Origin of the sequence: Fischerella sp. (genome assembly GCF_013388695.1) — a bacterium.
GTDB lineage: Bacteria > Cyanobacteriota > Cyanobacteriia > Cyanobacteriales > Nostocaceae > PCC9605.
In genome coordinates, this window is sequence record NZ_JACAEU010000164.1 from 1 (window position 1) to 48,755 (window position 48,755).

General features: G+C 42.5%; 42 protein-coding genes, 1 tRNA gene, 1 rRNA gene and 1 pseudogene. 23 read left to right on the top strand and 22 right to left on the bottom strand.

Features of this window, described 5'->3' with window-relative positions; genetic code table 11:
• Together HXY43_RS22845 and HXY43_RS22850 are read left to right on the top strand one after the other, a co-directional pair.
• Positions 1–240 (top strand): hypothetical protein (locus HXY43_RS22845; protein ID WP_290888221.1); only part of this gene is annotated, 240 nt, incomplete at its 5' end.
• A gap of 102 nt (positions 241–342) precedes the next feature.
• Positions 343–792, top strand: a complete 450-nt coding sequence (locus HXY43_RS22850) for a RidA family protein (RefSeq protein ID WP_290888224.1) — start codon at positions 343–345, stop codon at positions 790–792.
• A 71-nt stretch (positions 793–863) separates the two neighbouring features.
• Here the strand turns inward: HXY43_RS22850 and HXY43_RS22855 are convergent, their stop codons facing one another.
• The 6 genes from HXY43_RS22855 to HXY43_RS22880 all read right to left on the bottom strand — a co-directional run bounded on the left by HXY43_RS22855 (position 864) and on the right by HXY43_RS22880 (position 7,599).
• Complete coding sequence (locus HXY43_RS22855; RefSeq protein WP_290888227.1) at positions 864–1,871, bottom strand: quinone oxidoreductase family protein; 1,008 nt, start codon at positions 1,869–1,871, stop codon at positions 864–866.
• Positions 1,868–2,674: an alpha/beta hydrolase gene (locus HXY43_RS22860; protein ID WP_290888230.1), complete on the bottom strand. Its 807-nt coding sequence runs from the start codon at positions 2,672–2,674 to the stop codon at positions 1,868–1,870. The genes HXY43_RS22855 and HXY43_RS22860 overlap by 4 nt, the downstream gene beginning before the upstream one ends.
• A 154-nt stretch (positions 2,675–2,828) precedes the next feature.
• Positions 2,829–4,217 (bottom strand): histidine--tRNA ligase, encoded by a 1,389-nt coding sequence (gene hisS / locus HXY43_RS22865; protein ID WP_290888233.1) that lies wholly within the window; start codon positions 4,215–4,217, stop codon positions 2,829–2,831.
• Between the two features lie 371 nt (positions 4,218–4,588).
• Positions 4,589–5,035 carry a DUF3598 family protein gene (locus HXY43_RS22870; RefSeq protein ID WP_290888236.1) on the bottom strand — a complete coding sequence of 149 codons (447 nt, stop codon included), beginning with the start codon at positions 5,033–5,035 and terminating at the stop codon, positions 4,589–4,591.
• Positions 5,036–5,063: 28 nt separating this feature from the next.
• Positions 5,064–6,482 carry an aldehyde dehydrogenase family protein gene (locus HXY43_RS22875; protein WP_290888239.1) on the bottom strand — a complete coding sequence of 473 codons (1,419 nt, stop codon included), beginning with the start codon at positions 6,480–6,482 and terminating at the stop codon, positions 5,064–5,066.
• Positions 6,483–6,657: 175 nt separating this feature from the next.
• On the bottom strand, positions 6,658–7,599 hold the full coding sequence (locus HXY43_RS22880) for a 3-keto-5-aminohexanoate cleavage protein (protein ID WP_290888242.1): 942 nt from the start codon (positions 7,597–7,599) through the stop codon (positions 6,658–6,660).
• 355 nt (positions 7,600–7,954) lie between these two features.
• On the opposite strand from HXY43_RS22880, the gene HXY43_RS22885 reads away from it, so the two are divergent.
• Positions 7,955–8,998: an AEC family transporter gene (locus tag HXY43_RS22885; RefSeq protein WP_290888245.1), complete on the top strand. Its 1,044-nt coding sequence runs from the start codon at positions 7,955–7,957 to the stop codon at positions 8,996–8,998.
• A gap of 354 nt (positions 8,999–9,352) precedes the next feature.
• Positions 9,353–10,183, top strand: a complete 831-nt coding sequence (locus tag HXY43_RS22890; protein WP_290888331.1) for a metallophosphoesterase — start codon at positions 9,353–9,355, stop codon at positions 10,181–10,183.
• A 587-nt stretch (positions 10,184–10,770) separates the two neighbouring features.
• On the opposite strand, the gene HXY43_RS22895 is transcribed toward HXY43_RS22890, so the two are convergent.
• Positions 10,771–10,842, bottom strand: a tRNA-Thr gene (locus HXY43_RS22895).
• 320 nt (positions 10,843–11,162) lie between these two features.
• Here HXY43_RS22895 and argF point away from each other — a divergent pair.
• From argF to HXY43_RS22930, 7 genes are all read left to right on the top strand, one after another.
• Positions 11,163–12,083, top strand: a complete 921-nt coding sequence (gene argF, locus HXY43_RS22900; RefSeq protein WP_290888248.1) for an ornithine carbamoyltransferase — start codon at positions 11,163–11,165, stop codon at positions 12,081–12,083.
• A gap of 122 nt (positions 12,084–12,205) precedes the next feature.
• Positions 12,206–12,811 (top strand): transcriptional repressor LexA, encoded by a 606-nt coding sequence (lexA, locus tag HXY43_RS22905; RefSeq protein ID WP_290888251.1) that lies wholly within the window; start codon positions 12,206–12,208, stop codon positions 12,809–12,811.
• A gap of 137 nt (positions 12,812–12,948) precedes the next feature.
• A complete protein-coding gene (locus tag HXY43_RS22910) occupies positions 12,949–14,481 on the top strand; it encodes a DNA phosphorothioation system restriction enzyme (protein WP_290888254.1) in 1,533 nt (510 codons plus the stop codon).
• Positions 14,482–14,789: 308 nt separating this feature from the next.
• Positions 14,790–14,963, top strand: a complete 174-nt coding sequence (locus HXY43_RS22915; protein ID WP_197036007.1) for a hypothetical protein — start codon at positions 14,790–14,792, stop codon at positions 14,961–14,963.
• Positions 14,960–17,035 carry an AAA family ATPase gene (locus tag HXY43_RS22920; RefSeq protein ID WP_290888257.1) on the top strand — a complete coding sequence of 692 codons (2,076 nt, stop codon included), beginning with the start codon at positions 14,960–14,962 and terminating at the stop codon, positions 17,033–17,035. Before HXY43_RS22915 ends, HXY43_RS22920 begins: the two co-directional genes overlap by 4 nt.
• 54 nt (positions 17,036–17,089) lie before the next feature.
• A complete protein-coding gene (locus HXY43_RS22925; protein ID WP_290888260.1) occupies positions 17,090–17,416 on the top strand; it encodes an SAM-dependent methyltransferase in 327 nt (108 codons plus the stop codon).
• A gap of 290 nt (positions 17,417–17,706) precedes the next feature.
• Positions 17,707–18,168 carry a DNA phosphorothioation-associated protein 4 gene (locus HXY43_RS22930; RefSeq protein ID WP_026731962.1) on the top strand — a complete coding sequence of 154 codons (462 nt, stop codon included), beginning with the start codon at positions 17,707–17,709 and terminating at the stop codon, positions 18,166–18,168.
• Positions 18,169–18,198: 30 nt separating this feature from the next.
• On the opposite strand, the gene HXY43_RS22935 is transcribed toward HXY43_RS22930, so the two are convergent.
• Both HXY43_RS22935 and HXY43_RS22940 read right to left on the bottom strand, forming a co-directional pair.
• Positions 18,199–18,705, bottom strand: a complete 507-nt coding sequence (locus HXY43_RS22935) for a GIY-YIG nuclease family protein (protein WP_290888265.1) — start codon at positions 18,703–18,705, stop codon at positions 18,199–18,201.
• A gap of 74 nt (positions 18,706–18,779) precedes the next feature.
• On the bottom strand, positions 18,780–20,378 hold the full coding sequence (locus HXY43_RS22940) for a DGQHR domain-containing protein (protein WP_290888267.1): 1,599 nt from the start codon (positions 20,376–20,378) through the stop codon (positions 18,780–18,782).
• 214 nt (positions 20,379–20,592) lie between these two features.
• Here HXY43_RS22940 and dndC point away from each other — a divergent pair, with 214 nt between their 5' ends.
• The 9 genes from dndC to HXY43_RS22985 all read left to right on the top strand — a co-directional run bounded on the left by dndC (position 20,593) and on the right by HXY43_RS22985 (position 30,486).
• Positions 20,593–22,245 carry a DNA phosphorothioation system sulfurtransferase DndC gene (gene dndC / locus HXY43_RS22945; RefSeq protein ID WP_290888270.1) on the top strand — a complete coding sequence of 551 codons (1,653 nt, stop codon included), beginning with the start codon at positions 20,593–20,595 and terminating at the stop codon, positions 22,243–22,245.
• A gap of 213 nt (positions 22,246–22,458) precedes the next feature.
• Positions 22,459–24,441 (top strand): DNA sulfur modification protein DndD, encoded by a 1,983-nt coding sequence (gene dndD, locus HXY43_RS22950; protein WP_290888272.1) that lies wholly within the window; start codon positions 22,459–22,461, stop codon positions 24,439–24,441.
• A 121-nt stretch (positions 24,442–24,562) separates the two neighbouring features.
• Positions 24,563–24,949, top strand: coding sequence for a DNA sulfur modification protein DndE (gene dndE, locus HXY43_RS22955; RefSeq protein WP_290888274.1), 387 nt, complete (start codon positions 24,563–24,565; stop codon positions 24,947–24,949).
• 115 nt (positions 24,950–25,064) lie between these two features.
• Entirely contained in the window at positions 25,065–26,525 is a 1,461-nt protein-coding gene (locus HXY43_RS22960; protein ID WP_290888277.1) for a DNA phosphorothioation-associated putative methyltransferase, read from the top strand.
• A gap of 417 nt (positions 26,526–26,942) precedes the next feature.
• On the top strand, positions 26,943–28,196 hold the full coding sequence (locus HXY43_RS22965) for an AmpG family muropeptide MFS transporter (protein ID WP_290888334.1): 1,254 nt from the start codon (positions 26,943–26,945) through the stop codon (positions 28,194–28,196).
• Positions 28,181–28,606, top strand: coding sequence for a hypothetical protein (locus HXY43_RS22970; RefSeq protein WP_026731954.1), 426 nt, complete (start codon positions 28,181–28,183; stop codon positions 28,604–28,606). Before HXY43_RS22965 ends, HXY43_RS22970 begins: the two co-directional genes overlap by 16 nt.
• A 139-nt stretch (positions 28,607–28,745) precedes the next feature.
• Positions 28,746–28,964, top strand: a complete 219-nt coding sequence (locus HXY43_RS22975) for a hypothetical protein (protein ID WP_026731953.1) — start codon at positions 28,746–28,748, stop codon at positions 28,962–28,964.
• Positions 28,965–28,977: 13 nt separating this feature from the next.
• On the top strand, positions 28,978–29,538 hold the full coding sequence (locus HXY43_RS22980) for a GNAT family N-acetyltransferase (protein ID WP_290888283.1): 561 nt from the start codon (positions 28,978–28,980) through the stop codon (positions 29,536–29,538).
• Positions 29,539–29,727: 189 nt separating this feature from the next.
• Positions 29,728–30,486: a HEAT repeat domain-containing protein gene (locus HXY43_RS22985; protein WP_026731951.1), complete on the top strand. Its 759-nt coding sequence runs from the start codon at positions 29,728–29,730 to the stop codon at positions 30,484–30,486.
• A 161-nt stretch (positions 30,487–30,647) separates the two neighbouring features.
• Here the strand turns inward: HXY43_RS22985 and HXY43_RS22990 are convergent.
• The 4 genes and pseudogenes from HXY43_RS22990 to HXY43_RS23005 form a co-directional block, all read right to left on the bottom strand.
• Positions 30,648–30,881, bottom strand: a pseudogene (locus HXY43_RS22990) (sorbosone dehydrogenase family protein); the annotation flags it as partial.
• A 176-nt stretch (positions 30,882–31,057) separates the two neighbouring features.
• Positions 31,058–33,367 (bottom strand): NACHT domain-containing NTPase, encoded by a 2,310-nt coding sequence (locus HXY43_RS22995; protein ID WP_290888288.1) that lies wholly within the window; start codon positions 33,365–33,367, stop codon positions 31,058–31,060.
• Between the two features lie 265 nt (positions 33,368–33,632).
• Positions 33,633–34,844, bottom strand: coding sequence for an EAL domain-containing response regulator (locus HXY43_RS23000; RefSeq protein WP_290888292.1), 1,212 nt, complete (start codon positions 34,842–34,844; stop codon positions 33,633–33,635).
• Between the two features lie 97 nt (positions 34,845–34,941).
• Entirely contained in the window at positions 34,942–38,178 is a 3,237-nt protein-coding gene (locus HXY43_RS23005; protein WP_290888295.1) for a PAS domain S-box protein, read from the bottom strand.
• Positions 38,179–38,605: 427 nt separating this feature from the next.
• Between HXY43_RS23005 and HXY43_RS23010 the strand changes: the two genes are divergently transcribed.
• The gene (locus HXY43_RS23010; RefSeq protein ID WP_290888298.1) at positions 38,606–41,527 is read left to right on the top strand and encodes a cation-transporting P-type ATPase; all 2,922 of its coding nucleotides are present in this window, start codon (positions 38,606–38,608) and stop codon (positions 41,525–41,527) included.
• Here HXY43_RS23010 and HXY43_RS23015 read toward each other — a convergent pair.
• The 3 genes from HXY43_RS23015 to ftsH all read right to left on the bottom strand — a co-directional run bounded on the left by HXY43_RS23015 (position 41,524) and on the right by ftsH (position 44,379).
• Positions 41,524–41,745, bottom strand: a complete 222-nt coding sequence (locus HXY43_RS23015; RefSeq protein ID WP_290888303.1) for a hypothetical protein — start codon at positions 41,743–41,745, stop codon at positions 41,524–41,526. The two genes, HXY43_RS23010 and HXY43_RS23015, sit on opposite strands and share 4 nt — an antisense overlap.
• A gap of 56 nt (positions 41,746–41,801) precedes the next feature.
• The gene (locus HXY43_RS23020) at positions 41,802–42,269 is read right to left on the bottom strand and encodes an Hsp20/alpha crystallin family protein (RefSeq protein ID WP_290888306.1); all 468 of its coding nucleotides are present in this window, start codon (positions 42,267–42,269) and stop codon (positions 41,802–41,804) included.
• Positions 42,270–42,405: 136 nt separating this feature from the next.
• The gene (ftsH, locus tag HXY43_RS23025; protein ID WP_290888309.1) at positions 42,406–44,379 is read right to left on the bottom strand and encodes an ATP-dependent zinc metalloprotease FtsH; all 1,974 of its coding nucleotides are present in this window, start codon (positions 44,377–44,379) and stop codon (positions 42,406–42,408) included.
• A gap of 402 nt (positions 44,380–44,781) precedes the next feature.
• Between ftsH and HXY43_RS23030 the strand changes: the two genes are divergently transcribed.
• Complete coding sequence (locus HXY43_RS23030) at positions 44,782–45,195, top strand: S-adenosylmethionine decarboxylase family protein (protein ID WP_290888312.1); 414 nt, start codon at positions 44,782–44,784, stop codon at positions 45,193–45,195.
• Here HXY43_RS23030 and HXY43_RS23035 read toward each other — a convergent pair.
• The gene (locus HXY43_RS23035; RefSeq protein WP_290888315.1) at positions 45,128–45,403 is read right to left on the bottom strand and encodes a hypothetical protein; all 276 of its coding nucleotides are present in this window, start codon (positions 45,401–45,403) and stop codon (positions 45,128–45,130) included. The two genes, HXY43_RS23030 and HXY43_RS23035, sit on opposite strands and share 68 nt — an antisense overlap.
• Positions 45,404–45,606: 203 nt before the next feature.
• On the opposite strand from HXY43_RS23035, the gene HXY43_RS23040 reads away from it, so the two are divergent.
• Positions 45,607–45,909, top strand: a complete 303-nt coding sequence (locus tag HXY43_RS23040; RefSeq protein ID WP_290888318.1) for an RNA-binding protein — start codon at positions 45,607–45,609, stop codon at positions 45,907–45,909.
• A gap of 306 nt (positions 45,910–46,215) precedes the next feature.
• On the opposite strand, the gene HXY43_RS23045 is transcribed toward HXY43_RS23040, so the two are convergent.
• From HXY43_RS23045 to HXY43_RS23065, 5 genes are all read right to left on the bottom strand, one after another.
• Positions 46,216–46,989 carry a DUF72 domain-containing protein gene (locus HXY43_RS23045; protein ID WP_290888320.1) on the bottom strand — a complete coding sequence of 258 codons (774 nt, stop codon included), beginning with the start codon at positions 46,987–46,989 and terminating at the stop codon, positions 46,216–46,218.
• A gap of 355 nt (positions 46,990–47,344) precedes the next feature.
• Positions 47,345–47,542 (bottom strand): hypothetical protein, encoded by a 198-nt coding sequence (locus tag HXY43_RS23050; RefSeq protein ID WP_290888322.1) that lies wholly within the window; start codon positions 47,540–47,542, stop codon positions 47,345–47,347.
• A gap of 8 nt (positions 47,543–47,550) precedes the next feature.
• Positions 47,551–48,093, bottom strand: a complete 543-nt coding sequence (locus tag HXY43_RS23055; RefSeq protein WP_290888325.1) for a THUMP domain-containing protein — start codon at positions 48,091–48,093, stop codon at positions 47,551–47,553.
• A gap of 28 nt (positions 48,094–48,121) precedes the next feature.
• Entirely contained in the window at positions 48,122–48,445 is a 324-nt protein-coding gene (locus HXY43_RS23060) for a DUF5132 domain-containing protein (protein WP_290888328.1), read from the bottom strand.
• A gap of 87 nt (positions 48,446–48,532) precedes the next feature.
• Positions 48,533–48,755 (bottom strand): 23S ribosomal RNA (locus tag HXY43_RS23065); the annotation flags it as partial.

Here is a 48,755-nt window from a genome sequence, read left to right on the forward strand (position 1 = left end):
ACTAGCCCTGTCAAGATGGGTAAAAAACGAACCCAAATCTTAGTAGAGAAGACTATTTTCCTCTTTGTGTCTTTGTGTTTCAATCATTCTTTTTTCACCACCCTCCGGGTTCGCCAGTCACCCATCTCCGCAGAAGCCAAGACGGGGGCTGGACTCACCAAGACACAAAGACACCAAGAAAAATCCATTTCCAAGACTCACACCTTGACAGGATTTAAAACGCAGAGGGGCGCAGAGTAAGCGCAAAGGATCGCAGAGTTTTGGTGTAAAAATTTCGCTATGAACTAATGCTTAATTGCCTGTATATTCTTTCGAAAATTAAACATCATCAGGAAATTTGTGATGTCTACTCGTGAAGTCATTATTCCCAAAGGGATGAAAATTCTCTATGAAAAGTTTCAATATTGTCCCGGCATTAAAGTCGGTAATACCTTATATATCTCTGGACAAGTAGGCAGAGATGAGAATTTGCAAATTGTCAAAGGCGTAGAAGCCCAGTTTGTGCAAGCTTTTGAAAATGTCAAGAAGGTGTTGGACGCAGCAGGAGCTACCTTTGATGATGTGGTAGAAATGATTAGTTATCATGTGGTAAATGTAGGAGAAGCGCAAAATGCATCCGCTGCTGCTGGGACACCAGAAAATTTAGCGATTCCCTATTTACCACTTTTTAGAGAAGTCAAAGCTCGTTATTTTACCAATCAATTTCCAACATGGACAGCTGTTGGCGTCGCTGCTTTATCTAGACCAGAATTGATTATTGAAATTAAGTGTGTGGCAGTCATTAGTCAATAGTCAATAGTCAATAGTCATTGGGCAAAGGACAACTAACCACTAACCACTAACCACTAACCACTATCTACTAACTAAATCCTGACAACAATTTTGCCGCAATTTTTGCCACCAAGCATATATTCGACAGCATCAGGAATTGATTCTAAGCCTTGGAATTGAGTCGGATCGATGCCAATTCTAATTTGACCGGAGTATAGCAGATTTAACAGGCGATCGCGTGCTGCTGGCATGTGTTCTGCATATAGTGGCATGAGAAAGCCACGCACAGAAGCAGCTTTCCAAAACAGCTTACTATATATTCGCGGTTGATTGACGCTCTCAAAGTTATTTAAATACTCAGATATAAAACCAACAACCACTAAGCGTCCCCGCACTGCTAAATTCTCAACACAGGTATCGAACATTTGTTTACCAACACACTCGAATACTAGGTTGACGCCTTTGGGATATTCTCGCTGGAGGACTTCGCCGACATTTTCGGCGCGATAATTGATAATGCGATCGCATCCCAGTTGCTTGAGAAATTCTGATTTTGCGTCAGAACCGCAAACTCCAATGACATGATTTCCTGCTAGTTTTGCCACTTGCACGGCGATATGTCCTGTTCCGCCTGCTGCGGCACTGACAAGGACTGTTTCCCCGCTTTTCATTTCGCCGACTTGTTCTAATGCTACTACGGCTGAAACACCAGTAGGCATAAGTGTTAAAATCTCTGGTGTCGCTTCCGGTACTTTAATTGCTAACTTGGCATCTACGGCTTGGTACTCGCGATATCCTCCTCCACGCGCGGTGGTTTCGACAGCATCACCAACTTGGAAATCTTTGACATCACTCCCGACAGCAACAATTTCTCCTACCACTTCTACACCCAAATCAAACGGGGGAGTTAATTTGACGTAGGGAACATCACCACGGCAAAGTAACGTGTCAAATCCGCCGTTCACTCCAGCGAATTTATTGCGAATAACTATCTCATTGGCAGCAGGTTCAGGAATCGGGACTTCGACAATTTCAACAGCAGTTCTGAAGTTATGGCTATGCTGTTTGGCAATCAGTTTTTTATAAGTTTTAGGACTCATAAAACATCCAAAAATTCTAATACTACTTTCGATATTTTTTGTGTCTGTTGATGCATCATACAGAATGTTCCGCCTTCAATATCGATAACTTTTGCTTGGGGTATTACTTGTTTAATAAAATTGCGGTTTTCTGCTTGTGCTAAACCCAGTTTCACCAGTCCTTTGATATCCTCAGTTCCTGATAGAACGAGGGTAGGACATTGGATTAAACGAAATCGTTCTAAATACGGATAGTTGATAAAAGCTAAAGGTGCATAGGGAGGATAGCCATAGCATTTCGCCTCGTCTAACATACACAGGTGATTTAACTCTGTAGATCCTACATATTGGGCACGAAATGACCATCTTTCAATCAGGTGCGAACCATCTGGTTTAATTTGAAAGACTTGATAATATCTATTGGCGATCGCTGCTTTTTGTTCTTCAGTAAAATCATCCACGTTACATAGTATGAGTTTATCCACACGGTCTGAATACGCTGCTGCTACTTCTGCACCTACATAAGCGCCCGTGTGGTGTCCAAGAATGCTTGTTGTTTTTATGCCTAACTCGTCCAAAAGCATAATTACAGTCTTGGCGTAGTCAGCGACAGAATAAATTCTGGGAGGTTTATCAGAATCACCGAGTCCCATCAAATCCATTGCGATGACACGCTTTGTTTCAGCAAAGATTGGCATCAAATCTTGAAATTCGTTACTGCTACTTGGGTTTCTATGTAGTAGCAAAAGAGGTTTTCCTTCACCACCGATTCGGTAGTGAATTTGACCATCTTCTGTGTCTAAAAAAGCTCGTTTAATTTTCATATCACCCTGGTAAGCTGAAAATCTTTTAATTTACAAAATAGATTTTAAGGAAACTCTTGTGGGGTGGGCATCTTGCCCGCCCCGCCAAGTGCAAATTAAATGCAAAACAGCTTAGATTTATATCTTTCCGTTCCAAGCTTTAGCCTGGAAAAAGTTACGCCAATCGGCTTTTAATTTCTTCAGCCAAATTTTCCAGAGATACTTCTACCTGTTCGCCGCTTTTCAAATCTTTGAGCGAAGATTTTTGGACTGCGGCTTCATCCGCACCAATAATCACGCAGAATTGAATTCCTTGTTTGTCAGCTAGCTGGAATTGTTTGCCAATACCACGTTTATCAAAGCTAGTGACAACATTAATTCCTGCCTGACGCAATTGTTGAGAAATTTTGAGGTAAAGTGGCATTAAATCCTCTTGCATATTTACCACCATCACCTGTGCTGGTGTAGGTGCAAAGGTATTCAAAATGCCAGCTTTTAACAAGCGACTCATTAAGCGAGTTAAACCAATCGAAATGCCCACACCAGGCATTTTTTCGCCTAAAAATACTCCAACTAATTCTTCATATCTACCGCCAGAACAAATGCTACCCAAGGCTTCATGCCCAATCAGAGTAGTTTCGTAAACTGTACCAGTATAATAATCAAGACCACGAGCAATAGATAAATCTATACAGAAACTATTTTCCGGAACTCCGAGATTGCGAACGCCTGCAATCACTGTTTCTAGTTCCGTCACTCCCAGATTGAATTGTTCGGCTTCTGGCATGGTTTGAGCGAAGTATTTAAGCTTATCCAATACCTCGTCAACAGCGCCTCTAATTTTAATAAAGTCGATGATTTTTTGGGCTTGCTCTGAGGAAACACCATCTTTTTCTAAATCCTGCTTGACCTTATTTTCACCGACTTTTTCTAAGGTATCAATAATACCAATACAGGATTTAATTTTATCTGCTTCAATCCCTACTGATTGAAAGAAACCAGTGAGAATTTTGCGATTATTGATGCGAATAATAAAATCACCGATATTGATGGCTGTAAATATTTCAGTAATAATAGCGGGCATTTGAGCATCGTAGAGTAAGTTCAATTCCCGACGACCGACTACATCAATATCACACTGGCGAAACTGGCGGAAACGACCATCTTTTGCCCTTTCGCCCCGAAATACAACATCCATTTGATAACGGGCAAAAGGAAATGTCAAGTCATTGAGGTGACGGGCAATATACGCAGCCAGGGGAACTGTTTGGTCAAATTTTAAAGCACGTGCTTCCGAACCTGTTTCTCCTGACTTGTCTTTTTCTGCTTGCCGATTGGGAGGCAAGATGGGATCGATACCATAAATTATGTTGTCGCCTTGATTACCTTTTGCTTGCAAAACTTCCAAACGTTCTACTGCTGGAGTTTCGATGGGGGTAAACCCATAGCTTTCAAAAACCCGACGGATTGTATCAAGCAAATATAATTCCAAGCGCTTTTCGCCAGGAAGAAATTCTGGAAAACCACTAGGGGTAGAGAAATTGATTTTTTCAGCTCTTGCCATGCCTTTTAGCCATTCAAAATTCTCTCTTCAACATACCAAAACTATTAGCTGTCATTTGACTCTTCAGACTGCAAATTCTCCCTGATGCGATGAATGTTCCAAAATTTTGAACTTGAAGCTAGGTGAAGTCATGGTGCGTAATACCATTTCTCTTTGCCCCCCTTTTTAAGGGGGGTTGGGGGGATCGCAAAGCATCAAGTATTTGGAGAAATGGTATTACACATCGTTAACGCACCTAAAAAATTTAAGGTGTTGCATAATCAAAGGATGATTCTTGTGGGGTGGGCCAGACAGCCCGCCCTCAAAATACAAGGGACGGTTCGTGTCGCCATTAAGTTCTGTTGATAAATTCTTTTGGAAACCTAAATTGATTATTTGACTCGATGTTCTTGCATCATTGTGCGTTTAAAGACTTGATTGTTTTTAAACCAATGTAAAGTGCGATCGCGATAATTTCTACAAGAACTAAGATGGATCATTTCATACATATGGGCTTCTGGTAAAGCTTTGTACTTAAACCACAAAATAATGATAGAGTCATCTACTTCCCATGCATAACCTTGAAGACGTTCGGTATCGAACCAAATTTTTTTATCTTGGTATGTTGCTGGAAAATGATGTTCCTCAAATTTCCCGTCTTCCCATGTATACTTATTGATTTGGTCGTAGGGATAGGAACCATTTTCTGGAAATTGATGGATTAAGTATGAGTGATGCTTGTCAATAACATTACCCGCAGCATCGATAATTGTATATATACCTTCCCATTCTCCTTCGTGACGGGCAAGAAGGGGCATTTCTTGTTTGATGTTAGACATTAAAACTCTCCTGAATATATTAACTGGCTTACTGGGTATTAAACCACCAGGGATCGGCAATAGACTTTGTTTTAATCAAAAATGCCTTTTTCCGCATAAACCGCGTTATTGCTGCTGGCCCCATGCGGGAACCACCCAAACCAGAAAACTTGAAGGAATTTTTTTCTCCCTCGTGTATCAGGGCAGTCAGAGCCGCATCATTGATACTTATAGCACCCGCATCTATACGCTGGGCAACTGCTAATGCTTTGGTTTCATCTTGGGCAAACACCGCTGCACTCAGTCCATAAATGGTGTCATTCGCCAAGTTAATTGCTTCTTCTGGTGTGGAAAATGGCATCACAGGCATAATCGGGCCAAATGTCTCTTCGGTCATCACTTTCATCTCATGATTAACCTGAGTGAGAACTGTAGGACGACACCACCACCCTCCACCACTATCTTCGACTTTGCCGCCGCAGTGTACAACTGCTCCTTTTTCCAGTGCATCTAGCAGATGGTCGCTAATAATTGCTGCTTGTCTTTCTGCAATAATTGGCCCAATTTCTCCGCTTTCAACTGTAGGATAAGCTAATTGCAGGCGTTCGGCTTTAGCTACCAATCGTTCCACAAACTGTTCAAAAATAAAATTAGCAACATAAATTCGCTCTATTGCAAGGCATGACTGTCCGGTGTTGACTACAGAACCCCACAAAATTGCTGAGGTTGCTAATTCTAAATCAGCTGATGCCAAAACGATCGCTGGATCTTTGCCTCCCAATTCCAAAAAAGCAGGTATAAAACGTTTTGCTGCTGCTTCTCCTACTTTTCGCCCTGTTGCCACACTCCCGGTAAAGCATACCAAATCGACATTTTGGACGATAGCAGCACCAGTTTCGCCTCCTCCCTCTACGAAACTTAATATATCCCGCAATTGGGGGATGGCGTTGATTGTTGCCAAAAGTGGTGCCATAAAGCGAGGAGTAATTTCGCTGGGTTTGACGATAACGGCACAACCTGCCAACAATGCTGGAATAGTATCAATAGTGGAAAGCAAAAGTGGAAAATTCCAGGGACTAATCACTCCCACCAGAGGATAAGGAACTGCTGTTTGTTCGAGTTTAATAAATGGTACTGCTGTCTCTTTTTCTGTTTCTTCCAATAACTTTGGTGCTAATTTACACCATCTATCAATGCTGGAAAGAAACGAGTCTATTTCCATTACCGAAATAGACAATCTTCCCGTATCAGCAACTAAAGCTTCGGTAAGTTTATCTCGCCCAGAAATTATAGCTTGCTTCCACTGCTGCAAAGCTTCAATTCGCCCTTCCAAACCAAGTCGCAACCAGCTTTGCTGCGCTCTCCGCAAGCGATTGCATTGCTGTATTAACAATTTTGGAGGCGGTGGTATAATTACGTAATCATATTTGCCCGTGCGGGGATTGCGGATTTCTATTGGTTTAGACATTAGTCAATAGTCATTAGTCATTAGTCATTGGTCAGTTGTTAGTGGTTAGTGGTTAGTGGTTATTCTCCCCATCACCCCATCTCCCCTTCGGGGAATTAAAAATGTAAAATTAAAAATTTTTAATTTTTAATTTTTAATTTTTAATTGACTACTCCCCATCACCCCATCTCCCCTTTTACTGTGCGATCGCATATGCAGAATTGCTTTGTTTGCGAGTTGGCAGTTCCGGACGTGGCGGCATTTTGAGAATTTCGCGTGCTTGCGCTGGTGTTGCTACTTCCCGACCCAGAATATGTGCCATCTGGACAACCTTTTCTATGACCTCGCCGTTGTGTGGCTTGCCAAAGCGAGTGTAAGGCCAATCTCCAAGCCCAATGCCAATGTGTCCTCCCAGTGTAATTACCCAAGCTGCCAAAGGCATCGCGTCTCCATGCCAGCAAAGCGCTAGCCATTGCTCGCCTGGAGGAATAGCATCTATCATCGCTTGCAAAGCAGGGAGTGTTGGTGCTGGACTACTCGGCATCAAGTCTCCCGTAAAGATAAAGTCCCAAAGGGTATTCCGCGACAACAATCCCATCTCTTGGAAATAGCGTGCCGTCCGAATTTGCCCAATGTCCCAACAAGTACAAGCTACGAAGACACCTTGTTCTGTAAGTATCTTGAGTAAATCCCGAATATGAGCGCGAGAATTTGAGTATACTTTGTCGTACGTAATGAACTCCTTCGCCTGGGAATCCCAATAGTCTACGTTAAACGAGCCAAACTCCAAAGCGACCATATCCACACGCAGCAGTGGATCTTTGTTTGCTGCCAAGATGTAGCCAACACGCTCTTGAACATTGTTCTCCGCATTAGTATAACCAAGGGTGGGATTGATAATCAGGTCGGTTTTTTCTCGGATTCCCTGAATGACTTCCAAATAGAGTTCTACATCGTTGCGCCACTTACCAGAAACGGGGTCACGTGCGTGCCAGTGAAAAACTGATGCTCCTGCTTCCCAAGCGCGGACAGCTTCCCTGATAATCTCCTGTGGACTGTAGGGCACTTCGGGATTCTCCTTGCGGTAGTCAGCATCATTGCAGCGACACTGAACAATCAGGGGTAATTCGCTGTTCACTGTCTTCCTCCCAAAATCTTGTGATTCTGAAGCTTTCGGCACTGCCTTTTTAGAACGTTGCAAATATTGCCCACTATTAGCAGAACCGAGAACTTCTCAGTAATGGTTTTATTATGAAGGCGATCGCATTGATGTAGCAGAGTTTCGTGTAAAAGTTTATTATTTTGCGATCGCGTCAGGTTCATAGAAATCATTAGAAGGATGCTTATAGCTAGCGAAGTTGTCAGGAAACTTTAAAATATTTATTCTTAATAAGAGTGAATTAATTACGGTAGTCAATAGTCATTGGTCATTAGTTATTCTCCCCATTCCCTCAAGTCTATCCCGGTATATCTATTAATTTTAAGTATTATTTATGACAGATAACCTGTTACATGCTTATACGCCCCTGATTCTATGGATGAGTTTGGGGCTATTTATTTTTAGATTCTTACCTCAATGGCTTCCCCGTTTCTTAGGTCGCGGTCTTTACTGGGTTGGTGTGCCCCTAGAACTTTTTGCATTAGCCCGTCAAAGTCAACTAGGACAATTTAATAGCGGGGTAAGCCTACCTCTACTAGCACCAGTAGTGACAATAGGAGCGCTAGTATTAGGTTTGATCGTAGCATTCCTGGTTTTATGGGGATGGAAAAGGTTACTGCCTTACAACTCAAGGGTAAATGATGGCACTGTTTTGGAAGACAAGGTGAGTTATTTCCCCATGTCCTCGCAAACTCGTGTCCCTGTTTCTTCTTTTTATAGTCTTGATTCAAATACTCAAGGCAGTTTTATACTTGCCACCGTCTTGGGTAATACTGGCTTCGTGGGCTTAGGAATTGCCCCGTTTTTAATTAATTCTGATGCTCTGGGCTGGGCTGTACTCTACAGTATTACTCATAACCTTGTCGGGCCTTATGGCATGGGAGTAGTAATTGCCAGCTACTTTAGTCAATCAAAACCCTCAACTCGCTGGTGGATGCAACTGCGTGAGATTCTGAGTGTACCTCCTCTTTGGGCTTTTATCATTGGTATTCTCACTCAACAAGTACAACTACCACAAGTAATTGAATCAGGATTGCAAGGATCTGTAAGCATTGTGATCGCCTGCGCCTTTTTGCTAACTGGTATCCGCTTAGGTCAATTGCGCGGCTGGAAAAGTATTAAACTAGCCGTCTTACCAGCTGCCATCAAAGTTGGTGTTACACCCCTATTCGTTGGCTTAGCAACCACTTTGTTACTGGGATTATCAGGCGATCGCCGTCTGGCAATGGTCTTAATGTCTGGTATGCCCTCGGCTTTTGCCGGTTTAATTTTGGCAGAAGAGTATAATTTAGACCGCGATTTAATTGCCAGCAGCATCATCCTTTCTACACTGCTGTTACTCCTAATGCTGCCTTTGTGGATTGTAGTCTTTGGGTAAAATAAGTTCGTACGCGAAATTTTTCACCAAGAACTCTGCGATCCTCTGCGCTTACTCAGCGCCCCTGGTGCGTTTCAAATTGCTACCTTTTTGAAGAGAAGAACAAGCGATCGCGAATATATATTGCTATAAAACCAGCTTATTTTTTATTTATATAAAGAGAAAAGGCGTTTTCGCGTAAAATCCCAGTGGCTATACCATCAAATTCACTGAACTCGGGTGATTCCAAGAGGCGATGCAAGTAGAGAGGATTTGCCCATCGCAAATCTAAATCCGGATCGCCGTAGCCATACGATTAACAAGATGAATATTTGTTAAGCTAAAGGCGCTGGTATGAGGAGTAATGTCAGCGCAATGCACTGGTTGTTGTCTGGTTCTTTAAGTGTAGAGACATTGACGGTTAATATTCAGGATTTGCCAGCATCGTTAAAAGGTACGAAGCTGGTGCAGATGTCAGATTTACATTACGATGGTTTGCGGTTGTCAGAAGAAATGTTAGAAAAAGCGATCGCCACCAGCAATGAAGCAGAACCTGATTTAGTTATACTAACTGGTGACTACGTAACCGACGATCCGACTCCAATTCACAAGCTAGTACTGCAACTAAAAAATTTACAAAGCCGCGCTGGTATTTATGCTGTACTAGGCAATCATGATATCTACTATCATCGCTCAAAAGCAGAAATTACAGATGCATTAACTAGCATCGGGATCGCAGTTCTTTGGAACGAAATAGCCTATCCACTAGGAGAAGAATTACCTCTGGTTGGACTTGCTGATTATTGGTCGCGGGAATTTCATCCTGCATCGGTGATGAACCAATTAGATCCTGCAAAACCCCGTATAGTCTTATCTCACAACCCAGATACTGCCGAATTTTTAAAACAATGGCGAGTAGATTTGCAATTATCCGGTCATAGCCACGGCGGTCAGCTTGTGTTGCCAGGAGTTGGCCCAGTAGTTGTTTATTATAAGCAGCTGATTGACAAAATACCTAAAAGAGTGAGGCGAAGGATACCCTTTTTGAAAGGAAGTTTGGCTAAAGTGATGCGACATTGGGAATGGGCACAGGGGTTTCATTACGTCGGGACAAACCAGTTATATGTCAATCGCGGTTTAGGAACTTACCCACCAGGTCGCCTGTTTTGTCCACCAGAAGTAACTATTATTACCCTACAAGGTTAAGCAAAACTAAACTACCGCTATTACGACCGAACAATGTCAGTAACTAGCGGTAGTTTATTAAACATGCTATGGAATTATACGAGTTGAAATTCAGATTAGGAATAACTCAACTAATGTGGACGAGACTCGCAACTACATCCTCAAACTAAAGCATCCGTAATTCATTCCAGCTAGGCAGGCATTCTTGGCTGTGCGTTCAAAAACCTCCAAAACAACTAAATGAACTCAAGGCGAAAACACATTCTTCGGATGCAATAACCTAGGATTAGTTGCGATGAGACTAGAGGCGGAGGCACAAGCTCTAGCCTAAAGGCTTTGGTTAAAGGTTTTATTTGTCTGTGCCTACTTTTTAAATTAGCATTGCTTTTCTTAATCAGGACTTTTATTTTACCAAATTTGACTAGCAGTAATTTTTTGCAATAATTGACAAAATATTGTGATATTGCTGATAGTCTTTGCTTAGATGCACATAAAATTTTCAAAGACTTTGGGCATGTACGATATTCGCCTCTACTAAAAAATTGAGACATCTAATTTGTGAATGTATACAAGCTAAAACCCCCGAATTTTGGGGGTTTCGCATGAAAAGCCAGCAGTCGGATTTGAACCGACGACCTTCCGATTACAAGTCGGATGCACTACCACTGTGCTATGCTGGCGCAGGCTTGATTAAGTATGAACGCAAACTAGCTTTTACTTTCAAAAGCCGCGCTGATTTACCATCTTACCATAACCTAGCTAGTTGTAAACCAAAAATAGCAAAAAAAATTAGTTTCTCACTAGGTACACATAAACTTCTTTCACAACAGTACTTCTGCTATTTTGCGAACTTTAAGCACAGATAAACTAATATCAACATCACAATAACCTGAAACTCTAGGTTAGATGTAGGAATATTTGGTACAGTTTTAAAGCGCTACTTTTTGCACGGCTGTGTACAGAAACGAAAAGACATAATTTTTCTTTACAAACTAGAAGCATGGCAGCGTTGAGCGGACGAGATTTATTAAGTCTGGCAGACCTCAGTTCCCAAGAGGTTCAAGAACTTCTGCAAATGGCAACCCAACTGAAATCTCAACAGTTGAGGTTACGGTGTCACAAGGTGTTGGGGCTATTGTTTTCTAAGGCTTCAACTCGCACACGGGTAAGTTTTACCGTGGCGATGTACCAACTGGGTGGACAAGTAATAGACCTAAATCCAAATGTCACGCAAGTTAGTCGTGGTGAACCCGTACAGGATACAGCGCGGGTTTTGGATAGATATTTGGATATTTTGGCAATTCGCACTTTTGCACAGCAGGAATTGGAAATTTTTGCCCATTATGCCAAGATTCCAGTAATTAATGCTCTTACTGACTTAGAGCATCCTTGTCAGGTTTTAGCCGATTTATTGACGATTAAAGAGTGTTTTGGCACACTTTCTGGACTAACCTTGACCTATGTTGGTGATGGTAACAATGTTGCTAATTCTTTAATGCTTGGTTGTGCTTTGGTAGGCATGAATGTGAGAGTTGCCACACCGAATGGATTTGAACCAAATGCAACAATTATCGAAAAAGCACGCGCGATCGCAGCTAATAAAACGCAAGTAATAGTCACTAACGATCCCGAAGCAGCAACCAAGGGTTCTCATGTGCTTTACACGGATGTTTGGGCAAGTATGGGGCAAGAATCAGAAGCAGGCGATCGCTTACCAATTTTCCAACCTTATCAAATCAATGAGCAACTGTTGAGCCTGGCCGAAAAAGAAGCGATTGTTTTACACTGCTTACCAGCCCATCGTGGCGAAGAAATTACTAATGAAGTCATCGAAGGTTCGCACTCACACGTTTGGGATCAGGCCGAAAATCGTATGCACGTACAAAAAGCTTTACTTGCTAGCTTTTTAGAAGCAGAGTAAACAAGTCAAAAGTCAAAAGTAATTTCTTTTAATTTTTAACTTTTTACTTTTCTCTTTCCGTAGGGGGGTTTTTTGTAGTACTAATGTTCTAAGAACATTTATATTTACCTCCCTACAAATTTATGGAAAGACTAACAGAAGCGCAACAAGAACTTTACGAATGGTTGGCGGAATATATTCGACAACACCAGCATTCGCCTTCGATTCGGCAGATGATGCAGGCAATGAATTTGAAGTCACCAGCGCCAATTCAAAGTCGCCTGGAACATTTACGCACTAAAGGATACATTGAATGGAGTGAAGGAAAAGCACGGACGATTAGAATTTTACGTCCATTAAAACATGGTATACCAATCTTGGGTGCAATTGCTGCTGGTGGTTTAATAGAACCATTTACCGATGCAGTCGAACATCTTGACTTTTCTAATTTGTCTTTGCCATCCCAAACTTATGCTTTGCGGGTAGCAGGCGACAGCATGATTGAAGATTGCATCGTTGATGGAGATTTAGTATTTCTGCGCCCCGTACCAGAACCAGATCAACTCAAAAATGGTACTATTGTCGCCGCCAGAGTGGATGGATACGGTACAACATTAAAGCGATTTTATCGCCAAGGCGATCGCGTCACCCTCAAACCTGCCAACCCAAGGTACAACCCCATTGAAGTACCTGCCATGCAGGTGCAGGTGCAAGGTTCCCTAGTTGGCGTCTGGCGCAGTTACAACTAACAGAGGAAGTGGGGAAATAGGGGGATGGGGAGATAGGGAGGTGGCAAGAAAGATTTCACCTCATTACCCACCACCCCATCACAAAATCCTCCCCACTCCCCACTCACCACTCTCTATTTATACGTAGTTCAACATCAATGTATCTGACACAACCAAAAGTCCGGCAACTGCCCACTTTCAAAACGGCGGTTGCCACAACTGGGGAAATCACCCTTCTCAAAATACCATTTGCAGGTGAAAGCAAGGGCAGTTATCAAACTCAACAACCATTACCAGGCTGCCCAACAATGCCAGCATCTCTGCAATTGCGGCAATATCAGCGCCAAGCGGTAAATAGCTGGTTTGCCAACAACGGCAGAGGGACGCTGAAAATGGCAACAGGTAGCGGTAAGACTATTACAGCACTCTCAGTAGCTTGCGAGTTATACAAACAAATTCACTTGCAAGCATTGCTAGTAGTATGTCCTTACCGCCATCTTGTTTCCCAATGGGCGCGAGAATGTGAAAAATTTAATTTGCAACCCATCTTAGCCTTTGAAAACTTACGCACTTGGCAAAGTCAACTTTCTAGCCAACTGTACAACGTCCGTTCTAGTTCGCAACCATTTCTCACAGTTATCACTACCAACTCCACCTTAATTGGCGATGGGTTCCAATCTCAACTTAAATATCTTCCCGAAAGAACTTTAATTATCGGTGATGAAGCTCACAATTTAGGTGCACCTAGACTAGAAGAAAGTTTACCTCGCCGCGTTGGTTTGCGACTGGCTTTATCTGCCACACCAGAAAGATATTTTGATGAAACTGGAACTCAATCTATATTTGATTATTTTGGCGCGGTTTTACAACCAGAATTCACTTTAAAAGACGCGATCGCTCAAGGCGCTTTAGTGCATTATCTTTACTATCCCATTCTCGTGGAATTAACCGAAACAGAAAGTCGTGCCTATGCCAAACTAACACAAAAAATTGGACGGGCACTTTTGTATCGAGAAAAAGAAAATTTGGAATGTAGAGACGTAGCATGCTACGTCTCTACAGAAGATAACGAAGATTTAAAGCCGTTATTGATGCAACGCGCAAGGCTAATTAGTGCAGCAGAAAATAAATTAAACGCTTTGCGTGAGTTGATGGCTACTCGTCGCGAAACAAGTCATACGCTTTTTTATTGCAGTGATAGTTCTCAAGAAGCGGGACAGCGTTCTAGCTTACACCAACTCAAAGAGGTTGCCAAAATTTTAGGAGTAGAATTAGGTTACAGGGTAAGCACCTACACCGCTCAAACTTCTCTAGAAGAAAGAGAAGTTTTACGCCGTCAATTTGAAAGCGGTGAATTACAAGGTTTAGTCGCAATTCGCTGTTTAGATGAAGGCGTAGATATACCAGCCATTCAAACTGCTGTAATTTTGGCAAGTTCTGGCAATCCCCGGCAATTTATCCAGCGACGCGGACGGGTTTTGCGTCCACATCCAGGCAAAGAACGCGCCACAATTTTTGACATGATAGTTTTGCCACCAGATTTAGACAGAAAAACTTTAGAAGTGGAACGTAACTTATTAAGAAAAGAATTGCGGCGCTTTGTTGAATTTGCTGATTTAGCAGACAATGCTGGTGAAGCGAGAATCAAGTTACTTGATTTACAAAAACGATATGGATTATTGGATGTTTGAAAGAAGAAGGGGAAAAGGGAAAGCAGAAAGGAAAAAGGACATTGTCCTTTTCCCCGAATACTGATATTTCATCTAGGTTTATCTGCGTGCATCTGTGGTTGAATATAAAAAAACTGAAGTGGTTACTATTAAACAACCAATAATTAACCACTAACTACTAACAACTAACCACTAACCACTTTCAAAAAACTTGCTTTTCTTCACATTCAATCTAATTTTAAGAAGCAAATGAAACAGTACCTCTACGGATGCGATCGCTCTGGTCTCCGTGGTTAGAATATCAAAAAATACATTCTTTTAATAAAAACATGAATAAACAAACGAATATAGATGACGTGCAAGAGCCAATAGCTAGTGCTGCACCAGAAGTGCGACAAATAATCGAACAGGTATGGCAGTTAGAAAAAAGCAGACTAGATAAAAAAAGTAACAGCCCTATCAATGATGATATTTTGAGAATTGTGAAGGAAGCAGTGCGATGAAGCTCATTTCAATTAAGCTGTGCAATTTTCGCTCCTTCTATGCAAAAACCCCAGAGATAGTGTTAGCTCATGGAGATGTTAGTAACACAACTATAATTCACGGTAATAACGGCGCAGGTAAAACAAGTTTACTGAATGCATTTACTTGGGTACTGTACGAAAAATTTAGTGCCGCTTTTGCTTCAGCAGAACAATTAGTAAATAAACGTGCCATAGCTGAAGCTAAAATTGGTCAACCTGTAGAATGTTGGGTAGAAATTGTTTGGGAGCATGATAGTAAACGCTATCGGATTAAACGCTCCTGTCGGGTTTATAAAAACGAAAGTGATTTTGAGCCTGGTAAAACAGAGTTAAGTATGTGGGTGGGTAGAGATGATGGCTCGTGGTATTTTGTCCCACCCAATCAAAATTTAGAAGATATAATTAACCAAATTTTACCTAGTAGCTTACATCAATATTTTTTCTTTGATGGAGAGCGCATAGAACAGATTGTGCGTTCTGATAAAAAGGCTGAAATTGCCGAAGCTACTAAAATATTGTTAGGAGTTGAGGTAATTAATCGTTCTATCAGGCATTTAAGCGAAGCCAAGAAAACTTTAGAAAACGAATTAAAAATTATTGGTGACTCAGAAACCAAACAGCTTTTAAGACAACAGGCAAAAATAGAACAGGAAATTGAGCGAATCAATAACAGGCAAACAGAAATTAAACAAGAGTTAGAATATCAACAAACTATCAAAAAAGAAACAAGTAATCGTTTGCGAGAACTCAGCGCCGCCAAAGAATTGCAAGAAAGACGGCAAAATTTAGAATCGCAAAAATCAGCAAATCATGGAGAACTGAAAAAAAAGTGGGAAGCACTGAAAAAAGCAATTTCCACACGGGGATATACGGTATTGCTATCAGAAACAACAGTACAGTTTCGGGAAATAATTGAAGATTTAAAACAGCGAGGCGAGTTAACCTCTGGGATTTCACGGGAATTTTTACATAATTTACTAAGCTCTCAACGCTGCATTTGTGGAGCAGAATTACAGGAGGGGAATCACTCGCACGAAAATGTCAAAAGCTTGCTAGATAGAGCCGGTTCATCATTAGTAGAGGAAACTGCTATTCGCATGAGCGCTCAAGTTGATGAAATAGATAAACAAGCAGTAGGATTTTGGGAAGAGATTGATAGAGAACAAGCGGAAATCAATCAGTTAAGGCAAAATATATCTCAAATAGAAGCAGATTTAGATAACATTCAAGAAAGATTGCGAAAAGATCCAAGTGAAGAAATTCGCAATCTACAAAAACGCTTGGATGAGATTGAAGAAAAAATTACAGATTTAACCTTAGAACAAGGTGCAAACCAACAGCAAATAGCTAATTACAAAACGGAAATAGAAACTTTAAGCAAACAAATCACCAAGCAGAAACTAAATGAAGAAAGGCAAGCGCTAGCACAACGACGCATTGCGGCTACCCAAGATGCTATTGAACGTTTAACTTTAGTAAAGTCACGACAAGAACAACAATTTCGCTTACAACTAGAAAAGCGGGTACAAGAAATATTTAGTGAAATTTCGTTTACACCTTACACTCCTAAAATTAGCGATCGATATGAGCTAACGCTGGTGGAAAATACAGCAGGTATAGAAGCACCAGTAGCAGCCTCTACAGGTGAAAATCAAATCCTCAGTTTATCGTTTATCGGCGGTATTATCGACAGAGTAAGGGAATGGAGTCAAAGAAAAATGTTAATGGTGCCAGATACTAGCACTTTGCCGATAGTCATGGATTCACCCTTTGGTAGTTTGGATGAAGTTAATCGTCGGCAGATTGCTAGAATAATTCCTAAATTAGCAAATCAATTAGTCGTATTGGTGACTAAAACGCAATGGCGGGGTGAAGTAGCAGCAGAAATAGCAGAGAAAATAGGTAGAGAATATGTATTGGTTTACTATTCTTCCAAACCTGATTGCGAACAGGATTATATTGAGTTGGGAGGAGAGAGATATCCTTTGGTTAAACAAAGTCCGAATGAATTTGAATACACAGAGATTATTGAGGTAAATCGTGTAAATTAAAAGATACACAAAGATGCACAATAATAAATTATCTGTGTTAATCTGCGTGCATTTGTGTTCGCACGATCAAATTTTATCCCTGATGAAACTCTAGCTAATGTGCTTGATACGCTTTATGATTGGGTTCCTGCGGGAAGTTTCCTAGCATTGGACTTTGATGGCGAGGCGGGAATGCAGTATCCCAAAGTCTTAGAATTGCTTGAATCAACAGGTGAGCCTTTATATATGCGGAACCCTACAACAATTCGTCCATTGCTTGGACGCTGGCAATTAACTACTCATGACATTGTACCAGTTGCTGCATGGCAGGCTGAACCATCATCTATTCTAGTTGAGAATAAAGAGCCAGTTTTTATGTATGGTTGCGTTGCTTACAAGTAAACACTTGATGATTTCGCTTATGGGTTTTTAAGAATGCTGTATTTTATTACACGGATGTAAATAGGGTGCGATCGCTTGTTTGGATAAACGAACCGCCATAGACGCGCAAGCGGCTTCCCGCAGGGTAGACGCCAAGGACGCCAAGACGAGAGGAGTGCGATCGCACTGGCGCAGATATGTTCAGAAAAATGAACCGCAGAGAGACAAGACTAAGTAAACGCTTAGCAACTTAATCGTTAGACATCACTTTTGCTTTCGGTTAAAATTGCAACAAAGTATATATCAGAACAATGGCTGCAAATAGAATCAAAATTGCCAAAGACAAAGTTGAGTTAGTGAAAGCTTTAGTAGCATCAAAGGATACAACTGGCCCTTTCCAAACGTATGTAGAAGTGATGGTATTTGCAGCGGCGTTGGGGACAAAGTATAAAAAGCGAGTTCCTTTGGAGGGAATCGCTAAAGATTTATCTCCACTCCGACAGGATTATTTTGCTACTAGCTTCACTATGTTAATTAATTTGTTGGCTATCACCGAAACAAAAGACATTAAAATTCTAGGCGATGACGATACGGCTGACGAGCAGCGCATCCATATTTTTGAAGAGTATGCTAATGGTGGATTGGAAATTTTGCAAAATGAACTACGAGGAGCGGTAGACTACTCAGAGCGACTTTTATTGATTCTAAGTTCTGAAAGATTTAAGCAAAAAAAAGAAGATGAGGAATTCGATTTAAGTAAATTCCTCTCTTGAGTTACCGTATGAGTGCCTTTTGTTAAAAACTTAAATCAGCCTGCACCTATTAATATTGTGACCAGCAGCCGCAAGGCGATCGCGTAAAATACTTCCTTCGCTAAGATGGTTACTAATTCTAAAATATAAATTCGTCGTCTTTCCTATATATAGCGGTTGCTGAAATATAAGGGAGTTGTTTAGGAGCATAAAGAGCGGTTGACGAAAAGATGAGTCGGCAGCTAACTCTTTCAACAAAAGTTCTTTAGAAAATGAATTGTCTGGTTGAAGTCTTATCCTATGTGCTGGGGGAAGTCTTGTCTCTCGGGGAGCAGAGTGATCTTTAGAAAGTTCCTTAAGAATATAATTAACGAAGACTTCAGGATCATGTCTTGCACTAGGATCAATCTCAAAGCGACGATACCAAGCGTAGACACCACCAATATGATTGGGGATGCGGCTTAAAACAGCACTATTCCCACGCATCTGCGTTAAATCGTACAAAATTACGTTTTCACTTAGCTGTTGCACAGCATCATTGCCATGTAGCCATGCCACAAATTAGACTCCTTTAATACATTACGTACCAAAGTAGCATAACAATTTATCCCAAGACGAGTAATTGTTAGTAACTACAAAATAGATGGAAGTCCTACCTGCTTGGGTTCCACAAATTTACCATCAAAACTTATTGTTTTATTTTCTACCCTTCTAGCATCAGCCAAAGCCTTACGAAGTTCTGCACGTTCCATTTGATCCTGAATTCCACCCAAAATATAAATCAGTAACTTCGCCGCCAGATCCCGTCCAGCCACCTGCACCCGCTTTTTATTTGGGTCATATAAAACGCCGTACCAAATGGACTGCGGGAACTCCATACCACTAAACCCGCCTTGCTGATCGAACTTCCGCAGCTTCTTAAAAATGTCTTCCAGCTTAAATCCTTTCCGGAAAATCAAGATGCCCAAAGCTTGCGCTAAAGCGACTTGACCAACAGGACGCAAAAGCATATTTCCTTCGCCTCCATCCTTTTCAAAGCTGAATCGTCGCAAGGCTGGTGTATCTTCATCTTCTAAAATCTTATAACTGGGAAGGCTTGCTAAATAATCAAACAGCTTGTGAAACTCCTGTATTCCCTTCTCAAGTTCCTCATCCTCTGGACGCATGGGAATTAGACCCTTGTCTAAGGGTTTCCAGTGAGGGAACTTTTGTCCCAAGTATCGTTCAGACATATCTTTAAGTGCTTGCAGTGTTGTCAAAACTGTTGACTTGGCTGCAACCGTCGCACTATTCCAATTCACGCGAGGCTTTCGGGTTTCCCGTTGTTCCAAAAGCGGATGCGTCACGGCGATTTTTCTGGCAACAATCGAAAAACCATCATCCTCATTCAGCTGTGCTAACTGACCTTTAGTCAAAGGTGCAGCCATCAGGTTGACATGAACAAAGATACTTCTCACCCGTCGTCTTGCCTGTTCACGAGTTTCTCCTTTCTCAACCGCACAGATGAATTCAATACCGATTTTTTCTTTAGGCAAGCTTTGCAAGTGAGCAGGCTGAACATGATACTGTTCAATCAAGTCATCCACTGTAATAAAAGTGTCGTCAGGGCTTTTATCCTTCTTGTAACGTTGGAGTTTGCCAGTTTTCAGCAACTCCATCAACCCCTGCACCCCCATTAGTCGATGCTGACCATCCAGTGCATAAATGGTCACATTCTCTTCAGAAATGTTTAATAAACCCACCTTACCTTCTTGATCTAAAGGTGTAAAAACTGTGGTAGGCTTTATAGCCGTTCCTTGGCTATCCCACTCAGCAGCTTTGGGATTATCCACCCACGGTTGGTTAATCACTACTAGCACAGGCGGAAACTTGTGATTTTTTCGGCCTGCCAAATACTGCGCTAAGGGTAGTTGACGTGACCAATCAAGCGGACGCTGCTGAATCTCGTCAATACTTTCCGCGTCAATCTCGATATTATCCGTTTGAGAGTTGTATTTTTGCTGAAGCAGGGGTAAAGCAGACGCAAAGCGAACCCGACCCGCAAACCATTCTAAGGTAACAGAGCCTACATATGCCTCAGTCCCTCCCATCTCAGTTTTTTGAACCAAAATCTGGTCTTTTTGGTTCATAAACTTTTCTAGCAGAATAGCTAGTACCTGTTTATCCTTGTTTTCTCGTTCTAGATACTCGCTGGCAATGTCAGCAGTTGGGTAAATTGCACTTTCATCCATATTATTTTTTAAAATCTAGAATTATAAACCAGATTAATTTTCTACAAAAATGGATCTAATTAGCAAAGTTTTTAAAAACCTTTAAGGTTTACAATACTAGCGTTGCACTTGCAGTACACAATCTTCTCCCCTCCTCGCTTGCGGGGAGGGGGTGGGGTTCTACTGGTGCAATAGATGAGGTGAAAATCACCTGTGTTTTCAGAGGTAGGGAGAAATGGCTACAGCACAACAGCCAGAAACTAAAAATCAGCAACCGCGTACTGTGGCAGAGTTAGTGGAAGATATCCAAGCTCTCACCACTGAAATACAAGAGTTATACTGCTCAGATGAAATACCCTGGATCATGGGCGTATCATGGGGTAAAGACAGTTCCGTAACTTTACAGCTAGTTTGGAATGCGATCGCCACTCTTCCTCCAGAAAAACGAACAAAGACAATTCATGTTATTACAACAGATACACTCGTAGAAAACCCAGTAGTTTCTGCTTGGGTTCGTAAATCTATGCAGCAGCTCAAATCTGCTGCAAAAGTACAGGGGATGCCGATTGAACCCCATCTGCTTCAACCAGTAGTTCAAGATACATTCTGGGTAAATTTGATTGGCAAAGGCTACCCAGCACCACGCAACCAGTTTCGCTGGTGTACCCAACGTTTGAAAATTAATCCTGCTAACCATTTCATCCGAGAGATGGTTAGAGCCAATGGTGAAACAATTCTTGTCTTAGGTACTCGCAAAGCTGAAAGCAGCAAACGTGCTGCGACAATGCAAAAACATCAAATAGGTAGAGTACGCGATCGCCTTAGTCCTAATGCTAGTCTACCTAACTCTCTGATTTACACCCCAATAGAAGATTGGCGAAACGATGAAGTATGGATTTATTTAAATCAGTGGCAAAACCCTTGGGGAGGTAATAATAAAGACTTATTTGCTATGTATCGGGGTGCTACGGCAGATAATGAATGTCCCTTGGTTGTAGATACTTCTACTCCCAGTTGTGGAGATTCACGATTTGGCTGCTGGATTTGCACAATAGTTAATAAAGATAAATCGATGGAGGCAATGATTCAAAATGACGAAGAAAAAGAATGGATGCAGCCTCTGTTGGATATCCGCAATGAATTAGATATTAAAGAAGACCACGATAAGAGGGACTTCCGACGCATCTGGGGTGAAGTCCAACTCTTTGAACGCAATGTAGATAATGAAATTTCAGTAGAACCAATACCCGGTCCCTATACCAAATATTGGCGGGAACATTGGCTAAGAAGAGTATTAGAAGCGCAAACACAAATCCGAAACACTGCGCCAGAAAATATGCGCGATATCACCCTAATTACTCCAGAAGAAATGAGCGAAATTCGCCGCATTTGGTTAGAAGAAAAACACGAATTTGATGATAGTTTACCCCGCATATATCAAGAAGTGACTGGAGAAGAATTCCAAGATCCGCGTCCTGGTGCTGGCTATAGTCTCTTAGGTAGCGATGAATGGGCAGTACTAGAAGAAATTTGTGAAGGCGATGCCATGCACTTAGAACTGATGGCAAAGCTATTAGACACTGAACGCCAGTATCGTAAAATGGCTCGCCGTGTAGGCATATATGATGCCCTTGAAAAATGTTTTGAAACTAGTTCCCGTTCCCAAGAAGAAGCAATTAAAAATGCTCATTTAAAAAGAGATTTGAAAACAGCGGTTGCTCAAGCTGACGTAGAAAAGGTAAAGCAGCTTACTTTAGGAGATGTTGTCGCAACGGATGAGGTAACTGATAATTTAACTGCAAGTCCCCAAGACAAATCATCTACTACAGAATCTGCTACCAAACCAAAGACTTGGGGAAATATCAAATTTCAAAATAGAGACACTTAGTACACAATGGCACAAATTCTTAGCCTAAAACTCTGCGCCCCTCTGCGCTTACCTCTGCGTACCTTTGCGTTTAAATTCCAAACTTAAATTCGCTACGGTTTTATGCAAAAAATATCATCGATTTAAGCCTAGAATTCAAATTTGAACATAGCCGTAAATTTACTTCACGGTTAATGGCTTCTTAACGCGAGAATTAAATATAAAAATATCACTATGTTATTTCTTGAACTAGTTCTAGAAAATTTTGGCCCATACAGTGGACGTCAAGTCATTAATCTTGACCCTCAATTTGCTGAAAATACTTGCCCAATCATCCTTTTAGGCGGGATGAATGGCGGAGGAAAAACAACGCTGATGGATGCCATTCGTCTAGCACTTTATGGACATCGCGCTCAATGTTCTACCCGTGGAAATTTAAGTTATACCGATTTTCTTTCTCAATGCGTTAATAGCCACACACCACCAACAGAAAAAACTCGCATTGAATTAGTTTTTGAACATATTGAAAATGACCAACCAGTCAAATACAGAATCGTGCGGACGTGGGAAAAAAATCCTAAAGATGGTAAAGACCATTTAGGCATTTTAGGTGATGATGATACATGGCCTGTTGAGGCTTTAGTGAATATTTGGGATGAGTATATTGAAAATCTGCTCCCATTAGGAATTTCCAACTTGTTTCTCTTTGACGGCGAACAAGTTAAGGAACTGGCAGAACAAGAAGTACCGCCACCGATTGTAGTAGATGCAATTCGCGCACTTTTAGGACTAGAATTAGCGGAACGCTTAGCAGTTGATATAGATATTTTAGTCAATCGCAAACGTAAGGAAGTTGCTGATACTCAAGAGTTAGCAAATTTAGAGGAAATCGAAGAAAATCTTAAACAGTTGCAAGAAGAATATCATGAGCAAACGCAAAAACATGCGTCTCGACAAGAACAATTAAAAACAGCAGAGAAGCATGAACAAGAAGCTATTGATAAATTTGTTTATGAAGGTGGTAAAATTGCCGCAGAAAGCAGTCAGTTAGAAAAACAAAAGGAAGAAAGAACTGCGGAAGCTGAACAAATTCGTCAGGGAATGTGTGAATTAGCGGCTGATGTTTTACCGCTGGCGTTAATTCAACCGCTACTCACTCAGGTACAAGCGCAAGGAGAAAAAGAATTTCGCTATCAACAGTCAAAAATAGCATTGGATATTTTACTTGAACGAGATCAAAGCTTACTCAATTTAATTCATAATTTAGGTATTCCTGAAGATAAATTTTCAAAAATAAAATCATTTCTTGATCAAGATGTAGAGACGCGCCAGGTTGCGTCTCTACAAGAGGAACTTTGGTTATTAGCTGATGATGAAGCTCTCAGTCAACTGGGTAATATTATTTATTACTTACACAATGCCAAAAATTCTGCTAAACAGCAATTAGCAAATCTCATCACTAAAGAAGAAGAAATTATTTCTCTGGAAAGACAGGTACAAACAGCAGCATCACCAGAAGAATATAATAAACTGCGTGATGCGATGCGAGCAGCACAAAATCAAGTTGCTGAAGCAAAAGCTAATTGTGAGATAGCTAGACGCCGTTTAGCAGAACTAGAAGCGGCGATTGAGAAGTTAAAAAAGGACTTAAAAGCATATACTGACGATACAATTAAACGCCAGAATAAAGAACATATTATTATCGCCTCTGTGAGAGTTCAAGAAACACTGAAACTGTTCCGGGAGCGTTTGACTCTGAGAAAATTAAATAAATTGGAAAATGAAGTAACTGAGTGCTTTCGCTATCTTCTGCACAAATCTGATTTAGTGCATCGCATTGCCATTGATACTAATACTTTTAGCCTATCTCTGTATGATTTACAGGGTAAACCAGTTCCTAAACACCGCCTTTCCGCAGGAGAAAAACAACTCTTAGCGATCGCCTTCCTTTGGGGACTAGCACGAGTTTCCGGACGCCGCTTACCAATAGCTATTGATACACCTCTAGGCAGACTAGATTCTTCTCACCGCAGTAACCTAGTTGAACGTTACTTTCCCTCTGCCAGTCATCAAGTGATTCTTCTTTCCACTGATACAGAAATCGGAGAAAAAGAAGTGCAAACCCTGCGAGAAAACGAAGCGATCGCCCGCGAATACCTCCTCAAATACGACTCATCTACTCGCCAAACAACCATACAACCAGGGTATTTTTGGTAATGAATGAGATACTATTAAGCTCTTAGTGTCTTAGTGTCTTGGTGGTAGAAAAATCATTTTTGAAACACTAAGACACCAAGACACCAAGAAAGATTCATTTCAATTCGCTGTGCGGATTATTATGGAAACTACTATTGAACGTATCAAACTTTCTCAAACAGCCAAAGACCAACTTACCAAACTCAAACGCATTACTAAACTTGACCAATGGAACATTATATGCCGTTGGGCATTTTGCCGTTCTCTCAGCGAACCCGCCGCACCCTCCCCAGTGCCAATTCCCCAAGATAGCAACGTCGAGATGACTTGGCGTGTCTTTGGTGGCGAAATGTCCGATATTCTCTTGCTGGCACTTAAACAACGCTGCTACAATGATGGACTCGGAACTGATAAAGAAACTTTAGCTACACAATTTCGCCTGCATTTGCATCGTGGTATTGGATACTTAGCAGGCGATCCAAATATCAAGAAAATTGAAGATTTGATTGAATTAGCGACCAAGAATTGAAATTATGGTTAGTGGTTAATGGTTAGTAGGAATACAACTAACTACTAACTAATGTACAGACGTGCCATGGCACGTCTCTACAACTACTAACTACTAACAAAGTCAAAATGCTCTTATGTCCGAGAGCTACATCGAAATTGAACGTCACAGAGCTGCAATTTTTCGTATTGACTTGTCTCGCCCCGTGCGATTGGCAATAGAGTGGTCAATTTTAAACAAAGATACCACGTTTTTTGATTATGGCTGCGGCTACGGCGGTGATGTCGAGCGAGTGGCAAACTTAGGTTACACCAGTGCAGGTTGGGACCCTTACTATTATCCCGATCGCGATCGCATTCCCGCCGATGTTGTTAATTTGGGCTACATTCTGAATGTCATTGAAGACACAGAGGAACGGCGTCAAGCCCTGCTAGCAGCTTGGCAACTGACGCGCAAAGTATTAATTGTTGCTGCCCAAGTCCTGATTAACGCCCCTAGCCGCAGTCTCATACCTTATGGCGACGGTGTTGTTACCCGCCACAATACGTTTCAGAAATATTACCAGCAAGAAGAACTCAAAAAATACATTGATGAAACACTAAATGTAGATGCCGTGCCTGTAGCGCTAGGTATTTACTTTGTGTTTCGGGATGAAGCCGAAAAAGAAGCTTACAAAGCTATACGCTTTTTCTCTAAAACCTCCACGCCAAGAGTCCGCATCCCTACCAAGCGGTTTGAAGACTACCAAGATATGCTTCAACCACTCATGGCTTTTTATACAACACGCGGTAGATTGCCAGTCAAGGGTGAATTGGAGAACGAACAGGAATTATTAAGGGAGTTTGGTAACTTCCGCCGGGCTTTTGCTGTGGTTTTGCAAGCAACTGATGAAGCCGAATGGGATGCGATCGCTTATCGTCGTTCTCTAGATATTCAAGTTTATCTCGCTCTTACCCACTTTCAGGGTCGTCCTTCATGGCACAAGCTAGCACCAGAAATGCGCCATGACATTAAAGCCTTTTTTGGCAGCTACGAAGAAGCTTGCGAAGTAGCTGATGCCAAGCTTTTTAGCTTAGGAAAACCCAGTGTAGTCAAAGCTACTTGCGAAAAAAGCAAAATTGGTAAACACACACGTAATGCTTTATACGTACATATTTCCGCACTATGTGAAATTGACCCTCTATTAAGAATTTATGAGGGTTGTGCTAGCCGCACTATCTGGCGTGTAGATGATACAACATTGATAAAATTTTGTACTGAAAAACCACAGATATCTTACCTGCTTTACCCAGAATTTGACACCGATCCCCATCCGGCACTAAAAGCAAGTATTACTATTGACTTAAAAACTTTAGAGATTACTCACCGAGACTACGCAAGTAGAGCAAATCCGCCTATTCTCCACCGTAAAGAGACATTTGTTACTCCTAATTATTCGCTCTACGAAGAATTTGCTCAACTCACTCAAAAAGAACAAGAATTGGGCTTACTCAAGCACAAAAGCGATATTGGTACTCGTGAAGGTTGGGCAAAATGTCTCGCTGAACACAAGGTAGAAATAAGAGGACATCAAGTTTATCAGCTTAACGAAAGTTAATAAATTATTGTCAACTGCTGCCTACTGCCTTGTTAAGCCAACTTGGCATGAAATTACACATCAGTTATGGCAATATATTTCAATCCCCGATCAAAATTAAAAAGGTAAATCAAATTGCAATTACTGAGAAATATTAACCAGGTTAACTAGGTGGACATAATTGAACATAAAATATCAACAAAAAAATTCTGTGAACAGAAGCAGCGAATTTTCTCTTCTGCCTTGAAAGAAGGGAACAGGGTTGGGGGAACAGGGTTGGGGGAATAGAAATTTCCATGCCCAATGCCCAATGCCCATTTTCATGCATAGTGGTGAAATTTTTTCATTGGGACTGCCTTCTACCTTTTACTTGTATGAGGAATGTAAAAAATAGTGAGACAAATTCAATCTCTGCTGAAGGTATTTGAAAGCCGCAAAATGGCGGCTTTATTATTGCTAGGCTTTGCATCAGGTTTGCCCTTATTGTTAATCGGTACTACCCTTAAGGCTTGGATGACCGAAGAACAGGTAGATTTAGGGGCGATTGGCTGGTTTAGCCTGGCCAGTTTACCTTATTCCTTCAAGTTTCTGTGGTCGCCATTTTTAGATCGGTTTACACTGCCATTTTTAGGGAGACGGCGGGGTTGGTTAATTTTGATGCAGATTGCCTTGATGGTAGCGATCGCCTTCATGGCTTTTCAACAACCCAAACAAGCATTACAGCTTTTAGCCATCAACGCTATAGTCATTGCCTTTTTGAGTGCGACTCAAGATATTGCTGCTGATGCCTACCGTACCGACGTTTTGACAGAATTAGAAATGGGCGTTGGTGCAGCAGTCTTCATTTTAGGTTATCGAGTGGCATTATTAATAGCAGGTTCTTTGGGACTAATACTTGCTGACCGGATGCCTTGGTCTTCGGTTTACTTGTTGATGGCAGGTATGATGGTAATTGGTATTTTTGGCTGCTTATTTGCGCCAGAACCACGGCAAATTAGCCCTCCAGCTTCTTTAGCCGAAGCGGTTATCTTGCCATTTGGGGAATTTTTCCAGCGCAAGGGCGTTATCCAAGCATTATTGATTTTAGTCTTTATTACCCTATATAAACTAGGCGATGCCTTGTTGAGTAATATGGCTACGCCCTTTTTACTCACAGTAGGTTTCACCAAAACTGATATTGGGGCAATACAGGTAGGAATGGGATTAATTGCTACTATTGTTGGAGCCCTTGTAGGTGGTGTAATTTTAAGCAAAATAGGTATTAATCGCTCACTTTGGGTCTTTGGTGTGTTGCAAGCATTGAGTAACTTCGCTTACTTTATACTTGCTCAACCCCAATTCGCCCAAAATTACCAATTGCTAGTAGTTACTATTAATATAGAAAACTTCTGTGGTGGATTGGGAACAGCAGCCTTTGTTGCCTTTTTGATGAGTCTTTGCAACCAGCGGTTTTCCGCAACCCAGTATGCATTGCTCTCCAGTTTGATGGCTGTCAGCCGAGATATTTTGGCTGCCCCATCTGGGTCAATAGCAAAAAGCACGGGATGGTCTACATTTTTCTTAATTACGATCGTCGCTGCCGTGCCAGGGTTGCTCTTGCTGCCTGTCTTTGCCCCTTGGAACCATAAACCAATAACAATTCCCAGACCAGGACTCGAAGATGAGGAAGATGATGTATGGGGCAGAAACTAATAATTGTTATTGCCACAACTATTCTTTTATTAACAGGACTTTTACTTGGCTACGTTCTTTCCCAATTAGTTTTGGGATATCTCGGACTTAACCTCCTCACTTTTCTCGGAACATTCAGCCTAATTTTAATTTTTGCCACGCTTTATTACGTTTTATTTTGGGAATTGCGGAGACAGCAGTCTCAATCGTCTACAGCAGGTCAATCCCAGCCTGCAAATGAACCAACAACCCAACTAACAACCCAACGTATAGTTGATAATCCTCTCAAAAACAGGCTGATCGCGATGTTGGATGGTGATACAGCCGCAGCAGAACGCTTAGTAGAGCAAGCAAGGCAAGATTATCCTAAGATGCCAGAAAGTTGGTATTGGGAAAGAGCGATCGCCGACTTAGAACGCGATCGCAGGTAAAAGAAGAAGGAAGACGGGTAAAGGATGAACTCTCAACAGAGGAAGTAATATTTACCCCTCTGTCTTCTTGCTAAAATAAATCCTGACATCTTAACAAATATTCAGTTATTTCTCAGGAAAGTCCCCTGACAATTTCAAAATGGCTATATTTCGTCAGTATATTGCCCCGTTACTTGTAGTGTTGATTTTCTTATTTGCCCTTGTCGCAGTCAGCGCCCGGATCTTTTTACCTGGGGATATGGCAGCACCCGCACCCATTGAGGAAGATGGGGGGATAGGGAGATGGGATGATGGGGAGAATATGAATATTGCTTTCAATTTCCCCTTGTATTCTTGTCCTCACCTCAACTTGTCATAACAGCAAAATACCAGTGAGCAAAAACTCTAGTTTGGCAGAGGAACTGCTACCGGGGTACTGTATTCGGCATGGCTCAAGTTTGGATCGGGCGTTGCTGGTAAAGTTCATGCAATTGACTTACCAGGAGATGTTTCCTTCCGGGGATTTTTCTCATCTGGCACGCACGGTTGAACAATACTTCTCCAGCCAAACTCCCTTGTGGTGGGTAGAGGAAGATGGGGAGGTGGGGAGAACCGGAGGTGGGGAGAATATAGAATTAAGTTCTCCCCATCCCCCCATCACCCCATCACCCCATCACCCCGTAGCCTGTCTCTGGATGGGAAATGCAATCAACCAAGTCACAGGCGATCGCCATGCTCATATATTTCTGCTCTACGTTGTACCAGAACATCGGCGACGGGGCATTGGTACAGCTTTAATGCAGTATGCAGAAGACTGGGCAAAAAAAAGAGGCGATCGCCAAATGGGGTTGCAAGTGTTTCAATCTAACCAAGCAGCACTAGGTCTTTACAATCACCTCGGTTATCAAACCCAATCGTTGTGGATGGTTAAGTCTCTGTATGGTGACTGTTAGTAGATAGTGGATAGTGGTTAGTGGTTAGTGGTTAGTGGATAGTGGTAAACAATTAACTACTAACTACCAACTACTAACTACTAACTAATGTACAGACGTGCCATGGCACGTCTCTACAACTACTAACTACTAACTACTAACTACTAACTACTAACTACTAACTACTCAAAGTAATGGTAATTTTGATGTATGTACGACGAAGATGACCTTAGCCTACTCGATGCTGAAGTGGAGCTAGAAAGCCCTCTAGATAAAATGGAACCGCTGACCGCAGAGTCAGAAGTTCCAAAACCCGATCCAGAGGAAATGCTACCGCTACTAGAGCATCCCCAGCCACAGCAGAGAATGCTGGCAGCGCGTGCTTTCTGCGATCTAGAAGATGCACGCGCGACTCCCCATTTGATTCGCCTGTTAACTGATACTTGTCCGTTAGTAAGGGTGAGTGCGGCATATGGACTCGGACGCAACCCCAGCCCAGATGCTGTAGAACCGTTGATTGCCCAGTTGGGACGAGATTGGAATGGGTATGTACGCAAAGGAGTGGTTTGGGCCTTAGGTAACTGCCGCGATCGCCGTTGTTTGGCACCCCTAGCAGATGCTTTGAGAACCGATATTTCCGCAGTGCGTTTGTGGGCTGCTAGTTCTTTAGCACAGATGGCGCAAGTAGGTTATGAAGCTGTTGTTGGGGCGATACCACCGTTGATTGAAGCTTTAGTGCAAGATCCTATCGCACCAGTGCGGAGTAACAGCGCTTGGGCAATTGGACAGTTGTGCCGCGAACTGCCTTCTAATGTCGTCTATGCAACTGCCATTGATGCTTTGATTCAAGCCTTTGCTGAGGATGAAGAATTGGGAGTACGGGAAGATGCCAAAGCCGCACTTTTGGGAGTAGGCGATCCTCGTGGACTACAGTTGATTGAAACTCTGGAACAAGAAGGATGGTTTTAAATTTGGTCAAGAGTCAAGAGTCTAGAGTCAAGAGTCTAGAGTCTAGAGTCAAGAGTCTAGAGTCAAGAGTCTAGAGTCTAGAGTCAAGGGTCAATCATTCTTTTTTAAGCTATAGACTTTTGACTTTGGACTCCACTACGTAGTGGACAAAGGACAAACAACTAACCAGTATACTGAACTCGATAAATCCGATTATTGGCTTCTTCGGTAAAAATTAGACTGCCATCGGGTAGGATAAGCAAACCCACTGGACGTCCCCAAGTCGTTGGTATAGATGGATCTAGTAGAAAACCAGCGAGAAAATCTTCATAGTAATTTTGTGGTTGTCTTTTAGTATCAAAAGGAACAAAAACAATTTTGTAGCCCGTGCCGCGATCGCGGTTCCAAGAACCACGAGCTGATTTATTGAGGCTGTTTGAAGCTGTATTCAAGCGCGATCGCAATTTTGGGATGTAGATCGCCCAAAGAACCGAGTGTGGTTAAAACTATTCGACTCACTATTTTGCCTCTCGTTCAGCATCATTACTGTATCGATAAACCGACCCGCTTCAATTTCTCATTGACGGTCAAACTAGCTGTTGACTAAAAACAAATTTTTCTCTATTGATCTAATCGTAGTGAAAGTGACATTCCCAGCATTATTGAGGCAATCTAGCAGCAACTTGTTAGCATTCCAATACTGCTGTAATATTTGCAACTCGCTTTCATCGAACTGCCAATCGTGACCAATTTGGCGATCGCTAACAATGAGATTTCGCAACTTACCAGTCCAAGTTTCTCCATTCGCTTGCCACCATGCCTTGAGAGTTATTCTACTTTCCTGTGGAGATGGAAGTTCGGCGTGTAGCTGTTGCAGAGATTGTTCTAAAGCAGGACGATCCTGTAGTAAATGTTGCAAGTCAAGGGCAAGAGCGATCGCAGACAAGCGTTGACAGAAAATATCACCAGTTATCTTCAGACTAACAGCAAGGGCATGTATTAAAGCCAAGTCTAAGGCTAAATCAACAGCAAGTTTTCCAGCTAGGCGACGATCCAAAGATAAAGCCAAATTTTGGTTATGAGCTAGAGGATGATCCGGAGGGAGAGCAAGGGTAAAGTAAAAGGCACGCACGCTAGCGGGGTAATAAGATCCATTGACTGTAGAAGATTTTTCCCCTAACCAAACGAGAAAATTTTGTAATTTTTGATTTGATATTCCTAAGATATCTATTTGTTGCTTCATTAACAACAATAAATCATCTGCTGGTTGCATCATTCCCGCAGCAAGTAAAAAGACTTCTCGCCAACGTTTTTTCCCCACATGGGTGACAAATTCTTGCAGCGCTTGGGAATTGGCACTAGCAACAATTTCTCTCGCGGTCAAATACTCTTGAAAAGTCAAATGAGAAAAAGAATAAATTCCCCGTGCTTGTTCAAGTAATAATCCATGTTGCGCTTCAATAGCTTTTAGCACAGCTTTACTATCGAGTTGCAATGCTTCTAAATCCGTTGGTGGATGGGGAAGCTGGCGTAGATAGTCGGCAATGAGTTGCTGTATTTTAGTCTCTGGAAAAAAGTAATCTCCTTGAGTAAAGGTAGTTGTCGCGACACGACAAAGTAACTTAATTTTATGTATCAATGACAAATTGCGATAAACTTCATCTCGTTTAATGCCTCTGGCTTCATCCCAACGCACTAATAATAGTTCCAATGCTTGTTTGTAGAGTTCTGAACGTAAGGTAGGGAAATCTCCTAAAAACTGAAATACTAAGCAAGTGAGATTTAGCAAAATCGGTGTGGTTGCTAACTCAAGAATTTGCTGATTTTCTGGCAATTCTAACTTCTGCATAAACTCAGAAGCTTTTGCTTTTCCTTCCCAGAGAGAGTTTTTAGCTACAGCCACAAACCACTTATCTGCAAAAGCTGCGATTTGTGATTTACTAAAATCGGCGATTTCAACTACAGTAAATCCTTTAAACTTATATTGCTGTCCAGCAATACGACAAGTAATAATTATTATATTTTTATAATATTTTTCGTTAAAATTGCGAATTTCTCTGATAACTTTCTCGCTATCTTCATCTGTTAATTCATCTAAACCATCCAACAATATTATTGCTTTACCATGAGAAAATATTGTAGATAGGTCTGCTTCATAAATACCACACTCACTAAACTCTTGATAAAGATATTTTGATAAGTTAATTTGATAATCTTCACTAGTATTTTCGGCAAAGTGTTTCAAACTGATAAAAATTGGTAAGCAATCTGGCTGAAATTTACCTTGATTACAATGAATTGCAATTGATTGCAAAAAAGTAGTTCTACCAGAACCTGTTTTACCCAAAACCATGAGCTTAGAATATTTTAAAACTGCCTCTAAACCGGTAATCCATTGTTGATTGATGTTACCTAAGCTAAAACGGTCAAAATCATTCGAGTCTAACTTTTGTAAATCGGCAATTTCTAGCCATCTTTGACTAGTGATTTCCTCAAAAACATTGACTTCTACATAAAGGTCATCTAACTCGATGGGTCTAGCAATATCTAAAAGGTGCAAAGTGCCACACTGAGCCTGAATTTTCTCTTGGTGAGCCAAACGCGCCTTTTGTACTAAGACATCAATATCTGAAGTATTTTCCGGTATTGTCTCAAAAGGAATTGATTCATCCTCAATAGTAGGCTGTTCAGCAATTTCTTCTGGGTTTAATTCTAAGACAAAGCAAATCTCCTGAAAGACTTGGCGGTCAACAGGTTTACCAGTAAAAAACTTCCAAATAGGGTGACGAGTTTCTAAACCTACTTCACCAGCTAGATATTCTTGCGTCCAGTTTTTACGCCTAAAAGCCTGTTTGGCTTTTTTAATGCCTTGGGCTGACGCTTGGAGCGATCGCTTTGCCATAACTTTACAATAAAATATTTACTGATTAGTATATTTAAACCATAAATTCGTCGCGAATAAAACTTAAAAACACTCTGCGTACCTCCGCGCTGACTCTGCGCTCCTCTGCGTTTAAAAACGCTACTATTTTAAGCAAATCTGTACCAATTATATTAGTGAAAATCAATATATTTAACTTTATAATTGTTAGTAGTTAGTATTTATTGATAAGAAACAGTAACTACCAACTACTAACAACATTAATATTATGCTTATCGGAATAATTTCATGAATCCCAGAGTTTTTCAAGCGACAAAAACTTTTGAAATTCTATTGCAGGTAAAGGACGGCTGAAGAGAAATCCTTGCATGGCATCACATTGATATTGACGTAAAAAATCAAGTTCTGCTTCTGTTTCTACGCCTTCAGCAATTACCTGGAGATTGAGATTGTGACCCATTTGAATTAATGCCGTTGTAATAGCTGCCTTTTGGAAGTCGTTGACAACATTGTGAATAAAGTAGCGGTCAATTTTCAACTTATTAATAGGCAATTTTTTCAGGTACATCAAAGAAGAATATCCTGTACCAAAATCATCAATAGCAATTTTTACACCGAGGGAGCGCAATTCATTAATTGTGGCGATCGCAGTATTTACATCTTGCATAATTAAGCTTTCAGTCAGTTCTAGTTCTAGATAATCCGGTTCTAAATTATTGGCTGCTAAAAATTTCACTATTTTTTGACTCAAATCTGGCTGAGTGAATTCCCGTGCTGACAAATTAACAGCAATACGTAATGGAAAATAACCTGCATTTTGCCAGATTTTATTTTGTTGACAGACACTTTGTAATACCCATTCACCAATAGGGATAATTAAACCTGTAGATTCTGCCAACGGAATTAATTCTGAAGCAGCAACCATTCCCAATTCAGGACTTTGCCAACGTAATAAGGCTTCCGCAGCAATGATTTGACCAGATGCAATATCTACTTGTGGCTGATATTCAACATAAAATTGTCGAAAATGCCCCTGTTCAATAGCCTCGTGTAAAATACTTTTTACAACCAGCATTTCTGAGCTAAAAGCTTTCGGTTGCAGACTATCGGAAAAATACTGTTTCAAAGTAAATCGTTTTTGTAGGCGGCTATCAATTGCACTTAATAATTCAGCACGAGTAAATGGCTTTGTAATATAGTCATCAGCGCCTAGATCCATGCCTTGACGAAAGTCAGATTTAGTTGCTTTAGCTGTTAGAAAAATAAATGGGATAGTTGCTGTTAGCAGTTCTTGGCGTAATGTTGTTAGCACACCATAACCATCCAGTTCTGGCATCATCAAATCGCATAAAATTAAGTCAGGAGCTTCAGTTAGAGCTAAATGTAAACCTACTTGTCCATTGGCAGCACAAATAGTTTCAAAATCCTCAGCTTCCAACAATTCCACAAGATTTTCACGTACTGATTTTTCGTCTTCGATTACTAATATTTTGGTCATAAGATCCTCATTTGTTTTAGTTGGTAGTTAGTAGTTAGTGGTTAGTAGTTGGTAGTTAGTAGTTGGTGATTGTTTGTTTACCACTATCCACTATCTACTAACCGTTTTTTAATGGCAAAGCCACAGTAAACTTTGTTCCTATTCCCACTTCACTAGTTACAAAAATTTCACCTTGATGTAAATCTGTACACTTTTTCACAATTGTCAGTCCTAAACCTGTACCTTGGATATTGCCAACATTGGTAGCGCGATGGAATGATTCAAATAAATACGGTAAGTCTTCTTGTGGAATACCAATTCCTTGGTCTTGTATTTCAAGTATGGCTCGCTCTTCTCGACAAGTTAGACTAAATTTAACAGTACTACCATTGGGGGAATATTTAATCGCATTCGAGAGTAAATTTCTGAGAATATATCCGAGCAATTTTTCATCCATGCAGCAGGGTATCGATTCATATTCACAGCTAAAAGCGATCGCATCTTGAGTGTTGATATCAAATTGTAATTCTTCTACCAAGTAACGGCAGTATTCAACTAAATCCAGAGGTACTGGCTTAAAATCTAGTTTTCCCACTTCTGCCTTGCCAATCACCAGCACATCATTCAACATATTAGTCATGTGTTTAACAGCAACTTGAATGCGATGTACGTGCGAGAGTTGTTTTTCTTCTGCCCATTTGTGGCGGTAGTGTTCTAGCAATTCTGAAGAAGAAAGGATGGTACTCAATGGTGTGCGAAACTCATGGGAAATCATGGTTACAACGCGGGATTTGAGTTCGTTAAGTTCTTTTTCTTTCTCTAGTGCTGTTCTCAGTTCCTCTTCTGCCTGCATGCGCTCGGTGATATCATTCTGAATGCCGACGTAGTGGGTGCAATTGCCGTCGGTGTCAAACACAGGAGAAACGCTTAATTCGTTCCAAAACAAGCTACCATCTTTACGATAGTTGCGTAATATTACGGTACAATTTCGTGCTTGTCGGATGGCAATGCTGAGTTCTTTGATTTCCGGCTGATTGGTATCAGCACCTTGAAGAAAACGGCAGTTTCTACCAATAACTTCTTCTAGGGAATAACCAGTTATGTATTCAAAAGCAGGATTAGCATAGATAATTGGCAAATTTGGCAGTCTGGCATCCGAAATAACTATGCCATTACTGCTAGCAGCGATCGCGCGATCGCGTAAACGCAGTCTTTCTTCTACTCGCTTGCGCTCGGTAATGTCAGTATGGATACCGACAGTTCCAATAATTTTACCAGTGGCATCTTTAATGGCATCAGCACGGAGGTCAATGTCTAAGATCTGACCTCTCTTGGTTTGCATCTTCACTTCACCACGCCAAGACTGGCCATTCTCGACAGTTGCAAATATTTCTTTACACTCTGCTTTATTGATGTAAAGAACTGGCGGTCCCCCAGCAACCTGCAATTCAGCCAAAGTGTACTCAAACAATTCGACAAACGCTGGGTTAACGTAAATTACCTCACCGCCGATGTCAGCCATACCAATAGCATCGCTGCTACTTTCTATAGCTGTGCGAAAACGCACAAGAGACTCGTTGGCGTGTTTGCGATCGGTAATGTCTGTAGAAATGCCACAAATTGCATAAGGCACACCATTTGCATCTTTTAAAGCAAACTTGACAGAAAAATAAGTGTGTAATCCATCCTCCTGGGGAGCAATTTCTTCAGCTTCTACGGATTTGCCACTAGTGAGGACATTTTGATTATTGACTGCAAATATATCAGCAAATTCACTGTTAAAAAAAACGTATATACTTTTACCTGTAATCTGTTGTTTAGTACAGTGAAATACCTTTTCATATTGACGGTTAATCAGCAGGAATCTGTTTTGAGTATCTACCACGTAAACAATCGCTGGACAGTTATCTAAAATTGCCTGTAGCTGTTGTTGAGTTTGCCGTAATGCAGCTTCTGCTTGTTTGCGATCGCTAATTTCATGTCTGAGTTGACGATTGATTTGCTGTAAAGCTTGCGTTCGCTCCTCTACTCGTTTTTCCAACTCTGCATTGGCCTGCTTGAGAGCTGCTTGTGCTTGCTTGAGTTCGCTAATATCTTCAGAAATACCAACAACACGGTAAACTTCTCCCAGTTCATTTTGCAGGGGAAAAGCTCGTGTACAAATCCAGCGAACCTCGCCATCAGGGCGCACAATTCGATATTCTTCGTTGTAATTTTTCCCCGCAGCTTGAGATTTCATCCCTGCAATGACGCGATCGCGATCGAGTGGATGGATCGCCTCCAAAAAGTCGAGGGAATTTTCGTAGAGACTCGCGCAGCTGCGTCCCCAAATGTCTTCATAAGCTGGAGTAACGTACACTATTTTGTTTTGCTTGATATCTCGCACAAACAAAACTTGGCGAATGTTTTCTGTGACTTCACGTAATAGGGCTTCGCTGGCGCGTAGTGCTTCTTCTGTAAGTTTGCGTTTAGTAATATCCCGTTGTACTGAAACAAAATGAGTGAGTTTACCCTTTCGATCTGCAATTGGGACGATGTTTACCTCAACCCAGTATGTAGAACCGTTTTTGTGGTAGTTAATTAACTCCGCTCTGATTGGCAAACCATCTTGAAGCGCGGCGCGAATTCGATCTAGCTGGATGCGATCTGTTAACTCACCCTGGAGAATTCGCGGAGTTTTGCCTATAACTTCAGTTGCAGACCAACCACTCATCCGGGTAAAGGCTTCGTTGACATAGATTATTTGCGGGCCCAATGGTTCATCCAGCGCATCAGCTGCTGCGATGACAATGGCATCATTAGCATTGACAACCGCTGACTCTAACAAACGCAGTCGTTCTTCCGTGCAGTTCACGTTCGACGACAATTTAGGTTGTTGCTTATCTTTGAGAACCGCTACACCAACAGTTTCTCCTTCAACGGAAGAGCAAGGCAGAATTTGTAGTGCTTGATAAATAGTGTCTAATGTAACTATTCCAATTAGTTGACCTCGCTCAGCAACAATTGGTAGCATAGGCAACTTATACTTTCGTAAAGTAAATAATATAAATGTAATGCTTTTAACTTCAAAATAGTTCAGGGTAATTACTGGTGTAACCATTACTTGTGAAACCTTAGCTGTTCTGAAGTCAAAGCCACGGGAGAGCAGCGCGATCGCATCTTGCTGCGTGAACCACCCCACTACCTGCAAGCCATCGGTTGTTAGATTCTCCACTACCAAAACACTACTTGCTTGCTGCCGACTCATTTGCGTGACTACATCTAGTAATGACGTGTCTGGTGTAACGGTCAGAGGAGAAAAGTCAATTACTGAATCTAACGATGGTAGATGGACAACCTGAGTTAAGGCGTGCATAGATAATTGCAATAGCCTTGATGAAAAATTTGATGAATAATAGCATATTTAACTATTATTTTTAGATGTTTGCGCAGTAAATATAACATGGGCTTGCGTGATATAATATTGAGATATAAAATATTTATTGTTAATAAAAACACTAATGTCAATAGTAATAATACTGAGAAAATCAACTTACTCTTGATGATTCACAAGCTAGGTTTCTAAAGCCACCTTTCCTGTGTTTGCGGTATCTGGAACGGAAATAGCTTCAATAAGCGATCGCTGTTTAGGAAAATGTGATGAATATTCATTCGTAGTTACAAATTACAAACTACGAATTAAATATCTACTAATTGCATTGATAATTAACTCAACAATTTACAATCCCTACTAAGCACTCTAACCAAGTTTTTACACACAAACACCACAAAATTTGGGGAGTATGATGTCATTTCATCAACCAGTCTGGACATTGCCCATTGAAGCTGTTTATGAGTCACTGGGAACAACTGACAACGGCTTGACTGAATATGAGGCAAGACAAAGGTTTGAGCGTTATGGTGCAAATGAACTACCAGAAACCATTCAGCGCCCAATGTGGCTTCGCTTCACGGATCAGCTCACCCACTTTATGGCCTTGTTGCTATGGATCGCAGGGATTTTGGCATTTATTTCCCGCACACCGGAACTGGGGTGGGCAATCTGGGCTGTGATCTGGATCAATGCTGTCTTTAGTTTTTGGCAAGAATACCAGGCAGAACGAGCACTTGCAGCATTGAAAAAAGTATTGCCAATCCAAGTGCGAGTATACCGAGATGGACAGTTGAAACAAATCCCAGCGCGAGAGTTAGTCCGGGGTGATGTCATGCAACTGGAAGAAGGCGATCGCATCTCTGCTGATGCTCGCTTAGTTTCTGCTGAGAACCTTTATGTGGATGTCTCGGTACTGACAGGGGAATCTTTGCCCGTTGCTCGCAATCCCCACCCCGTGCGTCCCCGTCAAGTCGTACCAATTCGCAACGGCAAAACCCTGCTGCATCCTGGGGAACAGCCTTTGCAGGAGCGAGTTAACCCTACGGAAATTGCTAATTTAGTATCGGCAGGCTCTAGCGTTGCATCGGGGCGGGGAGTCGCCGTAGTCTATGCTACTGGTGCCCAGACAGAGTTTGGGCAAGTGGCACATCTGACCACAATCGTGAAGCGAGAACCCAGCACCCTAGAAGTGCAGGTAGCCCGGATTGTCAGGGTAATCACAGCGATCGCTTTACTCATGGGTATTACAGTTTTCCTGCTCAGCTATTTGCTGATTGGCATGGAAGTTAAGGAGAGTTTCATTTTTGCGATCGGTATCATTGTTGCCAATGTGCCTGAAGGACTGCTACCGACCGTAACACTGGCATTGGCGATGGGAGTACAGCGTATGGCACGTCGTAATGCCTTGGTCAGGCGGCTTTCTGCCGTAGAAACGCTGAGTGCAACCACAGTTATTTGCACCGATAAGACAGGAACTTTGACCAAAAATGAAATGACAGTACGTTATTTATGGGTTTCCTCACCACAGCAAGGTAGCAGTGAACAACCTCAAATAGGTAACAACAGGTCTGTTGGATCTTTGCTGATTGAAGCTACAGGTGCAGGCTACGACCCCACAAACGGTACAGTTCACATCCCTGCTGATTTTGCAGCTTCTTGGCAGGTACATCTACTGTTAGCAGGAGCTGCCCTTTGTTCCAATGCTCGTTTGATTCATCTGACTGCACCCAGCCGTTGGCAAGAAATTGGCGATCCGACAGAAGCGGCTTTGCTGGTTGCGGCTGCCAAAGCAAAATTGAACTTGGAACAGCTGCAACATCAATCTCCTCGCTTGCGAGAAGTCCCCTTTGATTCTCGTAGACGGATGATGACGGTGGTGCTGGACTGGCAGTCTTCACAATTGTGGGCCAATGAATTTCCCTATCTGGCTTTTACTAAGGGAGCGCCATTGGAAGTGTTGCGACACTGCCAATCTATCCTGCGGGGGGGAACAGTTCAGGAGCTAAATCAGGCAGACAGGGATGAGGTAGTCACAGCTAATGATAACCTAGCACGACAGGGATTTCGGGTGCTGGGGGTTGCGGTTCGCAAGGGTTGCAGTGAGTTGTTAGAGCAACGAGCGCAGGAATTGGAGCAAAACCTGATTTTCATTGGTTTAGTCGCTATGTTCGATCCACCCCGTCCAGAAGTGAAGGAAGCGATCGCCTGTTGTCATCAGGCCGGGATCAAGGTGACGATGGTGACTGGAGATTATGGGCTAACCGCCGAAGCGATCGCCCGTAATATTGGTCTAGCAGAAGAACGAGTCCGGGTTGTGACTGGGGAAGGCATGGGTCATCTTTCCGATGCTCAACTGCGGCAAATTTTGAAATATCGCTCCGGCTTAGTGTTTGCCCGCATGTCTCCCGAACACAAACTGCGACTGGTGCAAGCCTACAAAGATTCAGGCGAAGTCGTAGCTGTGACAGGAGATGGTGTGAATGATGCCCCGGCACTGCGAGCAGCCAACATTGGCATTGCTATGGGTATGAACGGCACCGATGTAGCCAGGGAAGCTGCTGATATTGTGCTGACCGATGATAACTTTGCCACTATTGTCAGTGCTGTTGAGCAAGGACGAACAATTTACCAGAATATCCGCAAGTTTATGACCTACATTCTGGCATCTAACGTACCCGAAATAGTGCCATTTTTAGCTATGGTCATTTTCAAAATTCCACCTGCATTGACAATTTTGCAAATTCTCGCAGTGGATTTGGGAACCGACATGGTGCCGGCGTTGGCACTGGGTGCTGAACTACCAGAAACCGGGATTATGGAGCGTCCACCCCGTGCCAAACATCAATTCCTGCTCAATCTTCCCTTGCTAGTGCGGGCATACGGATTTCTGGGGGTGATTGAAGCGATCGTATCGATGCTGGGATTCTTGATCGTCTGGTGGAGTCATGGCTACTCAATCGCAGATATCCAGCAAGTTACTCCAGCAATTTTGTCTCACACCGCTGAGCCAACGGTAACTGCAATTTACCATCAGGCAACTACCATGACTTTGGCGGCGATCGTCGCTTGTCAAGTCGGCAACCTCTTTGCCTGCCGTTCTGAATGGGTATCTGCTTTGAGAATGTCTTGGACGAATAATCAACTTTTATGGCTTGGTGTGGGAGTTGAATGTGCAGCATTGCTTATCTTCATTTACTACCCACCACTGAGCAATATTTTTACAACTGCACCCTTAAGTGTTTGGCAATGGTTGCTACTGCTAGCCTGCCCACCGATCCTACTGGGAGCAGAGGAATTACGAAAAGCTATTTTCTCCAAGGGCAGGCGCTAAATATTTTGACGCTGTTGGCGATTATTCTGATACCAAATTGTGTTCAGATATAGCGATTCGTGCCCTCTCCCCCTCCCCTGTTCCAAATTGGGAGAGGGGGGTGAGGGAAGTACTATCTTTGACTGCAACCTAGTTATGATTATCCGTCCGATCCCGTCAATGCCTAGAGCGACGAACTGGCGATCGCCTTCGTCTGAGTTTGCCAGTTCGTCGCTCACCTGTTTAATCTTGACAGAACTTCGGATTTTTTCTTTCTGCTTTTTAAGGAAGAAGATTAAGCCACTTTGACCTTAACGACTTTCCTCTTATCTTCTTCTGATTTAGGCAAAGTCAGGGTGAGGATACCATTTTTGTACTCAGCTTGCACTTTGTCGGTCTGAACGTGAGTGGGTAATGGAATCACCCGTTCAAATTTGCCGTAGTGGAATTCAGAACGCACTATGCCTTTTTCTTCTACCTTGGTTTGAGACTTACGTTCGCCACTGATGGCAACAGAGTCTTCCATAACTTGTACATCCAGATCTTTGGCTTCCAGTCCTGGAATTTCTAGTCTGAGGTGAACTGCGTCATCAGTTTCTTCCATTTCGGCAGAAGGCACAAAGGTAATTCCGGCACCACCTCCATCGCCGCTAGGCATAAGACGATCAAACAGGCGGTTCATCTGACGTTGCAAGTTTTCGATTTCTTGGAAAGGTTGCCAACGTTCAATATCCCGGAAGGGTCTCCAAAGAGTAATAGGCATATTTGCTCCTCCTATAGCTCTATCCTAAGTATAGAAAGAAAATATGAAGATATTGTGAGGAAAAAACTCCGACCAATCAGGTGGTGCTTTCTCATCAGCCTCACAGTACTAGCTTGAAGACACCGTTGTTTTGGTGTCAAAGTGTCATGCTTGCATCAGATTGTTTGCCTTTAAGCATTGTTTGCATCAACTGTGTCCCAGGGGGGAGTTTACCTGTCCGCAACCATTCAGCCATACCTGCTGGGGGCTGAACACGATTCAGTCTCGCTTTCAGTTCTTCGCCTTCCAGGATTTCTTTATCCAGCAGGGCTTGAGCTGTTTCTTCCAGCAGTTCTCGATTGTGGTCTAAGATGGTCAAGGCAACGTGGTGAGCGCCATCCACAATCTCTTTCACTTCGCGATCGATTGCTTCAGCAACCTTGGGACTAACCGGACGGCGAGGGCTGGTGGCACCTTCTAGAAATTGCAGTTGAGTCTTCTCGAAGGCGATCGGCCCAAGTTCATCACTCATGCCGTAGAGGGTCACGAACCGATCGGCTAGCTCCGTCGCTTTCTGAATATCATCACCGGCTCCCGTCGAAACCTGACCAAAGATTAATTCTTCGGCAGAACGTCCCCCTAAAAGGGAGACCAGCCGACCCCGCAGCTCGTTTTCGACGATCAAGAAGCGATCTTCCTCTGGCAATTGCAGCGTGTAGCCCAACGCACCCACACCACGGGGTACAACCGAAATCTTCTCAACTGTCCCCGCACCAGGCATCATCGCCCCAATAATGGCATGACCCACTTCGTGATAGGCGACCGTCTTTTTCTCCAGATCGTTGAGAACGCGAGATTTTTTCTCCAACCCGGTCAAAATTCGCTCGATCGCTTCATTGAAGTCCGCCATCGTCACGGTGTCGTGGTTTTTCCGAGCAGCGAGTAGTGCTGCCTCATTCACGAGATTAGCCAGATCGGCTCCCGCAAACCCTGGTGTCTGAGCAGCCAATTTCGCCAAGTCAACGTCAACAGCCAGTTTCACTGCTTTCGAGTGAACCCTCAAAATGGCTTCCCGACCAATCTTGTCCGGGCGATCGACGACAACCTGGCGGTCAAAGCGACCGGGACGTAGGAGCGCCGGATCGAGAATCTCAGGGCGGTTTGTGGCAGCCAGGAGAATTACACCCGTATTGGGATCAAAGCCATCCATCTCTGAAAGCAGTTGGTTCAGGGTTTGTTCTCGCTCCTCAGTGCCACCGAGAGGAAACCCAGCACCTGCCCGTGACCTGCCGAGAGCATCTAATTCGTCGATGAACACAATGCAAGGGGCTTGTTGCTTTGCTTGCTCAAACAGGTCACGCACCCGAGCTGCCCCCAGACCGACGAATAATTCAATAAACTCGGAACCGGAGATACTGAAGAAGGGAACCCCAGCTTGACCCGCGATCGCTCTCGCCAATAGAGTTTTGCCCGTACCGGGGGGACCCACTAGCAACACTCCTTTGGGAATTTTCGCGCCCAAGCGAGTGTATTTGCCTGCATTTTTGAGGAAATCTACAATCTCTTGCAGTTCAGCCTTCGCTTCATCCACCCCAGCAACATCATCAAACGTCACGCCCGTACTGCCTTCGGAGTAAATGCGAGCCTTGGTCTTGCCGATGGTGAGAGCAGCAGGGCCAGCCCCTTGACCACGCCTCAGCAGCCAACCCCAAATGCCAAAGAAGATTAGAGGTGGGACAACCCAACCTAGAAGAGTCCACAGCCAACCCAGCCCACTGGGAGGGCGGACAAAAAATTTGACATTATGCTCCCGTAGCAGTTTGGGCAACTCTAAATCCGTAGGTACAGGAATTGTGTCAAACACTTGACCGGGCTGAGCGCCTATTTTGCTGGGAGTTCGATCGGATTTCAGAATGTATCGGATTCGGTCAGGACTGATTTCCACACGCTCAACTTCACCCGCTTCGACCTCACCAATAAAATCACTATAGGCTGTTGTTGGATACCGAGGTCCCTGAAGTAAAAACAGGTTCAGGAGTATCAGCAGCACAAACAGTATCAATAAGCTGCCACCAAACTGTCTAGGCTCAGGCAGTTTCATCCGACTATTGTTATTAGTATCAATAGGCATTAACAATAGCTCCTTTGCGCCGCTACTTCAATATTTAGGCAACATTCAGCAATACAGCGGTTTCAATCTCCAGTGGTTATCTCAACTCGATTTTTGGAGAAATTAACAAGCCTCTCTGAATTTTATTTTAAACTCATCGGAGGAATCGAGCTTAGAAATTCGTCTAACTTAAACTTTATTTGAAAATCAGATTTGAGTTATGAAATGTTTTCAAGATAGTTGCCAGCAGACAGCAGTTAGAAAAAGGCTTATAGCTAATGGGCTGATGATATCTGATTTTATTGCTATGGAGGACTAGCTTCAAACTTTTTCTGCACCTTTGCGTTCATCTTTCAAACTTCACAACAACCTCACATTGTGTTAATAATCTGAAATTAGGGAATCCGTTAAGGGGTGAATACTATGAGTGAACTACTTGAACTTGAACCAAACAAACCCCACCCAGCAATTAACACCGATGACATCTTTGGCTGGGAACTCATTTTGGACATTTATCAATGTAATCCAACCAAAGTGCGTTCAATTGACGAAATAGTTGCTTTCATCAAAAAATTATGTAGCGAAGTACTAGACATAAAACTGCATGGCGAAACTTGGGCAGAATGGTTTGGTCAGCATCGTCCTGTAAATACTGGTTATACGGTAGTGCAACTTGTGGAAACAAGTTCGGTGATCGCGCATTTTTCGGAGTTAAAAAACTCGGTGTATCTTGAGATTTTTTCTTGCAAGCCCTATGACCCAGCCGTTGTTAGCAATTTCTGCCGCGATTTTTTTGAAGCCGAGAAGGTTGTAGAACACTTCTTAGAACGAAGGTAGGCATTGGACTGAGAGAGGTTGTCTGTGGGGCGATCGCCTGATGATAAAAGTTTTGAGAGAATAAAAGCGATCGCCCTTGCAATGGTGTCAAATTGGTATTTTTATTACTGGCATCATACAAACTTGTAATTTCAGCTTTACCGAAAAGTTCTGCGATCGCTCCACCGGATGGCGACATTCTCAATGAGAAAAGCATCGCGTCTTTCATAGTTCCCCCCACAAAAGATTCATGGGTGAAATTAATACAGCTTCATCTTTGCTATTGCCTTGCCTGCACTCTTCATTTATTATTGTTATAATTTATATGTAAGTAAAGTTTGCATTCGGTCTTGCAGTGTGTTTGGTTTTTATCTAATTACAGGCTTTTCTCCGAATCTAACTCTCTACGTTCTTTGATTCTGGAGATTTTTTATGTCTATTTTTGTTGGTAATCTATCCTTTGCTGTCACCCAAGATGACCTCAGAGAGATCTTTGCAGAGTACGGAACTGTTAAGCGCATTAGTTTGCCTACAGACCGGGAAACAGGTCGTGTACGAGGTTTTGCCTTTGTAGAAATGGGTACAGAGGCAGAAGAAAACGCTGCAATTGAAGCCCTTGATGGTGCTACTTGGATGGGTCGCGATATGAGGGTTAACAAGGCTAAGCCCCGCGAAGAAAGAAGACCTTTTGGTGATAGTTGGGCAAGCAATAGTCGATTTTCTCGACAACGCTAAGCTTTGAGATTGGGAATTTAACATTTAAGCAGGGGTTGAGTCTCTATCTCTGCAAAAAATTCCTAATCTAGCCAATTCATGTTTAGGGTTTGAGATAATTTATACCAATTTCCTTTAACTGTGAAACATATATAGATCCCCCCAACCCACGCCAGTCGCTACAACGGATACAAAGAGGGGCTATAGAGAATCATCTGTCTCAAACATTTAAAGAAATGGTATATTTGTCAAACTTGTGGTAAACCTTGGAGCAAAGGTATTGTGCAAGGTGCGATCGCGCATCTTTACAAGGCAGCTTAGAGACTTTCAGCAATCCGAGAGTTGTCGCTTTAGGTACAGAGCATTTTCAACAGCATAGCCACAAGCATCATTATTAAAGTAAACATAAACATCCCGTCCCTCTCTCAGCCATGCTGTAATTTTCTGAGCATCTGCTGACAGCATCTCGGAAGAATAGCAAGAACTGTACAGCGAAGTAGATCCGTGTCGTCTGACGTAGACAAAGTCAGCCGTTAGGGGTGCTTGCACGGGAAGGGTTGACCAATCCGACAGACATAAGGCAATATTTGCCCCCTCCAGCAGCTTAAAGACCTGCGAAATCATCCAACTTGGATGCCGGATCTCGATCGCAACTCTCAAGTCTGGAATAATAGGTTGGGTACGAAGAAAGCTCAGGAAATCTTCTAGGCGTTCCACCGAAAGTGCTAAAGAAGGTGGGAACTGGAAGAGGACAGGCCCTAACTTCTGCTTGAGAATGGATATTCGCTCTAAAAATATTCTGATATTAGCCTCTGGCTCTTTGAGCCGTCGAATATGGGTGATGAAGCGGCTTCCCTTCACTGCGAAAACAAAGCCTGGGGGAGTTTCCTCACACCATCGATTTAAAGTATCCTCTTTTGGCAAACGATAAAAGGTGTTGTTCAGTTCTACCGTGTTGAAACAGCGGCTGTAATAGCTGAGATAGTCCCTAGATTTCAGGTGATTTGGATAGAAAATTTCTTTCCCCCAGTGGGGATAGCTGAAGCCGCTGGTTCCGATGAAAGCTTGTTTGATGGAAGTGCGATCGCTGGTAAAAGACACACGGAGAGTAACAAATAAAATTATTTAGCCGCCCCCAATCAACGGGAATTGACGGACTGTGTCATCATCGACTCAACCCGTCAACTCGTGGAGGTTAGAAGCTCCAAGGTCTCCTCCTGATTGATCTTGGATAAACAGGTCTCGCGGCTTTTCACTCGAACCTCTCATAGTCGCATCTTCCTGAGAGCCTGGTTTGGTGTTGCTCTTGAGGGGGAGCGTTACCACTTCACTCTATGTAAGAGGTTCACCACGATTCCACCTATATTATACAAAATTTTCTGCAACCGATGTCTCAATTCTGTCTGAAGAAATTTCAGAACGCATGCATTAGCAAGTAAACCACAATCAATAAGAGTTACATCAAACTGAAATATTTTCTGGATATGTTGCAGGTGATACTCCCAGCAGGCGATCGCCCAATCGGGGAAGGACACATAACGATAAAGACCGAATTTAAAGACCGATTCAGAAACGCAATCGTTTCAGCTTGAGGATTGCTTTGAAGAACTGTTGCGATCGCCATCCCATTGAGTAAATTCTGTTTGGCATTCATTGCAATCCTCAGTCAACCTTCAAAAAGGAATAGCGTTGCAAGTCCTCACGAGTCCAGTAAGACAGTCCACACCGTTGACCTAAGGTTTCCACCACCACAATGGCATCTGGGTTCTCAAAGGTGATGTGTCCGGGTGTCCCAGCTCGTTCCAAGGCTTCGAGAAGAACCTTGTCCAGAAAACGCTCCTCATCTGGGCTAGAGAGCTTTCCTTTGAACCCGCGACGGTGCATCCGCACATGAAAACTTTTACCTGCTAGATGGGGTACCCACTGTAAGATTGCCTCCTGTGCTCTTGACTCAAAATCCTGAGGGGACTGAAAGGTGAAAGCACAGGTAACAGGTACTAACCGCGCCAGAAAATCAAACCGATTGGGATCGTTTGCTATTTCTTCCCGCAAAGTTTCCAAGAATCTGTCAATATGGCTGACTTTCATCACTAGGACATTGCGAAAGTCCGATCGGCTGATTGACCCAAATTCTTGAAGCACCTTAAAGGCTTGATACCAGCCACGCTCATGGAGGCTGACTATGATATTCCAATCATTCATCATAGTAAAGTAATTGTTAGTAAATATTTAACTAGTTACTAACATCTGCTGAAGCTTCGCTGATGGGTGCTATCTTGGAAGAACCTGCCGCAGATTCAAGTATCTTTCCTCGCTCCTCAACTAGTTCTGCTCTTGCCTCGGCGGCAATATCTTTCCATGCTTTGCCAACTTTGGCGATCGCGCCCTTATTTTTTTCATACAGGATCATGCCCCCTTTGATCGCTGCCTTGGCGATCGGCTTGACAACCTCTGATACTCCTGGAAGGATAACAGACAGAAGAAGAATGGTCGCAATACCAGAAACACCAAGCCCTTCAAGCAGGTCTTCCAAATCAGGTAGAAGTTTGAGTGACATAGTACTTGCCTCCCATTTGTCTACTAATATTTTGACTTTACAGAAGCCCTAAAGATTGCATAGCAACAAGCCTTACACCAATTATTAGAGGTCAAGCCCTCGGTCTGTTAGCACGGCTCGGCTGCATGCATTACTGCACTTGTACCTACCGCCTATCAACAGGTAATCTACCTGTGACCTTACCTACTTGTAGTAGTGAGAGTACTCATCTTGAGGTGGGCTTCCCACTTAGATGCTTTCAGCGGTTATCCACTCCGTACTTGGCTACCCAGCGTCTACTCCTGGCGGAATAACTGGTACACCAGCGGTA

Excerpts from the sequence above, each read along its gene's own strand:
- HXY43_RS22850 (WP_290888224.1), top strand. The coding sequence starts at position 343 with ATGTCTACTCGTGAAGTCATTATTCCCAAAGGGATGAAAATTCTCTAT.
- HXY43_RS22855 (WP_290888227.1), bottom strand. The coding sequence starts at position 1,871 with ATGAGTCCTAAAACTTATAAAAAACTGATTGCCAAACAGCATAGCCAT.
- HXY43_RS22860 (WP_290888230.1), bottom strand. The coding sequence starts at position 2,674 with ATGAAAATTAAACGAGCTTTTTTAGACACAGAAGATGGTCAAATTCAC.
- hisS (WP_290888233.1), bottom strand. The coding sequence starts at position 4,217 with ATGGCAAGAGCTGAAAAAATCAATTTCTCTACCCCTAGTGGTTTTCCA.
- HXY43_RS22870 (WP_290888236.1), bottom strand. The coding sequence starts at position 5,035 with ATGTCTAACATCAAACAAGAAATGCCCCTTCTTGCCCGTCACGAAGGA.
- HXY43_RS22875 (WP_290888239.1), bottom strand. The coding sequence starts at position 6,482 with ATGTCTAAACCAATAGAAATCCGCAATCCCCGCACGGGCAAATATGAT.
- HXY43_RS22885 (WP_290888245.1), top strand. The coding sequence starts at position 7,955 with ATGACAGATAACCTGTTACATGCTTATACGCCCCTGATTCTATGGATG.
- HXY43_RS22890 (WP_290888331.1), top strand. The coding sequence starts at position 9,353 with ATGCACTGGTTGTTGTCTGGTTCTTTAAGTGTAGAGACATTGACGGTT.
- argF (WP_290888248.1), top strand. The coding sequence starts at position 11,163 with ATGGCAGCGTTGAGCGGACGAGATTTATTAAGTCTGGCAGACCTCAGT.
- lexA (WP_290888251.1), top strand. The coding sequence starts at position 12,206 with ATGGAAAGACTAACAGAAGCGCAACAAGAACTTTACGAATGGTTGGCG.
- HXY43_RS22910 (WP_290888254.1), top strand. The coding sequence starts at position 12,949 with ATGTATCTGACACAACCAAAAGTCCGGCAACTGCCCACTTTCAAAACG.
- HXY43_RS22915 (WP_197036007.1), top strand. The coding sequence starts at position 14,790 with ATGAATAAACAAACGAATATAGATGACGTGCAAGAGCCAATAGCTAGT.
- HXY43_RS22920 (WP_290888257.1), top strand. The coding sequence starts at position 14,960 with ATGAAGCTCATTTCAATTAAGCTGTGCAATTTTCGCTCCTTCTATGCA.
- HXY43_RS22930 (WP_026731962.1), top strand. The coding sequence starts at position 17,707 with ATGGCTGCAAATAGAATCAAAATTGCCAAAGACAAAGTTGAGTTAGTG.
- HXY43_RS22940 (WP_290888267.1), bottom strand. The coding sequence starts at position 20,378 with ATGGATGAAAGTGCAATTTACCCAACTGCTGACATTGCCAGCGAGTAT.
- dndC (WP_290888270.1), top strand. The coding sequence starts at position 20,593 with ATGGCTACAGCACAACAGCCAGAAACTAAAAATCAGCAACCGCGTACT.
- dndD (WP_290888272.1), top strand. The coding sequence starts at position 22,459 with ATGTTATTTCTTGAACTAGTTCTAGAAAATTTTGGCCCATACAGTGGA.
- dndE (WP_290888274.1), top strand. The coding sequence starts at position 24,563 with ATGGAAACTACTATTGAACGTATCAAACTTTCTCAAACAGCCAAAGAC.
- HXY43_RS22960 (WP_290888277.1), top strand. The coding sequence starts at position 25,065 with ATGTCCGAGAGCTACATCGAAATTGAACGTCACAGAGCTGCAATTTTT.
- HXY43_RS22965 (WP_290888334.1), top strand. The coding sequence starts at position 26,943 with ATGGCGGCTTTATTATTGCTAGGCTTTGCATCAGGTTTGCCCTTATTG.
- HXY43_RS22970 (WP_026731954.1), top strand. The coding sequence starts at position 28,181 with ATGGGGCAGAAACTAATAATTGTTATTGCCACAACTATTCTTTTATTA.
- HXY43_RS22975 (WP_026731953.1), top strand. The coding sequence starts at position 28,746 with ATGGCTATATTTCGTCAGTATATTGCCCCGTTACTTGTAGTGTTGATT.
- HXY43_RS22985 (WP_026731951.1), top strand. The coding sequence starts at position 29,728 with ATGTACGACGAAGATGACCTTAGCCTACTCGATGCTGAAGTGGAGCTA.
- HXY43_RS22995 (WP_290888288.1), bottom strand. The coding sequence starts at position 33,367 with ATGGCAAAGCGATCGCTCCAAGCGTCAGCCCAAGGCATTAAAAAAGCC.
- HXY43_RS23000 (WP_290888292.1), bottom strand. The coding sequence starts at position 34,844 with ATGACCAAAATATTAGTAATCGAAGACGAAAAATCAGTACGTGAAAAT.
- HXY43_RS23005 (WP_290888295.1), bottom strand. The coding sequence starts at position 38,178 with ATGCACGCCTTAACTCAGGTTGTCCATCTACCATCGTTAGATTCAGTA.
- HXY43_RS23010 (WP_290888298.1), top strand. The coding sequence starts at position 38,606 with ATGATGTCATTTCATCAACCAGTCTGGACATTGCCCATTGAAGCTGTT.
- HXY43_RS23020 (WP_290888306.1), bottom strand. The coding sequence starts at position 42,269 with ATGCCTATTACTCTTTGGAGACCCTTCCGGGATATTGAACGTTGGCAA.
- ftsH (WP_290888309.1), bottom strand. The coding sequence starts at position 44,379 with ATGCCTATTGATACTAATAACAATAGTCGGATGAAACTGCCTGAGCCT.
- HXY43_RS23030 (WP_290888312.1), top strand. The coding sequence starts at position 44,782 with ATGAGTGAACTACTTGAACTTGAACCAAACAAACCCCACCCAGCAATT.
- HXY43_RS23035 (WP_290888315.1), bottom strand. The coding sequence starts at position 45,403 with ATGAAAGACGCGATGCTTTTCTCATTGAGAATGTCGCCATCCGGTGGA.
- HXY43_RS23040 (WP_290888318.1), top strand. The coding sequence starts at position 45,607 with ATGTCTATTTTTGTTGGTAATCTATCCTTTGCTGTCACCCAAGATGAC.
- HXY43_RS23050 (WP_290888322.1), bottom strand. The coding sequence starts at position 47,542 with ATGAATGCCAAACAGAATTTACTCAATGGGATGGCGATCGCAACAGTT.
- HXY43_RS23055 (WP_290888325.1), bottom strand. The coding sequence starts at position 48,093 with ATGATGAATGATTGGAATATCATAGTCAGCCTCCATGAGCGTGGCTGG.
- HXY43_RS23060 (WP_290888328.1), bottom strand. The coding sequence starts at position 48,445 with ATGTCACTCAAACTTCTACCTGATTTGGAAGACCTGCTTGAAGGGCTT.